We start from the raw sequence: 57,671 nt of genomic DNA, 5'->3' as shown, positions 1-57,671 counted from the left end.
GTTAGCTTTGCGACATCAAATAAGAGCTGCCCCACGACACAAATTAGCCCGCCAATTACAAATGCCCAAAAAAACATTGCTATCATAGAATCACCCCTTCTATCCATTCATTTCAATGGCTACGGCATGTGCAATACATGGGATCGACTCATTCTGCTGAAAGCTGAGCGGGGATAGTAATGCACCTGTTGCAACGACTAAAATCCGGTTATATGTACCCTTTTTCATTTGGTTCAATAGATGTCCATAAAGGGCCGTTGCAGAGCATCCCGCACCACTTCCTCCAGATTGAACCGGCTGATCATCCTTATACATTAACAGCCCACAATCCTGGAACTGTTTTCGTTCAAGTTGAAGACCGCTTTTGTTTAGTAGCTCAAACGCTGTGTCATGTCCAACCCTTCCCAGGTCTCCAGTAACAATTAGGTCATAGTATGAGGGGTCTAGCTGCAAATCACGGAAATGCGCTATAATCGTATCCACCGCAGCTGGTGCCATTGCACCACCCATATTAAACGGATCTGATAATCCCATATCGATGACCTTGCCAATCGTAGCTGAAGTGGTAACCGGATGGTTCTGCCCTGCTTCATTGGGTTCCAAAAGAGCCACTCCCGCACCCGTTATTGTCCATTGGGCAGTGGGCGGTTTTTGCCCGCCATACTCGGTTGGGTACCGAAACTGCTTCTCCACTGCCGCATTATGACTGGAGGCACCTGTAAGGACATAATTTGCTCCCTGATGATTAACAACAAATGAGGCTAACGCCAACCCCTCCATGGATGTAGAGCAGGCACCAAATAAACCAAAATAGGGAATCTGCATTGTTCTTGCCGCAAAGCTTGTTGGTGTTATTTGATTGATTAAATCCCCTGCAAATAGAAATTGTATTTGTTCCTTCTCAATCTTTCTTTTTTTTAATGCTGTTTTAATTGCCTCCTCTAATAATAAGCGATGAGCCTTTTCATAGGTTTCCTTCCCCATCCATAAATCTTCATATAATAAATCGAAATCCTCAGCCAAATTACCATTAGCTTCAAATGGTCCACCAGTAACCCCTGTAGAAGTAATCATTGGTCGATTTGCAAAAATCCAGGATTGATGCCCTTTTAACAATTACAATACCCCCCAAATCACCAGCAATGTTTTGACCAATGCAACAACAAAGGCCGAGAACACACCGAAGAGAATAACTGAACCTGCCAGTTTGAACATATTTCCTCCTACTCCTAAAACAAAACCTTCTGTGCGATGCTCGATCGCTGCTGATATTACAGCATTTCCAAAGCCTGTAACCGGTACAGCACTACCTGCACCAGCAAACTGGCCAAGACGGTCGTAGATTCCAAATCCAGTCATTAACATTGAAAGGAAGACCATCGTAGCCACTGTTGGATTTCCTACACTTTGTTCGGTAAAATCAAAAAAGTAAATATAAAAATAACTGATGGCTTGACCGATCACACAAATAATTCCGCCAACAAAAAATGCCTTAAGACAGTTCTTCAAAACAGGCCGTTTTATTTCATGCTTCTGCTGAAGTTGTTGATATTTGCGTTGCTGGGGCGTCATGTTTTTTTGCTTACTCGATGCCATCTGTATTCTTCCTTTCTTACTTTAAATCTTTTGTCATTTTAACAATTTCGTTAAAACGCTTTTCAGCCGTCTGATGTGTATAGTTACCGTTCTTCATTCGCTCATCTAGTCTGACTGTTTCCAAAAAAATCTTATAGTCGCTAGAGATTGTAAAATTTTCATCTGGATACCTTTTTTCCAGCATTTTGTTGATACCTTTCTCAATTTTTTTCATTTTAAAGCGATGTAGGTGCTTAACTTTATAAACAACGAGTGTATCTTTTTTCCCTTTTACAACGGACACATCATATAATTCTGGAAAGGCACTTACATCCTGCTCTATCTCTTTCACATAACTTTTATCTTTATTTTTTTCTGTTACAATCGGGCTAGGATTCGTTGTTTTCATAAGGGCTAATTGGCTATCCTTAACCTGTTGGGTTTGATTACAGGAGGACAGTATTAATAAACAAGTAAACAATATCCATCGGTGAATAGCTTTCATTTGATTCCCATCCCTTTGTTCCATTTTAATAAATCCTACAATATGTAGTTTTTTCGACATTGATGAAAATTATGAGTAGTAACTTTAAATTCATGTGGTGATGATAACAAAAAAACTGCCAATAAAATCTGGCAGTCCCTCTTACTTATTTTGAAGTTTTCTTCCCGCATCCGCAGCCTGTTCCTTTTTGCTTGATCGATTTTGATGGCTGATACAGGTAAGTCGATTGTGACTGTGTTGGTTGTGAATAATTTGATGTTTGAGTTCTCCTTTTCTTTTGACTCATTCTACTCTCTCCCTCGTTTGTCAATTTATTCGCTTTTGATAGTAGAATATGAACAACCTTTATGTCTTGTCTCAGCGGACAACACTATTTTCCAATAAAAAACTGAACAATTGACTCGATGATTGAGGCAAATCCGGCCACCGCTAAGATTAAAATAAACGGGAAGGAATGAACTGGGTAGAGAAGTGATATACATACAATCCCAGTGGAGATCCAAATTCCTGTACACCAGTAACAGCTAAGAAGTTCTCCAAAAAACTTTTTGATTCCCTGTTCCTTTGGAAGATAATAGATTTCCATTTCTCCATACTCATTTTCTTCTTTTATTTCCATAAAAAATGGGTTGCGAATAAATTCAGTTATTTTATCGAAAACAAGTAACCTTGTCAGCCTAAAGCTTGCCAGCGAAAGAAGAAGCAGTTGTAATATGGTTATTTTCATGCGGTAAATTTCCTTTCAAAGACCTGTTAAAAGCCTAATTTACTTAAAACAGGCTATTGTCCGTTACCCAAAACTGCTCTATGAAATATCTTAGTAGTGTAAGAAATATATCGGATTAAAGGAGGAAAAATAAATGGGTTGTGGAAATAATCATGATTTTCGTAATGGTAACTGTGTTTGTGAAGTCGTCCGTGCCATTAAAGATATCCAAGATAATGCTGTAATGGAAGACGAGTGCCCAGAGTGTTCTAGTTGTTTCGCTGAACCTCTAGGTTCATTGGTGTCGCCAGTAAGGAGAGATCCTGTCGATACTCGGGTTTTTGTGTTGAGTACTGCGGATGGTTCTCCATTCCATGCATTCTTTAGTAATGAAAACAATGCATGTGTATCTATCTACTTCCGTGTAGAAGATGTCTTTGATAACTGCTGTGCTACGCTTCGTGTATTAGTGCCAGGACGCCGCGAAGGCGGAACCTTCTGTCCAGTAAATTTAGTTTCTGGCGGAGATAAGTGCTGCATCAATCTTGATAAAGTTTGTCAAGTGGAAAGATTCCGCGCAAGCAACGACTGCATTACAGTTGACTTAAGCTGCTTCTGTGCAGTGCAATGTATTGCTGATGTAAACCTTGGAATTTGTAACTAAAATAAGTTATTAGCCAGTCGGTAAAACGGCTGGCTTTTTTGTTGTCATTCTAATTCTTAATGCCAATCATGATAATATTCTTGAGTGCTGTGACAGGCAATGTTTTAGTTGACTGATCTTGAAAGCGAATAGTACATTCCTGTCCATCATATTCAGTAAGATAACCTTGATAATTTTTTTCTTCAGTAGCAAAAACACATCGAGCAGGTGGAAGAACCCTTGGATAGTTGTGTAAATAATTTAAACGTTCCTCTATATTCATTTCTTTAAATGGCTTTACCCGATTAAAAGATGTAGGTTTTTTATCCTGTAAAGGCGTGGACGATGTCGGTGATTTCATCTGAACAGTTGATGGTGGATTTTCTAATTTATTGACTTCTTTGCTAGCCTTCTCTTGAATGACCTCCTTTTTTGCTAAGGAGACTTTCTTTGGACTTTCTCCCTCTTCTTTTGAGATTTCTTCCTCAAGTATCACTGCTTCCTGTCTAATTGTATATGTGTCCTGCATGTTCATTGCAGGAGTTCTTGCAAACGGCTGGTGTATATAAAGTAATGGCCCTTTGCTCATTTTTTCAGGCATGCATAGCACCTCCATTTACGTAACCCTTCACAATATATCTATGCTCGAAGCCCATACAGGTCACAGAAAAATTCAATCAATCAAGAGATTTTTTGCATAGAAAAAACCCGTAACAGGTACGGGTCTTCATTCTTAAAGGATGTGAAATCCAGAGTCAACGTGTATATTTTCGCCGGTAATACCTCTTGAAAGTTCACTGAATAGGAATAGCGCGGTATCGCCCACTTCTTCAGGCGTTGTAGCTCTCCGTAATGGCGCTCTTTCTTCCACGACTTTTGTAATGGCGTTAAAGTCACCAACACCTTTTGCAGATAACGTCCGAATAGGACCTGCAGAAATCGAGTTAACTCGAATTCCTTCTTTGCCAAGGTCTGCCGCTAAATAACGAACACTTGCATCAAGCGAAGCCTTAGCTACACCCATGACATTATAATTTGGCAGAGCACGCTCACCGCCTAGGTAGGTCAAGGTGACAATGCTTCCTCCATCCGTCATCAACCCTCTTGCTTCTTTGGCCACAGCCGTTAGTGAATACGAACTGATATTATGTGCAAGCAAGAAACCTTCTCTTGTTGTGTTCATATATTCACCTTTTAGCTCTTCTTTATTGGCAAAAGCAATACAGTGAGCCACACCATGAATGGTTCCGACCGTTTCTTTAATTTCAGTAAAACACTTTGCAACTTCCTCGTCACTTGTCACATCACATGGTAACACAAGAGTACCTTCTGCCTGTAACGATTCAGCCAATTCACGAACACTGCTTTCTAATCTCTCACCCGCATAGGTAAAAATTAATCTTGCACCTGCATTGTTTAGTGAACGGGCAATTCCCCATGCAATACTGCGTTTATTAGCAACACCCATTACTACATATGTTTTTCCAGTTAAAGAAAGATTCATATTAAAAATGTCCTCCTACGATTACACGAGTTATTAGTACTTGGTACTAATTTTACACTAAAATACGATAAATGAAAAGTCAACATCTAATACTATTTAATAATTATCTTTAGCAGGTCTCACAAAATTCCAATTCTCTTTTTAGTTCATCAACATACTCCTTCGAGCCAGTAACAATTAACCGATCATTTATTTTCAACTCTGTATCACCATGGGGGATGATGGAATCCATGCCTCGAAAAATCCGGACAAAGATAATATCCCCAGTAAAAGGGAACCTCCGCAAAGACATTCCATCAAATTGTTCATTCATCATGACAATTTCATAAAGTCCCGTATCCTGATTCGTAAGGATATTCATTACAGTAGGAGATTCAATTAATGCCCGAAGCAGCACTTTCGTTGACATAAATGCTGAAAAGACTTCAATATTATTTTCTCGTAAGATTTCCTCTAAATCAGGACTTTCAATTCGTGCAATAACCCTAGATACTGCTTTCTTCTTTGACGCGAGCGACAACGCAGCATTTACCTTCTCGTCCCCTGTAGAAATCACAACAATCTCTGACTGAAAGATGTTATTTTTCTCTAGTGTCCCAAGCGAGTAATCAGGAATTTCTACTATTTCAAAAAGAGAAGTGGCAATATGCTTTTCAGATTTCTCCATATGGGTATGGTAAACGACCGGATTGTAGAGGCCAGATTTTAATTCTCGTGAAACAGGGAGTGTCATTTGATTGGCACCTAAAAATGCAACACTTACTTTTTTAATAGTTACCACTTCTTTAGGAAATAACTTTTTAAAGACAATCGGTGTAAAAATAGAGGTGATAACTGCAACTAAGATTAATGTTCCACTCATCTCCGTAGTTATAATTTCTAATCTTTCACCAATCGTTGCCGCCGCAATCACTAATGATAGAGTAGATGTAAGTAAAAATCCTGAGGCAAGGACAGTTTTTAAATCATACCAAATTTTTAATAAATAAACTGGTACAAGTTTTGAAAAGAGCAGCCCTACTAATAAAAGCGGTATTAATAACAACAGTTTTTTTTCATTTAAGAGTGATCCAATATCAAGATTTACTCCGACCATCACAAAGAAGATGGGAATTAAAAATCCGTATCCAAACGAATCTAATTTATGAATCAGCTCTTGGTTCGGTGCTAATAGTGACACAAGGACCCCTGCAAGAAACGCACCTAAGATATTTTCAGCACCTACTGTTTCGGACAAGCCAACCAAGACAATAATGAGTGTAAAAACAGCCCTCGTTCCAATTTGGACTGTCCCCGTGGACAGTGATTCAATAAAGGTACGATTCTTAAACCTTTTGCCAAGAAAATAAAGAGCAATACCTGCTGCAAACAAAATTAATAACAGCCATGTGTTTCCATGGCCAGATTCATTTAATGAGACAAAAACCGCGAGTAAAATCATTGTTACTAAATCTGCTATAACTGCCACTAATAGGATAATTTGACCAATAACTGTTTTCATCAAGTGGGCCTCTTTCAAGGTAGGAACAACCACTCCCAATGAAATCGTTGAGATGATTAGTGTCATTAAAAAGGCGTTATCAATAAAACCTGCTATAACAAATAGAAAAGATAAGCCAAGTGAGAAGATGAAAATGCCTGCAAAGATTAGTGACGCAATGACAAATGAATTGGGTTCCTTTTTACCATTGGGTAGAACCCTGCGCTGATTCCGTCCGGAAAAGGCTGTAAAATCAATTTCAAGACCGCTTAAAAACATTAGAAAAATAAACCCTAGTGTCGATAAGGTTGAGAGCCAAATATCTCCATGAACCACATCGAAGCCGCTTTTTCCTATCACAAGTCCCATAATAATTTCAGCCACAACCACAGGAATATAATTCATCTTAAACCGATGTAAAAGAATCGGTGTCAAAAAGGCAGTCGTCACAACGATGAGTAAAGAAATGACCGAAACCTGCTGCTCCATTCTTATTTGCTCCTTTCCAAAAGTAAGATAGCGGGGAAAACTTTTTATAAAAACAAACATGATAACAAAAAATAGCTTAAATAAGGGAGTTGATTCAATGAAAATTGATATTATTGGCGATATCCATGGGTGTTTTCAAGAACTAAAAGAACTTACTCTAAAACTCGGTTATAGCTGGGAGAATGGATTACCTAAACATGATGAAAGAATGCTGGGTTTTCTTGGTGATTTAACAGACCGTGGACCTGCTTCTCTTAATATAATCGATATTGTCTGGCAGTTAGTTATTAAAGAAAAAAGGGCCTATTACACACCAGGAAATCATTGTAATAAGTTATACCGCTTCTTCCTTGGCAACAAGGTCCAAATATCACATGGGCTCGAAACAACCGTTGCCGAGTATGAATCATTATATAAAAAAGAGCAGCAAACCATTCGAACAAAATTTATGGAGCTATATGAAAAGGCTCCACTTTATTTACTTTTAGACAACAAAAAGCTAGTGATCGCCCATGCAGGCATTAAACAGGAATTTATCGGTCAATCTCATGGAAAAGTGAAAGAGTTCGTCTTATACGGAGACATTACAGGCAAAAAGCACCCTGACGGTTCTCCGATTCGAGGGGATTGGGCAAAAGAGTACCATGGTGAAGCGTGTATTGTTTACGGACATACCCCTGTAAAGGAGCCAAGGTTGATTAATCATACTTATAATATTGATACGGGTGCCGTTTTTGGCGGAAAACTAACAGCATTAAGATACCCTGAAATGGAATTAGTCTCGGTTAAATCTACTATGCCATATATTGAGGAAAAATTTAAACAATTTGATTAACAGTGGTCATCATAAAAATAAGGAAAATGACGTATGCCAATTCATACGTCATTTCTTATCTCATCTATTAATAAATCCCCCATATCTTTCGGCAGAGGTGCAGAAAACTCCATTTCTTTTTTATGGAATGGGTGCATAAATTTTATTTTTTTACAATGGAGTGCCTGCCGGTCTATGAATGTTAAATCTCCTCCATAAAGATCGTCACCAAGCAAAGGATGCTTTAAATAGGACATATGGACTCTAATTTGATGAGTTCGTCCCGTATCAAGCGACAGCTCCACATACGTAAATGCAGGATGTTTCTCAAGAACGCGATAATGAGTGCAGGCATACTGGCCATCCTCACGAACTTCTCTTTCAATTATACTGTCCTCTTTACGGCCGATCGGAGCTTTTATTGTACCTTGATCAGGAGACAATACACCCTCAGCAAAGGCTACATAGGTCCTCTTCACGTCACCACTACGCTGCATCAGACTAAACAAATGATGAACATGTCGATGTTTTGCAATGAGAACTATCCCAGATGTATCTCTGTCAAGCCTAGTAACAATATGCGAAGTTGCTCTTAAACCAAAGCGTTGATAATAACCAACTAACGCATTAGCCAAACTGCCAACAGGATGTTCCCGTGACGGAATCGTATTCATACCTGCTGGCTTATTTACAACCAGCAGAAACTCATCTTCATAAAGAATAGATAACGGAATTTCCTCACCTAAAAGCCCCTCGCCAGGACTTTCAATTGGGAATATAACCGTTAATTCATCATTGGCTGCCAACCGATACCGAACGTTTACTTCTTCTCCATTTACTAAGATACAACCGCCTTTAAACTTAATATCGGTTAAGGCAGTCCGCGAAATATCTTCCTTTTTTAAAAATTCCCTCACAAGATTTCCATGATCACTATCACCAATAACCCACTTCATTTGAAAACGCGAAGTCATCTATGCAGCCTGCACTTTAATCTGAAATAAAGGAATCATGTACTCTTTTCCAAAAGGGAAAGGGCCGAAAGCGGGCAAAGCGGATTTTTTCTTCTGGCACCCTAAATTGAATCGATTTTACATCCTTGTGAAGCAGTGTCAAATGATCGATGGTAACCTGAAAATCTGAGCGATTGACTGGTTTAAGCATACATGTATGGTGTGCAGGAAGTATTAATGGCGAGCCTACAGTTCTAAATACTTTGTTATTGATCGATGCCATTTCTGCAACCTGAAGGGCAGAAATCGAAGGGTGTATTATCGCCCCGCCCAGGGCTTTATTATAGGCGGTACTGCCTGAAGGAGTTGAAACACATAAGCCGTCCCCGCGGAACCGTTCAAAATGCTGACCACGGATTTCCACATCCATAACAAGCGTACCTTCAACACTTTTTACAGTTGATTCATTTAAGGCGAGGTACCTGGATTCCTTCCCTGCATGGGAATAGCGGATGATAACCTCTAGTAGAGGGTATTCTACGACCTGATAAGGTGTCTTCGCAATCGCAATCACTAGTTTTTCAATTTCATCTGGAATCCAATCCGCATAAAAACCAAGATGACCTGTATGAATCCCAACAAATGCAGTTTTATCCAAACGGCTGCTATACCGATGAAATGCATATAGGAGCGTACCGTCACCACCTATGGATACAACGATATCTGGCTGGTCCTCATCATATATCAGCTCAAAATCAAGTAAATACGTCCTCATCTTATGCATGAGAATATTTGACTTTTGATCTCCTTTTGATGTAATTGCAAATTTCATAATAGGTTTGCTCCTTATACTGAATGGCTTTGGAAATGGGGACTTATTATTTAATTCTTTTCTTCTTGTTTCAATTCTTTCTTTTGTGTAAAAAATGCTTGAGCATCTTGTATTTCACCGCGAATCAGAGACATTTCTTCATCTAGACGGAACGCTGCTTCCGCTGCTCTTTGCAGACGCATTTGAATATCACTCGGAAAAACCCCTTTGTATTTATAGCTCAAGGTATGTTCAATCGTCGCCCAAAAATTCATTGCAAGTGTTCGTATTTGAATTTCCGCTAAGATTTTCTTTTCACCATGGATGGTTTGAACTGGATAGCGAATGACAATATGATAGGAGCGATACCCACTCATTTTTTTATGTGAGATATAGTCTCTATCCTCAACAATTTCAAAATCATTACGGTTTCGTAATAAATCGACAACTGTATGAATGTCATCAACAAATTGACACATAATTCGCATACCTGCAATATCCTGCATCTCTTCTTCCAATCTCTCAAGTGGTATTCCTTTTTGATTCGCCTTATCTAGAATACTAGCAATTGGTTTCACTCTGCCTGTTACAAATTCAATCGGTGAATGAGTAGCATCAAGCTCGAATTGACCTCTCATCCCCTTTAGTTTAACTTTTAACTCTGAAACAGCTTGCTTATATGGGGCTAGAAATTGGTCCCAATGCTTCATGATTTCACCTCAAAACATATGTACTAAAAAATACTTTCCACTTTCGAAACCAATTTTTCCCCATAATTACTGTTATCTTTGATATTGGTTAAAACAAAATCAAATTCATCATGGAAATTTAATAATTCCTTCTTCTCATCGTTAAAGGTAACCCATATTGGTAATTTTTCTTCCTGTGCTGTTTTTAATAGAGGCCAGATTTGTTCAGGTAAAACGATATATGTATAATCATCTTTATCTTCCATTAAGTAAATGAAAGAGCAATGATCAGAATCTACAAGAATCTGTTCTCCAGGAACCAATGTATTAATGGTCTCATTTGTTTGTAACATTAGTTTATCTTCAGTTATGTATCCTTCATGAATTGTAATCTTATTTTTCATCTCTTTACCTCCATTATCCACCTACCTATTTTAGCATAATTCATCCATTTCTCCCAAGATTGATGTTTACGTTAGAAATGAGATAATAAGGATATTTCCCTTTTGAAAGGATTGATGACGTTTTGACGCAAAATATTGAGATTGAATTTAAAAATATGTTAACAAAAAGTGAATATGAAAATCTCCTTAAGGTTTTTAAGATAGAGGAACATCAGATTTTCAAGCAAGTAAACCATTATTTTGACACACCGGATTTTGCTCTTAAGAATCAAGAGTCTGCCCTTCGAATTCGTAAAAAAGATGGATATTACGAGATGACTTTAAAACAGCCGGCTCCCATTGGTCTATTAGAGACGAATCAGCATATCAGTGAAAATGAAGCCCAGATGGCAATTGAATTCGGCAAACTTCCACCGGGCATCATCCTAAATCTTATTGAAGAATCCAAGATTATTTATTCAACCATAGAATATTTTGGTTCGTTAACTACGAAGCGAGTAGAATTTTTATATCAGAACGGACTACTTGTATTCGACCATAGTATTTATCTCAATACTGAAGATTATGAATTAGAGTACGAGGCCCAGAACTATCAGGACGGGGAGAAAGTATTTTTAGAAATTCTTAGACAATGTAATATTCCCCAGCGAGGAACAAAAAACAAAATCCTTCGCTTCTACAATCGAAAGTACGAACAAACTAAATGAAAATTAAACTTATTAGTACGATCCAATGCATGTATGATTTCACTTAGATCTTTTTCTAAACGGCATTTCATGTGCTTTTTCTAGTAAGAATAACTCAATTGGATACATTATTAAGGTGGTCGAGTGACAAATTTACATTTTCAAGGCAATTCATTTGAGATATGAAATGGGCATTGATAAAATAAATTTACATAATACATTAAGGGAGTTGGCAACATGATAGAGAGAAAGCTTTCACCATTTGAATCAATTGGTGAAGATAGATTACACCGTCTTGTGGACACTTTTTATGGCCTTGTTGCACAACATCCTGATCTTGCCCCCATATTCCCAAATCAATTTAAAGAGATTGCTCGCAAGCAAAAGCAATTCTTAACTCAATATTTAGGCGGTCCGCACGTTTATACTGAAGAACATGGCCATCCGATGATGCGCGCACGCCATTTGCCATTTCCTGTTACACCTACGCGTGCCAAAGCATGGCTATCCTGTATGTCACAAGCAATGGACATAATTGGCTTAGAGGGTCCTATTAGAGACGAATTTTATGCTCGACTTCATCTCACTGCCGAGCATATGATTAACACTCCTGACACTGGCGGAATCACAGGTGAAGAAGGTGAATAGTTCGAAGTCTTTCAGCTCCAACCAGCATTGTGGCGGCAATGATAAAAAGCCGATTGAGATTTATATGTTTATTGACCCTTTGTGCCCTGAATGTTGGGCATTAGAGCCGATTTTAAAAAAGCTTCAAATCGAATATGGCCGATATTTTTCTATTAAGCATATTTTAAGCGGTCGATTAGCCGATTTAAATTTAAGCAAGAAAAAGAATTTTGAGTCTCTCGCTCAAGTGTGGGAGAAAACAGCAAGCAGGTCAGGAATGTCATGTGATGGAAGTCTGTGGCTGGAAAACCCAGTCGATTCTCCCTACACCGTCTCTATAGCTCTTAAGGCAGCTGAATTACAAGGGAAACGCGCGGGCCTTCGTTTTCTGCGGCGAATCCAGGAGGGATTGTTTTTAGAAAAACTAAATGTATCTAATCTTGAAGTGTTAAAGGAATGCGCTCGGAGTTTAGGCTTGGATGTAGAGGAATTCATGTATGATATTCATTCTGAAAGCGCAGCTAAAGCCTTTCAATGTGATTTGAAAATTACTTCTGAAATGGATGTACAAGAGATTCCAACCTTAGTATTTTTTAATGAAAATGTCGAGGATGAAGGAATAAAGATTACTGGTTCTTACCCATATGAGGTATATGTCCAAATCTTAGAGGAAATGCTTTCTGAAAAGCCAATCCAATCTCCCCCGCCTCCATTAGAATCATTTATGAAGTTTTTTAAATTTTGTGCCTCAAAAGAAATAGCAGTTGTTTATAATATGTCTATTTCACAAATTGAACGAGAAATGAAAAAACTACTATTAAAGCAAGTGGTGGAACAGATTCCCGCTAAATATGGAACCTTTTGGAGATATATCGAGGAGTAGAAAAATGCCGGAAGATAAAACGGCATTTTTTTATTTTAAGTAAGAAAGTATAAGTTTATGAAATTAGGTTTACCGACAGGGCGCTAGCGTTTTTTTTTATAAAGTAAAAGTGCCTTGCAGTTTTTACGCTGCAAGGCACTTTTCTATTATACGAACAAAGGGGATGGGAGAAATTTTTCACGGTTCAAACAAAGGGGTATATGTTTGTTGTGATCAACTTCACGTATATAATATATCATGCTTTTTCTGAACGTGACAATAAGTATGTGCGTTGTTTCACATAATTGTCAAATTATCATAAATCCACAAAATAGACAATAGATATAGTAGTACCAAGAATGAAATTCCAGTAAAGAGGATGGCACAATGAGAAAATTTCCAATAACGATTATGGTTGTATTCATTTTGATTGCTTTTTTTCTACAAATTCTTGCCCTTCTAAAGGTCTTCCCTTTTGTACTTAGTGCACCTATTATGTTTGTTTCCATTTTTACCTTCATTTATTATCTTAATGACAGAAAACGGTTTAGAGGATTTTAAAAGGGATGGCTGCCAAAAGGCACCATCCCCTTTTTATTATGCTTTTGTTAACAATTGCTCTAGTTCATTAAGTTTCTCTTCAAATACCTTACAAGCATTTTTAATTGGCTCTGCACTAGTCATATCTACTCCCGCTTTTTTCAGTACTTCAATTGGATAATCCGAGCTTCCAGAACTTAAGAAGTCAATATACCTTTTTACTGCTGGCTCACCTTCTTCTAAAATCTGCTTGCTTAATGCTGTTGCTGCACTAAAACCAGTTGCATATTGGTAAACATAATAATTGTAATAAAAATGCGGAATTCTCGCCCATTCTAAACCGATTTCCTCATCAATCACAATATCTTCTTCACCAAAATACTTCTTATTTAATGCATAGTAACTCTCTGTCAGTGCATCTGCTGTTAATGCCTCGTTATTTTGCACTTTTTGATGGATCATATGTTCAAACTCTGCAAACATGGTTTGACGGAACACAGTACCTCTAAATCCTTCTAAATAATGATTGAGTAGGTAAATTCGTTTTTGTTCATCATCGATCGTTTTTAATAAATAATCATTAAGAAGAGCCTCATTACATGTCGATGCCACTTCTGCAACGAATATAGAATAATTACCATATGGATATGGTTGTGATTTCCGAGTATAGTAACTATGGACGGAATGACCGAATTCATGTGCAAGAGTAAATAAATTATTTACATTATCCTGCCAATTCATCAAAATATACGGGTGGGTCCCATATGCTCCCGAGGAGTAAGCCCCACTCCGCTTTCCCTTATTTTCATGGACATCGACCCAGCGGTTTTCAAAGCCCTCGGTTAATATTTTCGAATATTCCTCACCTAATGGAGCTAATCCTTTAATGACTATATCCTTTGCCTCTTCATATTTGATCTCCATTTTTACATCTTTCACAAGTGGCGTAAATAAGTCATACATATGAAGTTCATCAAGCCCAAGAACCTTTTTACGAAGCTTGATATAGCGATGTAATAAATGAAGATTATCTGTGACTGCGTTTACCAGATTATCATAGACACTCTCAGGTATATTGTTCGCTGAAAGGGCTGCATGCCTAGCAGATTCATACTTTCTTACCCGCGCATTAAAATTATCCTTTTTCACATTTCCACTTAAGGTACTTGCAAATGTATTTTTGAAATCACCATAGGTTTTGTAAACTGCTTTAAAGGCATCTCTTCTTACCCGTGGGTCTGTGCTCTCTAAAAAGCGAATATAACGACCATGAGTAATTTCCACTTCTTCCCCGTTTTCATCTTTAATGGATGGAAATTCAAGGTCGGCATTATTCAGCATCCCAAATGTATTGCTAGATGCATCCATCACTTCACTGGCTTCTGCTAGTAATGCTTCTTGCTCCGCTGAAAGGACATGGGGTCTTTGCAGATTTATTTCAGCCAATGCATGCTCATAAAGTTTTAAGTCTGGTTTTTCATTTAAATAATTTGTCACTTGCTTTTCATCTAAGGAAAGAATTTCAGGGACAATAAAGGCTAATTGGCTGGCAGCTTGTGAATATAGATTTTTCATTCTGTCATCCAAGCCTTGATAAAAGGAGTTTGTCGTGTCTTGGTCATAACGCATATGAGAGTATGTATAAAGCTTTCCAATTCGTTCTAACAGCTTGTCTTGGAACTGAAGCGCTTTATAAAGAGTCTCAGCACTCTCACCTAATTTTCCTTCAAACTCTTTAATTCCTGGAATTTGACTTTTTACATCTTGAAATTCCTTTTCCCATTCCTGGTCATTCGAAAAGATATCTTCTAATTTCCAAGTATCCTGTTCAGGAATTTCATTTCTTGCTGGCAGTGATTTAACAGCAGTTTCATTTGCCATCCTTCATCCTCCATTCTTTAATTGCGCTATAAAAAAATAGTATCATTACTTTATATTCTCCTTATCCTTCCAATTTCCTTTTAGCAATTGTCAGAAAGGATACTATTTACACCTCTATATAGTATGCCCTTCTATTTGTTTTCATTTATCATATCGACAGGATTGGCTGATATTTTTGATAAAATAAAACCTTAGCTTCCTCTATTTCCCGATTTGATTTAGGAATAATTATTTTCCGTTTCAATTGATAGGTTGTTTCCCTCTTTCTGGTGATAATACCCAATTGTTCTAATTGAAAAAGGTACTCGAGAATGGCTACTACCGGATTTGACCGTTCAAGCTGCGGTAACGTTCTGTACATGATTTCTTTTCTAGCAATCCTCTTTTTTAAAAAGAAATTTATATCTTCAAGTGTAATAAAATCATTGGGGTTTTTAGAAGATATAATATCGAGATAGAAATACAATTGCCAAATAAGCGGTGAGGTTTGAAAGTATAGAGTATGAGGAACTGGAAGACCAATTTCTGGCGGCAATAGAAAGAGATTAAGGTGGCTGTTATAAATTTCATTTAGAAAAGACTTATGCTGTCGACTCGGATGAATGGTCCAATTTAGTTTAATTTTATCAATTTCCCTATTCCAGCTCGAAAAATCAATGGGATGGTTTATTTGTGGTTCCAATAAATCATTCAAACCGATATTCTTGATTTGGTAAAGTGAATGATGAGCGAAAGCGTTTTTTATGGAGAAAGGGATAATTGATTCAACGATCTGAAATTGATGTATTTCGGGGCAATATGATGGTATAAATAATTTCCCAGAGGATGTTGTTCGTAAAAATAAATATTGAAAATTTGACAAAGACACGCAATTTTTCCTTTTAAAGTGTATTTGGCTGCTAGATAGTATCCATATGGGAATGTAACCATTCTGAAGATATGAATTTGTTCGCTTGATAAAAATACTTTCTGATATAGTTGAACATTGATATTCTAACGCATATTTCCTTCCATTAAATTGAAACATAATATCTGGTCGCTGCTGAATTTCTTTATCATAATATTCTAAAACAGAAGGAATCTTTTGCTTCAATAGCCATTGATAGAGTTGTCGTTTACCCTCCATGTGGTATATTGATTCATTTTCAAAAAAGTCACGGCATACTCCACCTTGCTTATGCGCAAAATGGAATATTCGCTGATCTCCTAATTTGAGCAAAACGCTTTCCCCACAAACAGGGCAAAAAAATTCTTCTTTACAACGAAGATTTAAAAGGGTGTCCTTTTGGTAATCAAGTCCGAGACAGATACGGTTACCCATTTTGGTTATTGCAGTTAACAATGTTTCTCTCCTCCTTTCTTATGATAATTCGTCATAATCTGCATGAATACCTTTAACCCAATAAAAAAACCCGCCCATTTCGACGAGTTTTTAGCTTTTTTTTAGAGTAACGGTGAAAGTAATCTTGCAGTCGATTCTAGTACCTTAAACCCAAGGTGCCGCTGGTGGAATGTATCTTTTTCTAACTGTTTGGAAAAATCAAGGTCATTTAAATATTCCTCCACCAGCTTTTGAGTACTTTTTGTTCGGAATAAGAAAGCATTAACTTCGAAATTTAAATGGAAACTTCTCATATCCATGTTGGAAGTTCCTATTGAAGCGAGTTCATGGTCGACAATGACAATCTTACTATGCATAAAACCTCGTTGATATTCATACACCTTAACTCCTGCCTCTAAGAGCTCTGGAAAATATGACCTCGATGCATGAAAGACAATCCGTTTATCAGGCTTGTTAGGGACTAGTAGTCGTACGTCTATTCCACTAAGGGCAGCAACTTTGATCGCAGAAAAAATATCTTCATCCGGAATAAAATAGGGGGAGGCAATCCAAACAGATTTTTCCGCACTTGCAATCATTGAAAAAAATATGTTTTTGATTACACTCCATTCATTATCCGGTCCTCCTGCAATGAGCTGGACCCCACCATGACTTTCATCATCGATTTGTGGTGATAAATATTCAGCCGTTAAGAAGCTGTGATTCGTCATATAATACCAATCTTGTAAAAAAATTAGCTGCAAAGTTCTGACAGCCTCTCCACGGAGCATTAAATGGGTATCTCGCCAAAATCCGATATTTTTGTTTCTCCCCAGATATTCGTCTCCAATATTGAGTCCGCCAACAAATCCGATATTTCCATCGATGATGATCATTTTTCGGTGATTACGAAAATTAAATTTATTATTTAAAAAAGGGAGTTTTACCGGCCCAAACGTGACCATTTCAATCCCTTCATTTCTCAGCTCGTTAATATATGATTTTGAAAGCTGCCAGGAACCCACTGCATCATATAAAAAACGAATCTTTACCCCTTGATGGGCTTTTTCAATAAGAATACTTTTTATTTCCTGCCCAATTTGGTCATGGCGAACAATATAATATTCAAGATGAATATGATGCCGAGCTCTCTTCAATTGCTCAATAATATGATCAAAAGTTTCCTCGCCATTCGTTAATATTCTTGTTGCGGTATCGAAGGATATTGGACTGTTTCCTAGTTTTTGAGCCAGATTAAATAACTTACCTTGATGTTCCCCCATTAAACTAAGCTTTTCTTCATTTCTAGGGTCTTCCTCCCCTTCGACTGTTAAAAAAGCTTGTTTATCAAGGAAATATTTTTTTCTAAACATCTTTTCTTTACGATAATTCCTTCCGAAAAGAAGGTAAAAAATAAACCCGACTAGTGGAAAGCTCCCTAATACAACTAACCAAGTAATAGTTTGAGTTGGGTGACGGTTCTCAAAAAATATCACGAAGCCAATAAAAATAACTGAGAGTGTAACTAAAACACTCAAAAAGCCAAAAATCCCACTAGCTAATTGATCCTTAAAGAAAAACCATAGGACGGCTAGTACTGACATAAATATAAGAACCCTTACTGTGTTTTTCAGTTTTCTCACCTGCCGATTTTTCTCTACAATAATTAATGCTAAAAATACCGATTTCAACAATGAAATCGGTACAGTTATTAGCGAAAATGTTTTCGTAATTCCGCAAAAACATTAGCAGAAATTATTTCTTTTCCATATTCTTGAATACGGTGAATGGTAAGTTGGGTCTCAAAACCATATTCAAGTAAAATACTTAAGATGTCATCGATTTCATCTTCCTCAAATAATTCTTCAGGAAATTCAGTAAATAGATAGTACTTCCCATCAAAGTGGTAAAGTTTAGTTACTAAATCATCTAATCCTAAACGATTTGATAAGCTAATAACATCTTCAAAATCCTTAAAACCAATCAGGAATTCTAATGTCTCTTCCTCAAGAACAATCTCTTCCTCATCAGTATGATTGGAATTGAAATGATGGTCTAGAATCTCCTCGATTTTATCATCAACAGGAAACTCTTTTAATTTCTCATTTGGAATGGGGAGTTCAAACTTTTGTCCATCTTTTGATAGATGTGCTCTTGTTACAAGTATTTCTAATCCTTTATCAAGTGCTTGCACCTGAATCCAAAGAGGACCTTCAATAACAAACTCTTCCTCATCATGAACTTCTTCCATCATTTCCCAAAAAAGTTCTTCGCTGCGTTCTCGATTGTACCAAATTTCTTCCCGGTCAAAGCCTCTTTCTTCTATATCACCATATGAAATGTAGAATTTTACTGTGTTTTCATTTATGCGTTCAATCTCCATTAAAAACATCTCCCTTCCGTTTTCCAGATTGAAGGGACAAAATACCCCCAAGCAGATACTGCTATAGCATTTACTTAAATCCAAAAGAACTTTCATCGGGCGAGAAAGTAAATACTCGTGTACTTTTATTTTATGACAAAAGTACTAATAAGGGAAATAAAAAAGGCTAAAAACCAAAAAACCGTGATAATGCCTATTTTTTCAGCGTATGGATATGCAATTTATTGTAGCAAAGTAAAACAGAAACTACAAATAATAATAATTATTCTTTATATACAAAAAAAGACCTCCAAAATGAAGGCCATTTAATTTAATTTACCATTCTTTGCGCTTCCCGCAGCTGGAACGTTCTAACTCTTCTAGGTAGGAACCGTCTAATTTCATCCTCATTATACCCAACCTGTAATCGTTTTTCATCAATGATTATTGGACGGCGTAAAAGGCCTGGATTTTCCTTAATTAGACCAAATAAGTCTTGGAGCGGCATTGCATCAAGGTTTACGTCTAATTTCTGAAATGTCTTTGATCTTGTAGAGATAATTTCATCAGTACCATCCTCAGTCATCCGAAGAATTTCTTTAATCTCTTCCATGGTTAATGGTTCTGAGAAAATATTTCTCTCAGTGTATGGAATTTCATGTTCTTCTAACCATGATTTTGCTTTTCTGCATGATGTACAACTTGGTGAAGTGTATAGTGTTACCATCCGATCTTCACACTCCTTTTTTATTTGAGACGAATATTTGAATCCAGTATATTGAATGAATAAAACAATTTGATAATGGTTAGGTCGTATCAATATCAATAATAATTATAAATAAGTAATTTATATCATTAATTATACACCACTGTTTCTTAAAAAGGTATCCTTTTTTCCAAAAAATATTATCAGACCAATTCATTCATTTAATTTTCTATTCTATTATATTAGACGAATAATTACCCCAAAAGTTTCATATTTTTTTATTATTTCAACTTGAATTTTCCTAATCCAAATATCTGACCAATAAAATGTTCGTTAACTGAGTCAACTAAATGAGGGTCTAAATTGAAAATATTTGCCTTTAACTACTATTAAAATCACATTAACAAAAATACCTATTCTCAATTATAATCCAGAGATGAAAACGCATTCATTTTTTTAGAAAACTTATCATAGTTGATTAATTTCCTCTTTAAATCATCGGTAAGTTCTTTTACAATAAAGAAGTGGATATTTTAAACTTGCATTCCAAATATTCTAAGCATCTATTAATGAGAGGAGTATAACAATGGGAGCATACATAATGGATTTAACTATTGTTGCGTTATTAATTGTAGGAATCACAGCCTTAATGGGTGTTATCACAAACAGTTTCGGTGAAAAGGTGTTCGGTGGTAAGAATCGAAGTGAATTTGTTGATGAAAGTGCCAAATATCAGACTGGATGGAAAGCAGTCGGTGGGAAACGCAAATAATTAAAAAAGTGAGAAACAATACACAAAGTTTTGTGCCTATAATTCATAAAAAAAAACGATCTCAAAGCGAGATCGTTTTTTTGATTATCTAGGTTAAGCTTTAAATTGCTTGAATTCTCTCTCCGAACATAAAACAAAATGACCTGGATTTACTTCTCTAAATTCCACTGGTTCATTAGGCTCATAGTTATGAGAAGCTGGATCATAGGACTTCCGCTTCCTTGTCCTTTCACTAATTGGATCCGGAGAAGGAATCGCTGATAAAAGTGATTGCGTATACGGATGTAGTGGATTTCTGTACAGCTCATCTGATGGTGCAAGTTCAACCATTTTTCCAAAGTACATAACGCCGATCCGATCACTAATGTATTTAACCATTGAAAGGTCATGGGCGATGAATAAATAGGTTAAGCTTTTTTCTTTTTGCAGTTTTCTCATTAAGTTTACTACTTGGGCTTGGATAGAAACATCCAATGCTGAAATCGGTTCATCAGCAATGATGAATTCAGGTTGGACAGCTAAAGCACGTGCAATACCGATTCGCTGACGCTGACCACCACTAAATTCATGGGGATATCGGTTTGCATGCTCTCTATTTAAACCAACAGTTTCTAGAAGTTCATAAACTTGCTCCATTCGATCCTGCTTAGACTTTGCCAAACCATGAATATCAATTCCCTCAGCAATAACATCTGCAATTTTTAATCTTGGATTTAAAGAGGCATAAGGATCTTGGAAGATCATTTGCATTTTCCGATTAAATTCTTTTAATTGCTTCTTTGATTTTTTACCATGAACATTAACACCATCGTAAACTACTTCTCCGCCAGTTGCATCATACAGGCGGATAATCGTGCGTCCGGTTGTAGATTTTCCGCATCCAGACTCACCTACTAATCCCATTACTTCACCTTTATAAATATCGAAAGAAACATTATCAACTGCTTTTACTTCATTGGCCTTACCTTCATTAAAATACTGCTTTAAATTCTTAATCTCTAGTAATTTTTCTCTTTGAGCCATTTATTTTCCCTCCTTTGTTTCAGGGAATTGAGCACGACTTCCATTTCCTGCTGACATTACACCTGCATTACTTGCAAATTGACTCTGGCGTCTTTGTACAGCAGCCGGTGGCTCAACTTTTGGTGCATCAGGGTGCAGCAGCCATGTTGCTGCATAATGTGTATCAGACACTTTAAAGAATGGCGGTTCTTGCTCTAAATCTATCTTCATAACAAATGGGTTACGTGGTGCAAACGCATCACCTTTTGGCGGATCTAATAAATCAGGAGGTGTTCCTGGAATGGAGAATAATTCATCATCATTAGTATCCATATCAGGCATAGAACTAATTAATCCCCAAGTGTAAGGATGCTGTGGATTATAGAAAATCTCATCAGCAGTTCCTATTTCAACTATTTTACCTCCATACATTACCGCAACACGATCTGCTACATTAGCCACAACACCAAGGTCATGAGTGATAAAGATAATTGACGTATCAATTTTCTTTTGTAAATCTTTCATTAGTTCAAGAATTTGTGCTTGAATAGTTACGTCAAGCGCTGTTGTCGGTTCATCAGCAATGAGAACCTTTGGGTTACAGGCCAAAGCAATCGCGATAACCACCCTTTGTCTCATACCACCCGAGAACTGATGTGGGTATTGATCAACACGTAACTCTGCCTTAGGAATACCAACTAGTTTTAATAATTCAATTGCTCTTTCCTTTGCAGCGTGTCTGCTCATATTTTGGTGCTTAATTAGCGGCTCCATAATCTGAATGCCGATTTTCATTGTTGGATTTAAAGAAGTCATTGGATCCTGGAAAATCATTGATATATCTTTTCCACGGATTTTTTGCATATCTTTATCTTTTAATTTAGTTAAATCCTTACCATCAAAAAGAATCTGGCCTTTTTTTATTTCTGAATTATGCTCAGGAAGTAAACGCATGATTGATTTAGTAGTTACTGATTTACCTGAACCAGATTCACCTACAATAGCTAATGTTTCCCCATTATATAAATCAAAACTTACGCCACGAATAGCTTTAACTTCACCCGAAAACGTATGAAATGAAATATTTAAGTCTTTTACTTCTAAAATTTTCTCCATACACATCCACCTGCCTTCTAATCACGCATTTTTGGATCCAATGCATCACGTAATCCGTCTGCAACAAGGTTGAAGCATACCATGATTATTGCAATCATAATGGAAGGAATAATCATTTGATACGGAAAAGCAATCATCGATTTAAATCCTGCATTTACTAATGTTCCTAAAGATGCATGTGGTTCCTGTAATCCTAACCCGATAAAACTTAGAAATGCTTCAAAGAAAATTGCATTCGGGATGGAAAACATCGTATTAATAATAATTACACCAAACATATTCGGAATCATGTGCTTAAAAATAATAGACGAATTGGAAGCTCCTAAAGTTTTAGCAGCCAGAACAAATTCTTGACCTTTAAATTTTAATACTTGCGCACGTACCACACGGGCCATACTCGTCCAACCTGTTATAGTTAAAGCGATAATAATTGGAATTATACCTGGTTTTAACACAAGAATCATTAAAACAACAACAATCAGGTTAGGTATACCAACTATAACTTCAATAATCCGCTGCATGACGCTATCTATCCGTCCGCCAAGATAACCTGAGATGGCCCCATAGGCAACTCCAATAGCCATATCAATTAAAGCAGCCATAAAAGCAATAAATAACGAAACTTGTGTACCTTTCCAAACACGCGCAAATTGATCTCGGCCTAAATTATCAGTACCAAACCAATAATAAGCATCCACTTTACGAACTTCATATGCGTTATATTTAGTACCATCTCGTCTTGACAAGGTACCATCAAACGGAAGCCAGTGAACATCCTCTAAACCTTGTATACGTGGTGGCAAATTATTATGTTTAGTGTTTTGGGTATCATAGTCATAAGGTGTAATCATCGGTCCAACAAAGGCCATGATTATCATAATTACCAGGATAATCATGCTGACTACAGCACCTTTATTTTTCCGGACTCTTAGCCATGAATCCTGCCAAAAATTCAAACTTGGTTTGGCAATTCTTTCACTTTTTGATGGGTCAATATGGACAGGAGCAAACATATCCTTTGATATTGTTATGTCTTTGTTGCTCATTTGGATTTACCCCCCGATATACGAATTCGTGGGTCGATGATTCCATAAAGAATATCAACAATTAAAATAACTACGATAAATAATACAGCAAATAAGATGTTAGTTCCCATAATAACGGGATAATCATTCATATTAATTGATTTAACAAACTGCTCACCAATTCCTGGTATTCCAAAAATCTGCTCAATAACGAGGGACCCAGTCATTAAGCTAACCGCTAATGGACCTAAGACGGTTACAACAGGAATCAGCGCATTTCTCAAAGCATGTTTAAAGCTAATCTGCCAGCGGCTCGCACCTTTTGCCCTAGCTAGAGTAATGAAATCAGATCCTAAAACCTCAACCATTTCAGTACGCATAAAACGAGCTGCGATTGAGATTGGGAACATCGCAAGTGCAATAGTAGGAAGGATCGTATATTCAGGCCCTTTCCATAACATTACTGGAAGCCAACCTAATTTTACCGAAATATAATATTGCATTAATCCTGCAAAAATAAATGATGGAATCGATTTACCAACTACAGCAATAAATGTAGAACCATAATCTATCCAGGTGTTTTGTCTTAGAGCAGCAACTACACCTAACAAAATGCCTAGAATTGAACCCACAACCATAGCCTGAAAACCTAATTGTGCAGAAGGTCCAAGTCGATTAGCAATAAGTTCTGTCACTGGGGTATTATCAAATTGGAAGGAAACTCCTAAATCCCCTTTTACCAAGCTCACCATATAGTTAAGATATTGAACAGGTAGGGGGTCATTTAAGCCATATTTATCCAGCAAAATATTACGCTGAACTTCAGAGAGCTTTTCGAAGTTATTAAAGGGACTACCTGGAATTAGCTTCATGAGGAAAAAGGTAAGCGATGTTACAATAAAAAGTGTAATAATCATATAGCCAACGCGTTTTAGTATATATTTGACCATGCCTACACCTCCTAATTAATTGATTTTTCGACATTTTACGACAATTCTCATACAGGTAAAAAGAGAGTATATTTACTAATATACTCTCCTTCTATTTGATTAGTTATAGTTACTATTTTGTGATTTTAATCCACTGGTAACTATAGTCAGGTCCAAATGCGTGGTGAGCAAAACCTTGAACCTTAGGATTGATTAATAAGTTAACTGAACGTTGGTAAAGCGGTGCAATTGCTGCATCGTCTTCTAACAAGATTTTTTCTGCATCTTGAAGAGCTTTCCAACGATCTTGTGGCTTAGCAACAAGTTCTTCGCTAGCTGATTTAATTAACTTATCAAATTCAGGATTACCATAACTCATGTGGTTTTGTCCGCCACCTGTAACCCATAAATCCATGTAAGTCATAGGGTCAGCATAGTCAGGTCCCCAACCACCCATTAACAAATCATAATCTTCAGCATCTTCACGAGCGATACGAATTTTGAAAGGAACAGCTTCGATAGTAATTTTTAAACCTGGTAAGTTTTTCTCTAATTGATCTTTGACAAAAGCGTCAGTAACTTTAGAAGTTTCTGTATCTTGACCTACATAAGTAAACTTAACTTCTTTAAGTCCAGTTTCTTTAAGTCCCTGTTCCCATAGCTTCTTAGCTTCTTCTTTGTTAGTGCTTAGGTATGTTCCTGCAGTATCGCGGAAATCTTTACCATCTAAGTATGAGAAACCCTTTGGTACTAGGAAGTCAGCAGGAATAGATCCATTTGCTAATACATCTTCTGTTAAAGCTTTTTTGTCAACAGTTAAAGCAATAGCTTTACGGATGTTAACATTTTTCAACGCTTTGTTCTTTTCATTCATTTTTAACCACCAGATAGATGGCTCTTGGTAACGAAGTAAATCTTTTTGTCCTTCAAATTGTGAAAGGATTGCAGCTTGTGCAAGCTTTGGTGTAATATCCGCTTCACCAGCAGTGTATGCATTTGCAGATGCTTGTGGATCTTTAGATACGTTAAAGTTAATTTTTTCTAAAGTAACGTCTTTAGCATGTACATAATCAGCATTCTTTTCTAATACCCATTCAGTTCCAGTTGGGCCATCCCACTTAGTCATTTTAAATGGACCATTGTAAAGTAGGTGAGTAGCATCTTTGGCATAGTTATCGCCTTCTGCTTCAACAAACTTTTTGTTTTGCGGGAAGAATAATGGGAATGTTAGGTATGATTCGATGTATGGAAGTGGTCTAACTAAAGTAATTTCCACAGTGTAATCATCAAGTGCTTTAATACCTAAATCATCAAGTTTTGCTTTACCAGCAACAATTTCAGATGCATTTTTGATTTTGCCTTCCATGAAGTATGCACCGTATGGAGCAGCAACTTTCGGATCAATTGCACGTTGCCATGCATATACAAAGTCATGTGCAGTAACAGGGTCACCATTAGACCATTTTGTATCTTGTTTTAATTTAATTGTGATAACAGATTTGTCATCATTGTATGTTGGTGCAGCTTCAGCCACGCCAGGGATAACTTTTTGGTCAGGATCTAAACGATATAAACCTTCGTTAGTGGCATTTAACATTGTGAAACTTAATACGTCTTGGGACATTACGCTATCCATCGAAGGAATTTCAGCAGACTCAAGAACATTTAGAACTTGCTCATCAGCTAATGCAGTTTCTTTAGTCCCAGTGTTAGTTTTGCCTTCATCTTTCTTGCCTTCATTCTTGTCTCCGCCTGAACATGCTGCTAGGAACATGCTAAGAACTAGTGATAGTACTAAAAGTAGTGAAAGTTTTGATTTCCTCACTAGTAGACCTCCCTTTTCTATTATTCTGAAAAATTACTACATTCTCTATTATACATATTTTCTACAAATTGTACATTATTTTTTTGAAATTAATTTACAGAATAGCAACAATCTTTACGTTTTCATTACATTTCCTTGTGATATAATTTAGACTTATAATATTTTTTAGTATTATATCCCTAGTCGAACCCTAATAAATCAATCTTTTGGAGGTTATTTCGTGAATTATCTACTAAAAAAACGAATTTTCATTTTAGCGATACTTCAGCTTGTAATATTAATTTTAGCTTTTGTATTTTATCATAAAATTTCTTTGATAAGCTATATCAATATATCGTTTTACCTCTCGGCAGCCATGTTACTCACTGCATTACTCGTTTATACGATTCATTCAGGGTTTTATGATGTGATATCAAAGTCATTTAGTCTTGCTTTTTCAAGAGGACCCAACAAAAGAAGTTTCGACGAAATCCCCCCTTTATCCGAACTTATCACTTTCAACCAACGGCCACTTGTCTTTTACGGTTTCTTAACAGCGGTGTTTATGCTAATTGCCCTGTTGATATATTATATTTAACTGACTTGATATTAAATATGTACTTCATTTATAATAATAACAATTGTATAAAACTATAAAGGCTATGATAAAGAAGAGTACGTATTTTCCTTCGTTTCAGAGAGTTTGTGGGTGGTGTGAACAAACACGAATTAATGCGGAATGGACTTTTGAGCCTCTGTCTGAACAATTTCCTTAGTAGGATTTGACGTTCACCTTGCGTTATAAAGGTATCCAGGTCTTTCATTACGATTTATCTGGAATTGAGTGACTCTTTTTAGAGTAATTTAGGGTGGTACCGCGAACCATTCGTCCCTATTCGTATATCGGGGATGAATGGTTTTTTTATTTACATTTTTAGGAGGAAGTTGATTATGAAAACGATTTTTTCTGGTATACAGCCGAGCGGCACAATCACACTTGGCAACTATATCGGAGCTTTAAAACAATTTGTGGAGATGCAAAACGACTACAATTGCTTCTTTTGCATAGTGGATCAACATGCGATTACTGTTCCACAGGACCCTGCAACATTAAGGAAAAATATTCGAAGCCTTGCTGCACTTTATCTAGCAGTCGGCATAGATCCTAACAAAGCTACTTTATTTATTCAATCAGAGGTTCCGGCACATGCTCAAGCGGGATGGTTGATGCAATGTGTAGCCTACATAGGAGAATTAGAAAGAATGACTCAATTTAAGGATAAATCTACTGGGAAAGAGGCAGTTCAGGCAAGTCTTTTAACCTATCCGCCTCTAATGGCTGCTGATATTCTTCTATATGACACCGATCTAGTCCCTGTAGGAGAAGACCAAAAGCAGCATATGGAGTTAACGAGAGATTTAGCTGAGAGATTTAATAAAAAATACAACGACATCTTAACCATCCCAGAAATAAGTATTCCAAAGGTTGGGGCAAGGATTATGTCATTGCAGGAACCAACGAAAAAAATGAGCAAATCCGATTCAAACCAAAAAGCTAATATCACACCTTTAGATGATCCAAAACAAATGGTGAAAAAAATTAAGAGTGCTGTGACAGATTCCGAAGGAATTGTTAAATTCGATAAAGAAAACAAGCCTGGGATTTCGAACTTATTATCTATATACTCTATCTTGGGTGGAAAATCCATAACTGAAATCGAAGGTATGTACGAAGGGAAAGGCTATGGTGATTTTAAAAATGACCTAGCTGATGTTGTTGTCAGTTTCTTTAAACCCATTCAGGAAAGGTACTATGAGTTACTTGACTCACCTGAACTTGACCGTATTTTAGATGAAGGTGCCGCAAAAGCTAATTTAGTCGCAAATAAGACCCTTAGAAAAATGGAAAATGCTATGGGGTTAGGTCGTAAGAGGAGATAGAATACAAAAAGCCTGAAACCCAAAAGATAGGGGATGCCTATTTTTTGGGTCAGGCTTTTAATTTACTTTTGGACCGTGCTCCATTTCCCAAAGCTTTTCAAAAAATGGCTGCCCTTTTATTAGATTTTCACAAAATGTTTCATGTCGCTTCGACCAGCCATACTTTGTTTCCTCAAACAATTGTTCCCATGCTGCTTCAAAATTTAATTCCTGTATTGTTGAATAATTTTCTGGACACCATTCGGTATACCAATACCTTACCTCAGCTTCATTACTTGATGAAAGCAATTGATCAAGTGCCATAAATAATAGCTGTTTCAATTGTCGTTCTTTCCTAGTTAAACCTCTCATCAACTCTGGTTCAGGAGAAAGTATATGGTAGTCCTTTATTTTTGGCTGGTCATAAAAATGGTATTTAGCCGCTTCATGTTGACCAATCATTTCGTAAACCAATTGCTCTTGTCTAGGTATTAACCGACTTTTCCGAATTGGAATATTATAGCCAATTGTATCAATAGCTAAAATTCCAATTCCATCTGTTACTACGAAGCAATAATCAAGTTGCACTCTTTCATGGTTTTTTCTTAAATAAGCCTTCTGATAAATATCATCTAACAGCTGTTGAGGTAACTCTGACAAATCATTTTCAATGTAGTTAAATAAAATAGGCTCAATCTTCAATAATGGAACTTGATCTAATAGTTCCACACCATCATCCTTACGCCATTCATGAAAGTGGCAAACATTATAACCGTTTTCTTCCCCTTCAAACCAATTTACCCATACATCATGAAGATACAACATTCTACAACCCCTCACTTCAAGAAACTGTTTGTAAATCAGTATGGGCAGACCTTAGTTAAATTATTCCTTTATATATATTTTGCTCCATTTAATAGAAGGAAATAAAAAAATCTACCACGTTAATGGCAGATTTTCATCTTTTGGATTTTGGATTAAAAGCATCCTTTAAGCCTTCACCGATGAAATTTATCGATAAAATAGTAATTGTAATAATTAATGCTGGCGGTACCCATATCCAAAGTTTAAATTGCAGGACATCCGGCTCGTTTGCCGAATTCAACATATTCCCCCAGCTCGGAATTTCTTGGGGAACACCAAAGCCAAGAAAACTTAATCCAGTTTCTGCAACTATCATCGTAGCAAATGTAATTGTCGCCTGAACAATAATGGTCGATAGAATGTTAGGAAGTAAATGTTTCACAATTACCTTAGTGGGTGAACAACCGATAGAAATAGCTGCTGTAATGTATTCATTTTCTTTTTCGGCGAGAATTTTACTACGGACAATCCTCGCAATGCCTCCCCAACTTAGCAAGCTGATTGTTCCAATCAAAACCCATAACCCATTTACTTTTCCAAAAAGGATCGCATTTAGAACAATAACAAAAACTAGAAACGGAAAGTTTAAAATAAAATCTGTAAATCTCATTAATATGCTATCAACGGCCCCGCCGAAATAACCTGAAATAGAGCCGATAAGTGTGCCGAGTATAATAACAAATAATGTACAGCTTATCCCTACTAACAATGATATACGACCACCATAGAGTAACCTTGTAAATACATCACGTCCCGATTTATCTGTTCCCAGCCAATGTTTACTAGAAGGTTCTAATGACATTTGTCCAATGTTAATTCTCGTAATATCTGCGGTGGTAATATACGGTGCAAGAATTGAAATAATAGTAACAATTAATAAAAAGATAAAACTAATCATAGCTAATTTATTTTTAACGAATTTCTTTCGAGCAATTGCAAAAGGAGATAAACTTTTTTGTGGGGGTCTAACTAAAATATTCTTTTCATCTTGTGTGGCAATTTCCATTTCCTCTCCCCCTAATCTAGCCTAATTCTCGGATCAACAACACCATATAATACATCTGCTATTAAGTTACCGATCAGTGTTAAGAATGAGAATAACATGGTCAGCGTCAGTAGTACTGGGTAATCCCTTGTCCCGACAGATTGTAGGAATAATTGCCCAAGACCAGGATATGTAAAAATCGTCTCGGTAATGATTGCGCCACTAATGATGGCAACGATATCAAAGCCTAAAAATGTAATAAGTGGAATGATTGAGTTTCTTAAAATATGAACATTATAGATTTTTCTTTCCGGAGTGCCTTTTGCACGTGCTGTCCGGACATAGTCCTTACGACTATTCTCAATAATATCGTTACGTAAAAATTGGGTATAACTTGCAGTACTCAATAGTCCAAGAACCACTGCAGGTAAAAAAACATGGTGAAGACGGCTCAACCACCATTCTAAGGTTCCCTCTGTAACACCTATATCAACTGAGCCATTGGATGGAAACCAATCTAAAGTGAATGAAAAGAAAAAGATAGCAAATACCCCAGCAATAAAGGATGGGATCGCTAAACCTATGTAGTTTAATCCTCCTATTAGGTTATCTGATAGGGTATAAGGTTTACGCCCGGCATATGACCCCATAATAAATGCGAGGATATAGGTTATCAATATAGATGAGAAACCTAAAAGTATGGTGTTAGGGAGACGTTCCCCAATAACCTCGGATACATCAATTTTAAAACGTGTTGATTTTCCAAAATCCCCCTCCACGAAACCACTAATCCAACGGAAATACTGCTGAGGTAAAGGGTCATTATAACCCAATTTCTCACGCATTTCAGCGATATACTGTGGATTTGTGTTTCTTGGGTCAATTTCTCCACTTAGAGAGTCGCCCGGCATTAATTTTGCCAAGCTAAATACTACAATGGAGGTAAGGAGTAACATTGGAATCATTCCCAATATTCTTCGAAATGCATATTTCAGCATGTGCATTCTCCTTGTCTATTAAGCTCTAGTTATTACTGGCTGTAAATCTTAACTAACTTGTTCAAATGGGAGAAGTAAGGCCTTCTCCCATTTGAGTTCATGATTAAGTTTGTATTTAAAGACTATATCCAAATCAAATTTTCTCTTAGGAACAGGTGACTATTGCTTAATCCACCATTCATTAGGACGGTTCATACCTGAAACGTCAAATTTAACGTCCTGAACTCGCTTGCTGACTGCCATTGTTTCTTCAAGTTCAGCAATTGGTAAGGCAGGAAGTTCTTGCATGAATAGTTTTTGCCACTGTACATAAAGATCCTTACGTTTGTTGCTATCTGTACCTACAACATTAATATCAAGAGCCTGATCTAGCAGTTTATCACTGTCAGCATTTACCCAGCGTGGATAGTTCCAAACGGCTTTTGATCCCCAAAGTGGAGTTGGATCTGGATCTGATCCAGTTGACCAGCCGCCGAAGAATACTTCCAATGATTTGTCGGCTTTATCCAGCATTTCATAGTAGAGGTTTACGTCAGTCATTGTTAATTTAGTCTTCAAACCAACTTCTTCCCAATATTGAGTCATCGCTTTCGCACGTGCTTCAAAGGTTGGGTTATCAGTTGCATAGTGGCTGAAGTTAACAACAAATTTCTTCCCGTTTGGATCTTCACGGAAGCCGTCTCCATCTGTATCTTTGTAGCCTGCTTCATCTAATAGCGCTTTTGCTTTTTCAGGATCATATTTGTATTGTTCTAAATCTTCATTAGGTGCTGCAATCCAGTGGTTAGTTGGGATAGGTCGGTTAACTGGCTTACCTACACCAAAGAAGAACGCTTTAACCCACTCCTCACGATTGATTGCATAATACATTGCTTCCCGAAGTTTTTTCTCTTGGTACTTTGGTTCGTTCATGATGTTTTTCTCGCCATCCCAAGTACCTAATCTGAAACCAACATAGTAATAACTTACACCTGGATATGTTACGGCATTTACATTATCAAGTGCTTTCACTTGATCAATAATACTTGGATGGAAAGAAGTCATATCAAGTGTTCCGTTTTTAAGTTCTCCAACTGATAGAGATGGATCGATAACTTTAATAACTACTTTTTCGATATGCGGTTTGCCGCCAAAGTAATCATCAAACCGTTCTAATTCAACAGATTCACCTGGAATAACTTTCGTTACTTTAAATGGTCCTAGACCAACAGGCTTTGTCCGAACTTGTTCAGATGCCATCATATCTTTTACTGCAAGTCCTTTAAATTCAGTACGGTTCATAGGGTATGTCCAAAGATTATCCAAATTGTTTACACGAGCTTTATCAAAAGTAATTTGAATGTGGTAATCATCCACTACTTTGATACCAGAGATTTCTTTAGCTTTTCCATCATGATAGTCTTGTGCACCAACAATGTTTCTTACGTTATCAAAACGTGGACCATCATAATCCTTGTCAGCAATAACCTTCAATGCGAATTCCCAGTCTTTAACTGATAACTCATCGCCATTATGCCATTTAACACCCTGTTTGATTTCGAAATCAAACACCTTATTATCCGTTGTTTTCCATGAAGCGATATGCGGCTGTGCTTTTAAATTCTCATCATAATCAATTAAGTTTTCATCGAAGAAGTCAATTACATATTGATCTGTTGCATTACCATAAAAAGAATAGTTAAATTTACCCTCAGGTGCAGAATCCAGCGCATATACTAGTGTTCCGCCATCCTGCGGTTTTCCAGCTGATTCACCAGTCGTACCTTCATTTTCATTTTTCTTTGTACCTGCTTTTTCTCCGCCGCTGCAAGCTGCTAAAAATGCGGAAAGGACAAGCATCAATGCGGCTAACATAAGCATACTTCTCTTCTTCATTTGTTTCCCCCCTATAGTTTTTTATTTTTCTAGTTTACTAGTAAAGGTGGCAAGCTACTCGATGAGAGGGCTTCACCTCCTTTAATTCTGGTTTACTTTTAAAACATTCCTCTATTGCCACCCCGCAGCGAGGATGGAATGGACATCCTGTTGGAGGATTGATTGGGCTTGGCACATCCCCTTTTAAGATAATCCGCTCCTTTTTTACCCTTGGGTCTGGAGATGGTATGGCAGAAATCAATGCTTGTGTATATGGATGGAGAGGCTCAGCGTACAAGCTGTCTTTGTCGGCTACCTCAACCATATTCCCTAGGTACATCACACCAATTCTGTCACTCATGTGTTTAACCACACTTAAGTCATGAGCAATAAAAAGAAAGGTAAGATTGAATTCTTTCTGCAAATCTTTTAATAGATTTAATACTTGTGATTGGACTGATACGTCAAGTGCAGAGACAGGTTCATCAGCAATAATTAATTTTGGCTTTAATGCCAGAGCCCTCGCAATACCAATTCTTTGGCGCTGTCCTCCAGAGAATTCATGAGCATACTTGTAATAGGCATCTGGCGGCAAACCCACTTTATTTAACAATTCCATTACTTCTTGCTTTAATTCAGTTTTGGATTTTTTAGAATAGTTATAAATAGGTTCAGCTATAATATCTCCAACCATTTGCATGGGGTTCAGAGATGCATACGGATCCTGAAACACCATTTGCATGTCTTTGCGAATCTCTCGAAGGGACTTCCCAGACACTCGGGTAATGTCCTTACCGTTAAAGAGAATTTGACCTGCAGTAGGTTTTAGGAGACGCAGAATCGTTCTCCCTGCAGTCGATTTACCACAGCCAGATTCACCAACTAGTCCAAGCGTTTCGCCTTTTTTAATCTCAAGTGAGATATTATCTACTGCCTTTACATTTCCAATAGTCCGCTTGAAAAATCCACCTTTAACAGGATAATAGGTTTTAAGATTTTTAATCTCTAATAGTATTTCAGATTGTAAGGATGGGCCTTTCTTATGTACAGGAACAGAACTCATTATTTCACCCCTTCTCTTGGTCTACTGGTTTCGAAGAGTAAACAGGCAACTTCATGGCGTTGTTCAACATCTTCAAGCAGAGGGGTGATGGCCGTGCATTCAGGCATTGCTTTGGGACAACGATTCGCAAAACGACAGCCTGTATTTGGCATATTTATTAAAGATGGGACGATACCTTTAATGGAACTTAACCTTTCTTCTTGTCCATCCATTTTCGGGATTGCTCCCAATAATAAACTAGTATATGGATGCTTCGGATTATGGAAAAGTGTATCTACATCGGTACGTTCTACAATTCTACCTGCATACATTACCAATACTTCATCACACATTTCAGCAATTACACCTAAATCATGTGTTATTAATATGACGGACATGTCATTTACAGTTTGGATTTCTTTTAGTAACTCTAAGATTTGAGCTTGAACCGTAACGTCCAAAGCAGTTGTTGGTTCGTCAGCAATTAATAATTTAGGCTGACAAGCAATGGCTATGGCTATCATAACCCTTTGTCTCATCCCGCCGGAAAGCTGATGTGGATATTCATCTACTAATTTTTCAGGACGTGAAATACCGACACTTTTTAAAAGGGCAATTGATTTCTGTCTGGCTTCTCGCTTCGTAATTTTAAAATGATTAAATAGGACTTCTTGTAATTGATAGCCAATTGTAAAGACTGGATTTAAAGAAGTCATTGGCTCCTGAAAGATCATCGAGATGTCTTTCCCGCGAATTTTATTGATTTGGGATTCAGACATTTTCTCTAGATTTACTCCATCAAAAATAACTTCACCAGATTTAATCGTTCCGCTTCCCTTAGGCAATAACTTCATTATAGAGAGGCTCATAACGGATTTACCACAACCGGACTCACCAACAATTCCAACAATTTGACGTGGCTTAACATTAAACGAAACCTTATCTACTGCATTAAAATCTGTTCCATCAATATCAAACGCCGTCTCTAAATTTTTCACCTCGAGCAGTGGTGCCTCTTTGTGCAGCGATTTGTTTGTGCTCATAGTACACCCTCTAACTTTTTAAATTATTCAGTTTATTCTATATATTTAAACAAAATTCTATTACAGAATTATTACAATTGCAATGCTTTTCTTAGCGATTCCTATTTTTTGACATATTTATCAATAAATAACTCTATTGGCTTTTTTCAAAAAATTCGTTGAAATAATCTAAATATTTCTGCGCTGGTTGAGTAAACGATAGTTTTGTAGAATAATTATTCCACTTATAAAAATGGCTAACCATCATATATCCCATTGCGTAACCAAGTAAATTGGGAAGTCTTCCTTCTCCATAAAGTAATTCATCGTGCTGTCTCTCATTCTTTCTTACGTTAAGATGTTTTTTGATAAATTTATCCCAAAACTTGGTCAATTCCTTTTCACTATACATACGGCACCACGGGGCTAAATATTCCGGACCACAATGTTTTAAAACAGCATATTCTGCTAATCCTTCAATAATGATAGAATCAAGCAGTGAATACTTCTCCATTCTTTTATTTAACAACGTAAGTCTGCAGACGTGATGGTACTCATGAACTAAGAGAGCCTCTACTTCTTTCAGGTCTTCTACATTTGAGAGAAATAGAAACATTTTATCAGGGAACGAAACACCTGCTTTACCATTCCCTTCCCTGAAAAAAAAACCCCCAGCTTGTGCTACTGGAAAGATAAATACCGGTATGTCAGGTCCCTTCCATTTCTCTTTATACTGCTTAAAGATTTGCTCTACTTTATCCCATGCGTTTTGTTCTTTCAATCTGTCAAAAATAATCTTTGCTGACCTAGTCGGCCGGTACATCCCAAAATTGATTAATTGATTGTATATTTCCTTGGGTGTTTGTTTTTTAAAAAATGGCTCTAGTTTTTCACATATTTTTACTGGTTTACCAAGCTCTTCTGCTAACCATTGATCTGTTCGAATGATTCCCATTTCCTTCCCCCCATTAACATGCACTCTCTGATCAGTTTATGAAAGGAGTAAAAAGTGGTTCATCAATAAAATGAAAAAAACGACCAGACAAGGATCTGGTCGTTGTAAATTTTATTCGTATTTTTTGAATACAATCGTTGCGTTGTGCCCGCCAAAGCCTAATGAATTACTCATCGCAGCATTAATTTCCTTTGGTCTCGCTTGATTTGCTACGTAATCTAAGTCACATTCAGGATCTGGTGTTTCTAAATTAATCGTTGGTGGAAGAATGCTGTCTCTTATCGCTAATACTGTAAAGATTGCTTCTACTCCACCTGCCGCACCAAGTAAATGCCCTGTCATTGATTTCGTTGAGCTTATCGCTAATTTATAAGCATGCTCACCAAATACCTCTTTAACCGCAAGGGTTTCGAACTTATCATTATACTCTGTGCTTGTTCCATGGGCGTTTACATAATCAATCTCTTCAGGCTTTAACCCGCCATCATTGATTGCCATTTTCATAGCACGGGCACCGCCCTCTCCGCCTGGTGCTGGTGCAGTAATATGATATGCATCCCCAGTTGCCCCGTAGCCAACAATTTCAGCGTAAATTTTTGCACCGCGTGCCAAGGCATGCTCAAGTTCTTCTAGGACAATTATTCCTGCACCCTCACCAATAACGAAGCCATCACGATTTTTATCGAAGGGTCTGCTTGCCGTCTTAGGGTCTGGATTTGTGGATAGAGCCGTATTTGCGCAAAAACCTGCGACAGACATTTTTGTAATTGGCGCCTCCGCTCCACCTGATATCATTGCATCGGCATCACCGCGTTGAATTACTTTAAATGCATCACCAATTGAATTTGTTCCAGTTGCACAGGCAGTTACCGTACAAGAATTGAAGCCTCTTGCACCTAGTGTAATCGAAACTTGTCCAGTTGCCATATCTGGAATTAACATGGGTACAAAAAATGGACTTACTCGTTTGTAACCTCTCTTTTGAAAGATTTCAAATTGCTGTTCAAATGTTTCCATTCCACCAATCCCAGAACCAATCCAGACTCCGACACGATGGGAGTTTTCTTCGTTAATGATTAAGTTAGCATCTTTAACTGCCATGATTGCTGATGCAACTGCAAATTGTGTAAACCGATCCATTTTACGCGCATCTTTTCTATCCATAAATGCTTCTGGATCAAATTCTGTTGATTCTGCAGCAACTTTTGCAGGATATTCATCCGCATTTACTCTCGTTAGCGGTCCAATCCCAGATTTTCCTTCAAGTATATTCTTCCAAGTAGTTTCGGCATCATTACCAAGCGGTGTCACTGCACCAATGCCAGTAACTACAACCCTGCGCTTTTCCATAATATCTATCTCCTTCATTTTATATATCTAAAATTTTTTTCTTTCCCTTATTTGCCCCACTTGATGGCAATCGCACCCCAAGTTAGGCCTCCGCCAAATCCAACCATGACAATGATGTCATCATCCTTGATTCTACCCTCTTCCAAGTCCTCGACAATCGAAATTGGAATGGATGCAGCGGATGTATTACCATATTTATTAATTGTTTTTGACATTTTTTCAACAGGCAGCTCTAATCTTTGTCTAGATGCTTCCATGATTCGAATATTGGCTTGATGTGGAATTAAGAAATCAACATCATCTTTTGTTAAGCCTGCTTTGTCGAGTACATTAATACAACTTTCTCCCATTTGCCTTACCGCAAATTTGAATACTTCTCTTCCGTTCATAATAATATATTCATCTTGGTACAAGTGCTTAGAACCAGTCCCATCAGCACCCAACTCAAAGGAAAGAATTCCACGATCCTCTGAAACAGGACCGATAATGGTCGCTCCAGCTCCGTCTCCAAATAAAACTGCCGTATTACGATCCGTCCAGTCTGTAATTTTTGAGAGCTTTTCCACTCCTACGACGAGGACATATTTATAAACTTCGGTCTCAATGAATTGCTTTGCTGTCACAATTCCATACATAAACCCAGCACATGCCGCACTGACATCCATGGCTGCTGCTTTTTTGGCTCCGAGTCTTTCCTGGATTCTACAGGCCACCGATGGAAAAGGGGAATCAGGAGTAACCGTAGCAACTAAGATTAAATCAATTTCCTCAGCAGTAATGCCTGCATCTTGAATAGCTTTTTTAGCTGCTTCAAAAGCCATGTCTGATGTATCTACATCATCAGCAGCAATTCTTCTTTCTTCGATCCCTGTCATGGTACGAATCCATTCATCGGAAGTATCCATTATCTTTTCTAAATCCTTATTGGTGACAATTTTCTCTGGTAAATATCTACCGATCCCTACAATCCCTGCTTTCACACAATCCAACTCCTTTATTTATAACAGAATTTTCTATATCCTATACTTTAATATCAATTATTATGACTTGGTACTAATTTTATCAAATAAAACCTAGTTTAAGCAACTTATTTCTTCCTATTTACTTCTCCACAAAAAGTACATTCCATTTATTTCAGACACAATCGATGCTAAAAAAAATAAGCTCCCATTCGAGAGCTTATTTCTTCTTATCTTTCTTTTCGTCCTTCTGCTACACCAAGTTCGTATGCTTCTTGCATGACCTTTGTAAAAAGACTCATAAACGGCTCGATAATTTCCATTGATAATTCGACGCCAGCCCTGTCCAACTGCTGTTTAGCTTCGGGTAAATACTTCATTGCAATTTGCATAAATTCTAATGTCTTATCTTGACTGTCCATAATTACTCCTTCAAATGTCATTAGCAAATGAAATGCCTCTATTTCATCATCCCATTTACCAACATATTCTATACAAAAATTAGACCATTTTACAAATGATTTGCATACAATCGTTGAACATGATCCCTTTGCTCCTTTATTGCTTTATTAAAAGGGGTTACTTTTTTTACTGGAATTTTTACAATCGCAGAATTCACTTGTAATATTTCTGAACTTTTATTTTGCATGTGATTTTCTGAGATTTCAAGGTAATCAGCACATCTCAACCAATGATTTTTCCTTCCACTTTCCAGTAAAAAACCTCCTGTTTTTTCTGTTTCAATGAGCTCTAAGATAGGTTCTATTGCATCATTAATAAAAAGGATATCATTTGTCCATTCCCGTTCCTCACTGATAATATCCACTTTTTGATAATTTGAGATAAACACTTGTTGAAACAAAAAGTCTGGTGTCTGCCAAGGACCATAAATGGCAGGTAAGTAAAATAACTGGGTACTTTTACCTAACGCTTTTATTAAACTTACAAAATTCTCTATTTCTTTTCCCTTAAAGGTACTTGTTAACAATTGAACAGGTAGAATTAGAACAATCTTCACATCGTTCTTATTGTTCTCGAGATATTGAATAATTGGCTTGGTTACGGCTTCATCTTGAAAAATATGATCTTTTTTGCTCATAAAAAGATCATATACTGATATGAAAATACCTATATTATTCTTTTCATCCTCTAGGTTACTCTCCCACTCAGGTAATGTTTGTTCGATAAAATTTGCATTTCGACCTACTTCAAATCTTTTTTCATCTAAAAATGGGACATTTTCCGGATCTTCCAGATGAATGCCTTTGACCTCAATTCCTTTATTTAACAAACTTTTGCATATATGAAAATTTACAAATTCATACATACCAAACATAATTGCCTTGTCCATTAACTGTTCCTCCCCAAACTATCCTTAATGAATCCTATGCACTTTGCAAAGGAATTATTTCTTATGGGGAGGTACGCTTATAAGACTGATTCATGACTGTTGAAAAACTTAATCATAATATTGCCAAGTTGTTGTTTTTTTTCTGGAAGAATAAATGTGGGATTAATTTCTGACCCATTCAATAGTTGTTGATATAATTTAGACTGATTATACGATTTGCCTCCGGACAGCACATGGATAATCTTTACTGGACATTGATATAGAAAAAGAAGTTGAGAGGCTTCTTCCATATTAATAATCTCTTTTTCGAGGACCTTCTGGTCCATTTGATGCGCGATGGCTAATTCCTTCATTAACTTTTTATAAAAAAATTTATGTTCTTTTTCTTGTTCAAGATGATTTTTTAAAGAAAGAATTGGATTAATCAAAATGACAGACCTAATTTGGTCCCTCATTTTTTCCAATAATTTCATTGCTACCAGTGCTCCCATGCCTTCAGCCAAAATATGAATCTTATTATTTAGGATTTCACTACGTATGACATGCTGATACAGCCTTTGGGCAAGATCAACAGCATTTACGCTCCCCCAGTTTCGCCCATAAAGATTCGAGGAAAAAATGGTGTACCCTTTTTCTTTTAGCTGGTTGATAATCGCTAACTTACCTTCATTTTGTGTCCAAAAGCTTTTACAGTCATCCACAAAATGCCTTTCATCTCCAATTATTAAAATCCCAAATCCTGTAGGCTTTTCTGGGTAATGAATAATATTCCATTGGGTATCCATCTGAAAATTGCGATTCTCCATCGATAAATCTCCTTTTCCATAATTCCTCACAGTATTGTATGCGGTCTTAGAAAAGATGAACGGGGCTTTGCCTATTTGACCAATATTCAGGTAAAAATCAAGGAGATCACATAAAATCACAAAACATATTGGTACAACTTACCACTGATGGAAGTTTCACTTTATCCCGCATTAACTGGCAGTAAGATATAAAGTCGAAGAAGATAGAAGGAGGTTCAACTGCCAGTAAAAGCCCGATTGTTTCAACTAACCATCAGTGGGGAAGGTCACCCACTGATGGAAGTTTCACTTTATAATTTCAGAATCATATGCTAATATTAATAAAGATGAAAATAGGTAGAGGTGAAGAATAGTGCGATTTTTTTGGACCTTTTTCTGGTCATTTCTATTAGTGCAAATGCTTACATATGTTGTAAGTGCCATGACTGAAGGCGCTAAATATGAATTTATGCCAGGTTTGATTATTTCAGTAGGTGTTACGCTGTTACTTTACATTGCAACGGCAATAATTCCGAATGAGCCAGCTGCAAAACATTAGAAAACTTTCCTATCGGCTTAGAAAAAGGTCATCCAAACGGATGACCTTTTTTGTTGGTTCATTAAAACACTGCTATAGTAAATTCCCCATTGTTAATTCCTATTTCCACTTTTGATTGATCATGGATGTTCCCAGCAATTATTTCACGGGCAAGTTTCGTTTCAATATTCCTTTGAATAAATCGTTTTAACGGTCTAGCACCGTAAATAGGGTCAAATCCATTTACTGCAACAAATTCTTTTGCATCTTCATTGATGCTAATATCTATTTGTTGATTTTTTAAACGGTTTTGCAATTCCCTCATCATTTTGGCAACAATATTTTTTATATCTTCTAATGATAATGGCTTAAAGAGAATGGTCTCATCAATTCGGTTTAAAAATTCAGGGCGGAAATGTCCCCTTAATTGAGTCATTACCTTTTCACGAACTGTGTCAGAGATTTCAACTTCCGTTTCACTTCGCTCTAGTAAAAAATGTGAGCCTATATTGGATGTCATAATTATCACCGTGTTTTTAAAGTCAACAACGCGGCCTTGTGAGTCTGTAATTCTGCCATCATCAAGTGCCTGGAGGAGAATATTAAAGACCTCAGGATGAGCCTTTTCAATTTCGTCCATTAAGATAACAGAATAAGGTCTTCTCCTTACCGCCTCCGTTAATTGTCCACCTTCTTCATAACCAACATAGCCTGGAGGTGCACCGATTAAGCGGGATACAGCATGCTTCTCCATATATTCTGACATATCAATGCGGATGATATGTTCTTCACTGTCAAATAAAGATTCGGCCAATGCTTTTGCTAACTCTGTTTTTCCTACTCCAGTTGGTCCCAAAAATAAAAACGATCCAATTGGCCGGTTCGGGTCTTTAATCCCAGCCCGAGCCCGGAGCACAGCATCTGTGACTAAATTTACCGCTTCGTTCTGACCAACCACTCTTTTATGCAGAATCATTTCCAATTTAAGTAACTTCTCTCTTTCTCCTTCCAGAAGTTTAGAAAGCGGAATTCCCGTCCATCTTGATACGATGTTCGAAATTTCTTCTCCTGTAACCTCTTCGCGTAGCAGTCTTTCATCCTTAGCTGTTGCTGTTTCGAGTTCCTTCAGTTCTTTTTCTGCTAACGGAATTTGACCATGTCGAAGTTCTGCAGCACGATTTAAATCGTACTTATCCTCTGCTTGTTGGAGTTCCCTCCGGAGTTTCTCCAGTTGTTCCCTTTTCTCCTGTAATTTCTGAATACTTTCTTTCTCATGAAGCCATTTAGCCTTCATTTCATTGGCAGTTTCTTTAAGATCAGCAAGTTCTTTTAAGAGTGCTTCAAACCTTAACCTACTTCCTTCATCCACCTCTTTACTTAATGCTGCTTCTTCAATTTCAAGTTGCATCACTCTTCGAGTTACTTCATCTAATTCTGTCGGCATGGAATCTATTTCAGTTCGGATAAGTGCACATGCTTCGTCAACAAGATCAATAGCTTTATCCGGCAGAAAACGGTCGGTAATGTATCGGTCCGATAATGTTGCTGCTGCCACCAAGGCATGGTCATGAATTTTAACCCCATGGTGAACCTCATAACGCTCTTTTAAGCCTCTTAAGATTGATATCGTGTCTTCTACATTTGGCTCCTGAACTAGGACCTGTTGAAATCTACGTTCAAGTGCAGGATCCTTTTCTATATATTTTCGATGTTCGTCAAGAGTAGTTGCTCCAATACAGTGAAGTTCGCCCCGTGCCAGCATTGGCTTTAACATATTCCCTGCATCCATAGCCCCTTCTGTCTTCCCTGCACCAACAATCGTATGGATTTCATCAATAAATAATAAAATCCTTCCTTCACTTTTTTTAATCTCGCTTAAGACTGCTTTTAATCTTTCTTCGAATTCACCTCTAAATTTAGCTCCCGCAATTAACGCACTCATATCCAAGGAGAAAATGGTTTTATCTTTAAGACCCTCAGGTACATCTTTTCTCACTATTCTTTGTGCCAAGCCTTCGACAATGGCAGTTTTTCCTACACCTGGTTCACCGATTAACACAGGATTATTCTTTGTTTTTCTTGATAGAATTCGAATAACATTACGGATTTCAGTATCACGTCCAATGACAGGATCCATTTTTCCTTCTCTAACTTCAGCAACAAGATCCCGTCCATATTTTTTTAAAGCATCATAACCTGCTTCGGGATTTTGTGATGTCACTCTCTGATTCCCCCTTATGTCTTTAATCGCTTGTAAAACATGTTCAGCTTTTTTCCCCAAACTTCGCAATATCTTCCCTAATTCCGATTCATCTGAATATACTGCAGCTAAGAGAATATGCTCAACCGATAAAAACTCATCAGAAAAGTTTTTGGCATAATCTTCAGCTTTTACTAATAATTTTTGAAGCCTTGCTGTAATATAGAGTTTTCCTTGTTCAACCCCACTGCCGGTAACCACTGGCTTTTTTGCTAGTGCATCAATCAGGTTCTTTTTAATTCTATCCGCTGATAGTCCAGTTCTTTCTAAGATGGCACAGATAAGGCTATCTTCTTGTTCCATTAACGAAATAAATAGATGCGGTTCATCAATCTCTTGATGATTTTTTTTTACCGCTAATGACTGCGCATCCATTATTCCTTTTTGTAACCGTTCTGTCATTCGGTTCATGTCCATTTTCACACACCCTCTTTGACCATATTTGACCTTTATTTCATTATAAATCAATCCTTAGCAAAATGTAAATTTTCTAACTGTCGAAGCCTTACTAGCCCTAGTTGTCTCCTTAGGCAAAAGAAAAAGCCACCCTAAGGATGACCTTTTCCATATTAACTTTACGGTTTTCTTTGATAAGTCCAAACACGTTCATCATTTGAAGTCTCTGGAAATGAATCTCCTGCTTTAAGCTTTATTTTTTTAGGATTATTTACGTTACTGCCCGTATCCCCTACTTCAATATAAATACCGTTATTAGGTGCTTTACTCCCAGATTTAAACTGACGATTTTGTCCCATTCTTTTCCCTCCTTTTCTTCACAATGTTATTATTTCCTTTTCACGCTCCGTCATTATTGGAATTTCTTTCAATTTCATCTACCATTCGACATTATTTCCTAAGAAATATGATTTGCAAAATCAAACTTATGACGATTGTATGAACTTATTGCTCAGTTATTGCTAATTATTCTTCGTTAACAATATAATTATAGTATTATCTTGTTAATACCAACCTTGACTGTCAATTTTTTAGATTAAATATTTCGAACCTTAAAAGGTGGTTATGAGTATGCAGTCAGTAAAAGAAATGCCGGTAACACTGTCCCATCTTTTTGATACAGTTCACCATATAAAGAAAGTTGAAAAAGGTACTTTTTTATTTCAGGAAGGTTCACTGGCTGATGAAATGTTCGTTGTTCAAAGCGGTATTCTCCAAATTAGTAAAATCATCCCAGATGGAAGAGAGCTTACGCTAAGAATGTGCTCACGTGGTGATTTTGTCGGGGAATTAAATTTATTTTCTCCTTCTTCTCGATATTTATTAAGTGCACGTGTAATTGAAAGTGGTGAAGTTGCTGTCATTATGAAAGAAACACTTGAGGAAAAACTTTCTCAAGATCTGCAACTTTCATTCGAGTTCATTAAATGGATGAGCCAGCAATATCGAAAAACCCAAACGAAGTTTAGGGATTTGGTTCTTCACGGTAAAAAAGGAGCACTCTATTCCACACTTATTCGTATTACCAATAGTTATGGAATTAAAACTAATAAGGGAATTTTGATTGAATTGCCACTTACCAATCAAGAGTTAGCAAATTTCTGCGGCACATCCCGAGAAGTAGTAAATCGATTATTAAGTGAATTACGTAAGAGCGGAATACTATCTATAGATAAAGGCACCATTACTATTCATGATTTAGAGTATTTAAAAAAGGAAATTGATTGTGAAGATTGTCCAACCGAAATATGTAAGGTAGATTAAAGATAAATAAGAAAAAAAATCGGTCTGATGACCGATTTTTTTTATGTTAATAATACAATTTGTATTGCGGCTATTGTAAAAAATATTGCTGAATTAATAATTTCGTAAATACCAATTTGTTTGGGGGATAAGGGTTTCCCGTAAAAAAGGATGGCTCTTAATAAGCTCGGGACATATGCTAATCCAACAATCCAATAGCCAAATCCCAACCAAGCAATAACTAACAGGATATGATAAGTCCATGAAATATATTTAAATTGGACGTTCTTTTTTTCTCTAATCATTGATTTCACATAAAAAGTACAGCCAACAAAGAAAAGGATGGAAGTAACAAAGGTGAAAACAATTGTCTCAAAATTTATCACTTTATGAGCTAAATAACTGCTGGCTAATCCGGCGATGGAGAAGGCAAAAATAGCACTGATATCATTCATAAATGCACGATCCTGATTCTTAGAGGTAAAATATGCGTTAATCATAAAAAATGGGAGCATTAGAAATCCAAAGTAAATAATCGACGGTCTTTCCAATAGTGGAATTATTAATAGTAGTAACGACGGGAGCAAATATATAAGAGTCCATTTTGTATAAAAGGGAATCTTTTTTCTTTTAAACAAAAGAAGCATTGGATATGTTGCTAGGTATAATAGTAGCCAGCCAATGAAAAACGGGATGTGCTTCCACATAAACCCTCCTTCAATGACTCCAAGCCAAAAAGGGATGATTAGCATTGCCCATGCACCATGTTGTTTCGGTAAAAATAACTTCATCTTTTTCACTCCTCTTCCTTGACTACCCTAAATATAAGCCAGACAGGCGGAAAATTAAGTGAAAAACATCACATACTCACGCGAAAAAAGAAGGTTTTCACCTTCTTAATGTGACAATTTTGTATAGGTTAGAATGGAGGGCAGCAAATCAATAACATCTGCAAGGCAACTTAAAACATCTCTAGCTCAGTAACCTGATGAGTGATTGCTGCATTTCCATTATTAACCTTGCTTCTATTTTAACAAACATTATATCCCCTAATTTGTAGTATAGAGTATATCCATATTTCAAGCTGTGATAAAAGTAACAGATTTGACAATTTTATTAACTTTTTTAATCAATTTTATGAACAAGCTCTCGAAGTAACTCAATTATCCAAAATATTAACTTATTATCATCAATATGAAAACAAGGTACGTCTGTCTCCAAAGCGAGATGCTTATGCAATTCTTCCTTCCAGTACACAATCGCCTTAACATTCGAAACCATATTTAATAAGGAGAGGTCATTTTCATTTCTTAGTAGCAGCAGCTTTGGAAAAGGCTCGCGCTTGTAGCCTTCGATTAGAATCACATCCGGCTGAAAAAATTTCATCAATTCAATTTGGTCGTGAAGTGTATAATCATTGTTCTCGGCTTTAAGTAGTAATTTTCCTTCACCTTCAACGATAGCAGCAAGCGCACCTGCCATTAAATGTTTTTCTGTATCTTTTAGTGGAATATTTTCCGGTTTGCCTCCATGACCATGATGCTTAATTGTAACTGTTTTTATTTGTGTTTCGGTTAACACATTAATCAACTTAGTAGTAAGCGTGGTCTTTCCGCTATTTTGATATCCGACCACTTGAAAGATGGCTGGCCTTACCAAGGCCATTCACTACCCACTTGATCTTCAAGCAGCAGGACATCAACTTCGTTTCCAGCCGTATATCCTCTAGTTCCACCAGGAAGTATCATTAATGAATTAGCCCCAGATAGACTCATAATGATGTTTGATTTATCCAGTCCACTCGGTGTAGCTTTGAGTCTGCCCTCATCAATAAAGGTGGAACTTCGAACAAACCTAGTAAACGGATTAGCTTTTGGAAAGTCAGCCTCTAAAAGAGCTTTTTCTTTGCGAAGATGAGGTTTTTCCGAGAAAAGCATCCTTCGAATAATTGGACGGGCAAATAATTCAAAGCCGACATAGCAAGCGGATGGGTTGCCTGAAAGCCCAAAAAGAATCTTTCCGTTATATTGTGCCACTGTCGTCACACTTCCAGGCCGCATGGCCACTTTATTAAAGAAAACCTCTGCACCAAGCTTTTCATAAATAGCTGGCAGATAATCAAAATCTCCGACTGACACCCCTCCAGTTGTAATCAACAAATCAACTTCGTTTAAAGCATTTTTCACTGCTTCAAAGCAGGTGTCAAATTCATCTGGAAGCTTGCCGTAATAGTTGACAATTCCCCCTGCTCTTTCGATTTGAGCAGCAATCATGTGGGAATTGCTGTTACGAATTTTCCCAGGTACCAGCGCCTCGTTCACCTCTAATAGTTCCGTACCTGTGGCAAATAAGCCAACTCGTGGTTTCTTGGCAACCGCCACAAACTCATATCCAAAAGTAGCAAGCATGGCTTGTACCCCTGGGTTAATTAATGTGCCTTTTCGTACCAAAATTTCACCCTTTTTGGCATCTTCTCCACTAAATGAAACATTATCGCCTTTTTTAAAGCTGCGTTTAATGGACATAAAAGGGATTCCATTCTTTTCGTATACCTTTGCAAGTTCAAACATGACAACTGCATCTGTACCCTCAGGCATCATCGCACCCGTCATGATTCTCACCGCTTGAAACGGTCCAATCACCTTTTTTGAAACCATTCCAGCACCAATATGATCAACTACTTCAAATTCAATGCTATTGGAAAGCGATGCTTCGCTTGTATCAATGGATCTGACGGCAAAACCATCGTATGGTGCTCGGTCAAAATGAGGGACATCACTTGTGGCAATTAGGTCCTCTGATAAAAAACGGCCAAAGCTCTCATTTATCGAAACATGTTCAGTAACTCCTAATAATTGATATTCCATAATTCTATTGACTGCTTCCCCAATTGGAATTGGTTTTCTTCTTTCGAACAAACTAATCAGCTCCCACTATAAACATATATCTATTCTTTGAAATATGTATCATTAATCAATAACTAATCTCCATTATAAGCATATTAAAAACTTCCTTACATATCAAATATCACAAAATAGCGGAATCTTGTTATTTAAATGAAAATCATATGCTATGTGTGATTTAGGTCACCTAATCCTTATCTCATTTAAATTATGATTAGGATAGATTAAAGAAGTAAGAGTATTTTGAAGGAGGAAATATATTATGAGTTTCACTATTACTGCTAATTCATTAGTTAAAGATATTGTAAACGAGTTACCAAAGACAAGTGATGTTTTCAAAAAAAACCGAATTGATTTTTGTTGTGGCGGTAACATTCCATTATCCGATGCAGTTTCTCAAAATAATCTCAATCTCGAGACATTGCTAGAAGAATTAAAAGCAGTCTTTGAGAAGTATGAAAATGAAGAGAAAGATGTAGATGTTTGGACTAATTCTGATTCAAATACAATTATTAATCATGTCATTTCTAATTACCATCGTGTATCTGAAGAGGAACTAAAAATGTTAAGTCCTTATGTAACAAAGGTTTCTCGCGTACACGGAGACAATCACCCAGAATTATTAGAGGTTAATGAACTATTTTTTGAATTCAAAAAAGAATTGATGGAACATATGACAAAAGAAGAAGAAGTAGTTTTCCCTTTAATTAAGCAAATCGCAGATGGAACAGTTGAGAACCGTGAAGAAGCAATTTCGATGATTGTTGAACTTGAAAAAGAACATGACCATGCAGGAGAAATTTTAAGAAAAATCCGGGCTGTAACATCTGATTTTATGCTTCCATTGGATGCATGTGGTACCTATCGTCTTGTCTATGCACGTCTAGAAGCATTAGAAGGATTAACCTTTATGCACGTACATCTTGAAAATAACATCCTATTCCCTAGATATATATAACTTTAAAACAGCCTCGTTCACCACGAGGCTGTTTTCTTAAGAAAAGACTCTCTTCAAAGAAGAGAGCCTAACCGCCTATATAAGACATTTCTATTTTTTTGCGATTTTTATATGTTTCTGCCGTTCGTTCGTCTGAATATCGATCATCACGGCCATTCCAAATCGCACTTACTCGATCACGGATTTCTTCATCGGTCGCACCATTTCTCATGAAATTGCGGATATCATGACCATTCCCATTAAATAAACAAGTAAATATCTGGCCATTGGCCGATAGACGCGAACGAGTACAGCTCGAACAAAATGACTCAGAAACAGAGGTAATAAATCCTACGTTTACATCTTTATCTTTGTAGCGGTACAATTTTGCCACTTCACCATAATAGGCTGGGTCGACGGGTTCAAGTTCAAAATGCTCTTTTAGTAAATAGTAAATCTGTTTTTTTGTAACCACGTCATCCATTTTCCAGCCATTCGTTGAGCCTACATCCATGAATTCAATATATCGAAGCTCTAGCCCATTCTCTTTACAATACGCAGCCATTGGAATAATTTCAGAGTCATTTAAGCCCTTTTTAACAACCATGTTAATTTTAACCCCAAGCCCTGCTTGTTTAGCTGCTTCAATGCCATCTAATACTGGACCAGTGCTAACTCCGCGCCCATTAATTTTTCCAAAAAGTTCATCATCCAAGGTATCAAGGCTGACATTCACTCGTTTAAGACCGGCTTCCTTTAACTCTTTCGCAAATTTTGGCAAAAGCACACCATTCGTTGTTAATCCGATATCTATCAAGCCATCAATTGCTGATAACTTTTTAACAAGAATAGGCAAGTCCTTTCGAAGAAGAGGCTCTCCCCCTGTTAAGCGGATTTTTTCAACACCTAAGCTGACAAATATTTTACCAAGTCGCTCAATCTCTTCGTATGACAATAATGCACTTTTAGGGAGAAACTCAAAATCAGGACCAAACTGATCTGCAGGCATGCAGTATTGGCAACGAAAATTACAGCGATCAATGACAGAAATTCTTAAATCATGCAAGGGTCTATTTAATTTATCTTTAATAATGGTTTTTTCCATTTATCTCAACTCCATTATTTTAACGAACCTATTTTAAGTGTAACAGTCTTCGGTTGAAAAGACTGTTACTTTATTCACTATTACAATACTTTTTACTTATAATCTTATCTTAGCAGATGTTTCCCCATCTATAAACGATTGTTTTGGAAATATATATGTCGGAAGTTTTCACTATATTGTCATTGTTTACTTCTATATAAAGTCTCCTTATGAGATAAAATGTTACTAACAAACAAATCATGAATAGTAGTATATGGATGATTATTAATATGAAACTAGAGGTGAATTCCGATGACGATGACAATGAAGCCCACTCATTCAATTGAAATAAAAGAATTGCTAAAATTTGCAGACCGGAAATTTAAAAGTGAAAAAGGAAGTTTTTTATTTCAAGAAGGAATGGCTGCGGAAGAACTTTTCATTATCATTTCCGGAAAAGTTCAAATTAGTAAAATAACTTCTGATGGCCGCGAACTATCGTTAAGAATTTGCGGTGAAAATGATATTTGCGGTGAATTAACCCTTTTTACTGATAATCCTAGATATTTGTTAAGTGCCCTAGTTATTGAAGAGGCAGAGGTTGTCGCAATTAATAAAGATAAACTTGAAAGCGAAATATTCCAAAATAGTAAACTGGCTTTTGAATTCATGAAATGGATGAGTGATCATTTCCGTAAAACACAAACAAAATTTCGTGACCTTGTATTAAATGGAAAACGTGGAGCCCTTTTTTCTACTCTTATCCGGATGTCGAATAGCTATGGTATTCAGAAGGATAATGAAATCCTAATTGATTTGCCTTTAACCAACCAAGAGCTTGCTAACTTTTGTGGTACATCACGTGAGAGTACTAACCGCATTCTTAGTGAACTAAAGAAGGATAAGATCATTTCTGTCAAAAAAGGGAAGATTTCTATATTGAATTTACAATATTTAAAAAACGAAATCGATTGTGAAAATTGCTCGGCAGTCTATTGCAGCATTGAATAGGCTGGGAAACCCGCTAATTTTCACATAACTCTCTATATTCAAGGCTGTCTCAATATTATTGGGACAGCCTTGTTTTATTTGTTAACTTTCTTGAACTTGTTTCTCTCTATATGCTTTAGGAACATACACACAGAATGGCTCACTTTCAAGATAATCACCAGTCATTGCAAAAGCTCTTGACCTTGAGCCGCCGCAAACATGACGGAATTCACAGACACCACATTTTCCTTTAAAGAGATCTGGATTCCTAAGTGATTTAAATATTGGCGATTCACGGTAAATTTCTGCTAATGGCGTTTCACGGATATTTCCTGCTTTAACTGGTAATAGTCCACTTGGATAAACATCTCCAATATGGGAAATGAATACAAAACCATTTCCATCGTTAACACCCTTTGGAGCCCGTCCAAGACCGTCAATGGAGCCTGTTAACCCTTTTTCTGTTAACGCGCTTAAATACTCAACTTCATCGGTTGTTTCCTTCGCTTCACGCATTTTCTGCTGAATCACAACTCGTCGATAATGCATTGCTTCTGTTGTCTTGATATCAAAAGATACACGCTTACTTAAATCGTAAAGCCATCTGAATACTTTTTCATGTTGGACAGGTGAAATCATATCGGATTCTTGTCCTCTTCCGGTTGGAACAAGGAAGAATACACTCCATAATACACACCCTAAGGATTCCACCATTTTAGCCATCTCATCAAGATATTCAATATTATAGCGTGAAATTACCGTGTTAATCTGAATTGGTAATCCAACTTCATGTAAATATTGTATTTTTTCCATAGTAAGATCAAATGATCCGGCTGTGCCTCTAAAATGGTCATGAACCTCAGCCGTAGGGCCATCAATACTGAATGCCCAACGAGAAAGGCCTACTTCTTTTGCTTTTTCAATTGCCTCTTTTGTTACATTCGGTGTCGCACTTGGTGTCATTGATACCCGAACACCTTTTTCAACTGCATATTTTGCAATATCAAAAACATCTTCTCTCATTAACGGGTCCCCGCCAGTAAACACTAGCATCGGATTATTCATTTCATATATTTGGTCAATTAAATTTTTTCCTTCTTCGAATGATAGTTCACGTGGGTCTCTCCTATACTGTGCATCTGCACGGCAATGCAGACACTTTAATTGGCACGCCCTTGTAAGTTCCCAAATAACGATAAACGGATCTTTATTAAAATCACGGCTAACTGCCATATGGATACGCCTCCTAATAACGGCTAGTAAATCAATCAGCCTTATTATCCTGTATTATAAAGGTGTTTATGTTCTAAAAAAGTGAACTATCTCACATTCCTCCTGAATATATTTGTCTGATTAGTGAAGAACAAAAATTAAAACCAGCAGAAAACTGCTGGTTTTGTTAAAAATCATTATTCTTTACAAGGTTATTCAATTTTAGCGAATACCCAAGGCAATTTTTGCATAACGCGACATCATTTCTTTATTCCAGGGAGGATTGAAAACAATATTAACCTCTACTTCTTTAACCTCTGGAATGTCAGCCAATGCACGCTTCACTTGGTCGACAATCGTCCCAGCAAGCGGACAGCCCATTGATGTTAACGTCATCGTAACAGTTACGTTGCCTTCATCATCCATTTCAGTATTATATACTAATCCCAGGTTTACAATATCTACCCCTAGTTCAGGATCTATGACTAACTCTAAAGCACCAAGTATATTTTCTTTTAATTCTTCATTCATATTTGTCCCACTCCTTAAATATCTTGTCTAAATATAGTATAACAAATCTTTGAAGATTTCCTTCTAATTGAGACTTTGTCTAAAAAAGTATATAGTTTTTTTATACCATTTGGTGTGAATTTTTGTACAGTTTTGATATAAAATTGTTAACATAGTAAATATAGAAGTAAAAAGGTTATCTAAAATATCACTAAACCTAAATATAGTGTATCATGTAGATAAATTTTTACCTAAAATGACAATCTTTATTAATGATGAAAATGATGATTAGAAGGAGTTATTATGGCAGATAGACATTTAATTGCATTAGACTTAGATGGAACTTTATTAAAAGATGATAAAACGATTTCTGTAAAAACAAAAGACCTTTTAAAGAAAGCAAGAGAACAAGGCCATCATGTAATGATCGCCACAGGAAGACCCTATCGTTCAGCTGAGATGTATTATCGCGAATTGGATCTAGACACACCAATTGTTAATTTCAATGGGGCGTTTATGCATCACCCCAAAAATCCTGACTGGGGGTTTTATCACGAGCCACTTGATGTTAAGGTGGCTAAAGACATTGTTGAGGCATGCAGAAGTTTCCAATTTCATAATATCATTGCTGAAGTAATCGACGATGTCTACTTTCACTATCATGATGAAAAGCTTTTAGACATTTTTAGTTTTGGAAATCCCAAAATTACTACAGGCGATTTAGCAGAGTTTCTAAAGGAATCACCAACTAGCATGCTAATTCATACCGAAGAAGATCAATTGTCGTCCATTCGAGACCATTTATCCGCGGTCCATGCAGAAGTAATCGATCATCGCAGCTGGGCTGCCCCCTGGCATGTAATCGAAATAATAAAAGTCGGATTAAATAAAGCGGTTGGGTTAAAAAAGGCTGCTGATTATTTTGGTATTCCTGCAGAAAGAATTATTGCTTTTGGCGATGAGGATAACGACCTTGAGATGCTTGAATATGCTGGGTACGGGATTGCCATGGGGAATGCAATTGATAAAGTTAAAAATATTGCAAATGACGTTACCTTAAGTAATGAGGAAGATGGCGTGGCTCAATATTTGGCAGATTTGTTAAAAATAAAGATTTAAGGTTCATTCGCCATAGTTTACCTAAATGAACAACACAATTATTGTACATACTATTTTTTGAGGCAGCGATGCTGTTTCAATAAGAGCTATGAGCATATTGGAGGGATTCGAATGGGTAAACGAAACAAATCAAAACGCTTTGTCCAGCAAGGAGTGGATACGGTAAGCAAGCATGCCGAACGTATTCCTTATCACATGACTTACGCTGAAGCGGAAGCTCAGAAGATGTCCAATGTGCAAGAATCCTCGCTTGGAGGAATATAACATGGGAAACCAATTGTTCCAAGAAGCACGACGATTTGTTGAGATGGCGAAGTCAGCCAACCCAGCTGAACTTGATTCTGCTGTAGCGAAAGCTAAAAATGCATTAAGTTCTGCTTATGCTAACTCGACTGTAGCAGAGCAAGCGCAGCTCCAACAAATGCAACAAGAGCTTGAACAGATTACTTAAATACGAAAAGCGGAAGCACCTCAAAGGCGCTTCCGCTTTTCGTTTTACTCTTTTCTAAAGAATCCATAAATATTGGTGGTTTGGATGATATTGGTGAAGGCATTTGGGTCCACTTCTTTAAGAATTCTTTCCAGGTCAAAAAGTTCATAACGGGTAATGACAATCATTAACATTTCTCGCGATTCATTTGAAAAAGCCCCTTTTGCTGGAAGAATAGTGATTCCGCGAACGAGCTTCTCCTGAATGGCTTTTTTCATTTCATCAGCTTTTTTGGTAATAATCATCGCAGTGAGCTTTGCATGTCTAGTATGAATGGCATCGATTACTCTAGTTGAAGTGTATAACGTAACTAAGGTATAGAGTGCCTTTTCCCAGCCATAAAGAAATCCTGCGGTAATAATAATTATCCCATTTATCACCAGCATATAAGGACCGATTGGCTTGTCTTTCATTCTTGATAAGACCATAGCAATGATGTCGACACCGCCTGTTGATGCCCCCCATTTTAACGTGATACCAACACCAACCGCTTGGATAACACCTCCAAAAACAGCATTAAGAAGGATGTCCTTAGAAACTTGATTAATCGGGATTAATATTAAAAATAACGAAGACAAGGCGACACTAATGAAGCTGTAAACAGTAAAAGATTTCCCTACCTTTTTCCAACCTAAAATCGCAACTGGAATATTCAGTAATAATAGTAAAAATCCTAGTGAGACGTTAATAGGTGTATAGTCACTCAATACCTTTGAAAGAAGCTGAGCTATCCCAGTAAACCCACTTGAATAAATATTTGCTGGTATTAAAAATAAATTCATTGCTAGTGCACCCAACAATGAACCTGCTACGACTACGACTAGTTTTTTTGTGTGGAGCCATATCATATTATTACCCCCTTTTGTGATAATGTGGATCGTTTGATACTTTTGAGTGATTGATAATTGTATTTTTTCTGTGAAACCGATAAACTGAAACTATAAATTAGCTTGAGAGCAGGTGAGCTTAATGCAGGTAAAAATACTAACTGATAGCGCATGTGATTTACCAAAAAGTTTTTATGATGAAAATCACGTCACGTTGTTTCCATTAAAAGTCGAGATTAATGGCAAAGAATATGAAGATGTCAAATCAATTGACCCAACCACCGTTTATGAGGCTATTCGTGGTGGAATTATTCCCAAAACCTCTCAGGTCTCCCCGCTCCTATTTGAGGAAGTATTTACCCAAATGGCAGAAAAAAGTGAAGATGGGATTTACATAGCATTCTCTTCCGAGTTATCCGGTACATATTCCACTGCTGTTATGATTCTTGACCAAGTGAAGGAAAAATATCCAAATTTTAATTTAACAATTGTCGATACCAAATGTGCATCGCTCGGATATGGACTTATCGTTAAAGAAGCAGCAATTCTTGCGGCCAAAAATCTAGATAAGGAAAAGATTTTAAAGGACGTCCTGTCTAGAAGCCAGCATATGGAACATCTTTTTACGGTCGAGGATTTAGATTATTTAGCCAAGGGTGGCCGTGTATCCAAAGCTTCTGCCTTTTTGGGTGGATTATTGAATATTAAGCCAATCTTAAATGTAGAAGGTGGAAAGCTGGTCCCGATTGAAAAAATTCGCGGTAAGAAAAAAGTGATGCGCCGCATCATCGAAATTATGAAGGAACGCGGAACTCAAATGAATAGTCAAGTAATTGGCATTAGTCATGCGGATTGTGAAGAAGTGGCATTAGAAATGAAAACGATGATTGAAGAAGAATTTCATCCGCTTGAAGTTTACATTTCCTCGATTGGCTCCGCCGTCGGATCGCATACAGGTGCAGGTACAATTTCTATTTTCTTCTTAAATGATCTTCCATCAGCATAAATAAAAAATGAGCGAGGCAGCTGCCTCGCTCATTTTATTTATGGTCTGTCTTCTTTGAGTATTGATTTTTTCCGGCTTGACGATTTTTTTCACGCATCATATTCTTTTCATGACGAAGGGCATTGTTGTCTTGTGCTTTCTTATCGTTGTCTGAAGTGTGTGGCATAACCTTACCCCTTTCAAATAGATTCACATATAGTTTCTGTTAATTTGAAAAGAGTATGTAAAACACATTAATCTTTCTTTACATAGGTCCAGTTGCCTTCTTGGTAGACCCTGCCCTCTTTCATAAGCTTTCCAAGAGCACGTTTAAAGGCACCCTTGCTTAAATCGAATCGATCTTTAATATCTTCAGGCATGCTTTTATCATTATATGGCATGGCCCCATTTCTGCTCATCATATACTCATAAATCCGTTCCGCATCGACATCCTGTGTTTCTTCTTTTCTTGCCAATAATGAAACGTTGATCGTACCATCTTCTTTCACATCAATAATCCGACCTTCAACTTTTTGGCCGATTCGCGGCTCTTCTTGTCTTTGTGACTCATGGATGAAACCTTTAAAACCTTCTATTGTGTAAATCCAACTACCGACTTTCGCTGTGCGGTAAATATGCCCTTGAACATTTTTATTAAAATTTTCCCGTGTCGCTTTCACTGATATAGATTCAATAATTGGATCAGTGGCGAGTTTTGCATAGAGAAGATAATTACTGCTTAGTTTTAAGGTAATATAGACTAAGTCTCCTGGCTGTGGCCAAACTGTCTTATGGACAGGCAAATCATCAATTCCTAACAATATATCCTTAGGAAGTCCGATATTTAAAAAGACACCAATACGGGGATTAGAGTCTGTTACTTTTACCCAAGCATAACGTCCTATCGCAATTTCAGGAATCGTAGTGGACGCAGAAATTCGCCCCTCCGAATCAACATATAGGAAAACCTCGACCTCATCATTTTCTTCAAATTCTTGATTTGCTTGATTAAAATGCAGTAGTACATCTTCATTACCATCTGTTAAGAAATAACCAAATGCGGCTTTACGGGCAACAGTTAATGTGGTGGTCTGTCCAATTAGTTCATGTAAAGACATATATAACTCCTCTTTTCTCTTCACGGAGAATTAGTTAATCTATTTTAGTTCGCTCTGTTAGGACAGGCGGATTCTTTAAATAGTTGTTTGAACTGCTATATTTTACTATAATGTACCCATAAAGGGAAACTTTCTTCAGCTGTGAATCAATATATGTTTATTAAATGGAGGTTTTGTTATGTCAAAAGATAGCTCATTTGATATTGTCTCTCAAGTCGACTTATCTGAAGTTTCAAATGCGATTGCCCAAACTATGAAGGAAATTGGTACACGCTATGATTTCAAAGGCAGTAAAAGTGAAGTCTCACTTGATAAAGAAAAGGAAGAGCTTGTTCTTGTTTCCGATGATGAATATAAAATGGACCAGCTTAAGGATGTTTTATTTAGCAAGTTAATGAAAAGAAGCGTTCCTGTTAGAAATTTAGACTATGGTAAAGTAGAAAAAGCTTCCGGCGGAACCGTTCGTCAACGTGCGAAACTATTGCAAGGTATTGATAAAGAAAATGCAAAAAAAATTAATACCATTATAAAAAATAGCGGCGTCAAGGTAAAAAGTCAGGTTCAAGACGACCAAGTTCGTGTTAGCGGTAAGAACCGTGATGATTTACAAAAGATAATCTCCCTCGTCCGAGAAGCGGACTTAACTGTCGATGTGCAGTTTATTAATTATCGATAAGAAAAGCGGAAGCACCCTGGTCAGCGGCGTATG

Annotated in this window: 64 protein-coding genes and 1 other annotated feature (1 of these 65 only partly in view); of the genes, 18 read left to right on the top strand and 46 right to left on the bottom strand. The window is 36.9% G+C overall.

Going from position 1 to position 57,671, the window contains the following annotated elements:
- The 6 genes from spoVAE to V7121_RS18555 form a co-directional block, all read right to left on the bottom strand.
- On the bottom strand, positions 1-86 hold the 5' end (the start) of the coding sequence (gene spoVAE / locus V7121_RS18580; RefSeq protein WP_335495806.1) for a stage V sporulation protein AE. It extends 271 nt beyond the left edge of the window; only the first 86 of its 357 coding nucleotides appear in the window; it begins with the start codon at positions 84-86; its stop codon lies beyond the left edge, outside the window.
- A 13-nt stretch (positions 87-99) separates the two neighbouring features.
- On the bottom strand, positions 100-1,116 hold the full coding sequence (spoVAD, locus tag V7121_RS18575) for a stage V sporulation protein AD (RefSeq protein ID WP_335495804.1): 1,017 nt from the start codon (positions 1,114-1,116) through the stop codon (positions 100-102).
- Positions 1,117-1,596 (bottom strand): stage V sporulation protein AC, encoded by a 480-nt coding sequence (spoVAC, locus tag V7121_RS18570; RefSeq protein WP_335495802.1) that lies wholly within the window; start codon positions 1,594-1,596, stop codon positions 1,117-1,119.
- Positions 1,597-1,612: 16 nt separating this feature from the next.
- On the bottom strand, positions 1,613-2,104 hold the full coding sequence (locus tag V7121_RS18565) for a YhcN/YlaJ family sporulation lipoprotein (protein ID WP_335547358.1): 492 nt from the start codon (positions 2,102-2,104) through the stop codon (positions 1,613-1,615).
- Between the two features lie 121 nt (positions 2,105-2,225).
- On the bottom strand, positions 2,226-2,366 hold the full coding sequence (locus V7121_RS18560; protein ID WP_335495799.1) for a hypothetical protein: 141 nt from the start codon (positions 2,364-2,366) through the stop codon (positions 2,226-2,228).
- An 84-nt stretch (positions 2,367-2,450) separates the two neighbouring features.
- Entirely contained in the window at positions 2,451-2,807 is a 357-nt protein-coding gene (locus tag V7121_RS18555; RefSeq protein ID WP_335547356.1) for a DUF1360 domain-containing protein, read from the bottom strand.
- Positions 2,808-2,940: 133 nt separating this feature from the next.
- Between V7121_RS18555 and V7121_RS18550 the strand changes: the two genes are divergently transcribed.
- A complete protein-coding gene (locus tag V7121_RS18550; RefSeq protein WP_335495797.1) occupies positions 2,941-3,450 on the top strand; it encodes a CotY/CotZ family spore coat protein in 510 nt (169 codons plus the stop codon).
- Positions 3,451-3,499: 49 nt separating this feature from the next.
- Here V7121_RS18550 and V7121_RS18545 read toward each other — a convergent pair whose 3' ends face one another.
- From V7121_RS18545 to V7121_RS18535, 3 genes are all read right to left on the bottom strand, one after another.
- A complete protein-coding gene (locus V7121_RS18545; RefSeq protein WP_335547354.1) occupies positions 3,500-4,030 on the bottom strand; it encodes a CotO family spore coat protein in 531 nt (176 codons plus the stop codon).
- Between the two features lie 132 nt (positions 4,031-4,162).
- Complete coding sequence (gene fabI / locus V7121_RS18540) at positions 4,163-4,933, bottom strand: enoyl-ACP reductase FabI (protein WP_335495795.1); 771 nt, start codon at positions 4,931-4,933, stop codon at positions 4,163-4,165.
- Between the two features lie 109 nt (positions 4,934-5,042).
- The gene (locus V7121_RS18535) at positions 5,043-6,902 is read right to left on the bottom strand and encodes a monovalent cation:proton antiporter family protein (protein ID WP_335547352.1); all 1,860 of its coding nucleotides are present in this window, start codon (positions 6,900-6,902) and stop codon (positions 5,043-5,045) included.
- Between the two features lie 97 nt (positions 6,903-6,999).
- Between V7121_RS18535 and prpE the strand changes: the two genes are divergently transcribed.
- Positions 7,000-7,737: a bis(5'-nucleosyl)-tetraphosphatase PrpE gene (gene prpE / locus V7121_RS18530; protein ID WP_335547350.1), complete on the top strand. Its 738-nt coding sequence runs from the start codon at positions 7,000-7,002 to the stop codon at positions 7,735-7,737.
- A 41-nt stretch (positions 7,738-7,778) separates the two neighbouring features.
- Here prpE and V7121_RS18525 read toward each other — a convergent pair whose 3' ends face one another.
- From V7121_RS18525 to V7121_RS18510, 4 genes are read right to left on the bottom strand one after another with little or no spacing between them, the layout of a single operon-like run.
- On the bottom strand, positions 7,779-8,690 hold the full coding sequence (locus V7121_RS18525) for an RluA family pseudouridine synthase (RefSeq protein ID WP_335495791.1): 912 nt from the start codon (positions 8,688-8,690) through the stop codon (positions 7,779-7,781).
- Between the two features lie 16 nt (positions 8,691-8,706).
- The gene (locus V7121_RS18520; protein WP_335495789.1) at positions 8,707-9,501 is read right to left on the bottom strand and encodes an NAD kinase; all 795 of its coding nucleotides are present in this window, start codon (positions 9,499-9,501) and stop codon (positions 8,707-8,709) included.
- Between the two features lie 50 nt (positions 9,502-9,551).
- Positions 9,552-10,190: a GTP pyrophosphokinase gene (locus V7121_RS18515; RefSeq protein WP_335495787.1), complete on the bottom strand. Its 639-nt coding sequence runs from the start codon at positions 10,188-10,190 to the stop codon at positions 9,552-9,554.
- Between the two features lie 23 nt (positions 10,191-10,213).
- Positions 10,214-10,573 (bottom strand): hypothetical protein, encoded by a 360-nt coding sequence (locus V7121_RS18510; protein ID WP_335495786.1) that lies wholly within the window; start codon positions 10,571-10,573, stop codon positions 10,214-10,216.
- Between the two features lie 122 nt (positions 10,574-10,695).
- Here V7121_RS18510 and V7121_RS18505 point away from each other — a divergent pair, with 122 nt between their 5' ends.
- From V7121_RS18505 to V7121_RS18490, 4 genes are all read left to right on the top strand, one after another.
- Positions 10,696-11,280, top strand: coding sequence for a CYTH domain-containing protein (locus V7121_RS18505; protein ID WP_335547348.1), 585 nt, complete (start codon positions 10,696-10,698; stop codon positions 11,278-11,280).
- A gap of 216 nt (positions 11,281-11,496) precedes the next feature.
- Positions 11,497-11,907 carry a globin gene (locus V7121_RS18500; RefSeq protein WP_335495784.1) on the top strand — a complete coding sequence of 137 codons (411 nt, stop codon included), beginning with the start codon at positions 11,497-11,499 and terminating at the stop codon, positions 11,905-11,907.
- The gene (locus V7121_RS18495; protein WP_335495782.1) at positions 11,891-12,769 is read left to right on the top strand and encodes a ClpXP adapter SpxH family protein; all 879 of its coding nucleotides are present in this window, start codon (positions 11,891-11,893) and stop codon (positions 12,767-12,769) included. Before V7121_RS18500 ends, V7121_RS18495 begins: the two co-directional genes overlap by 17 nt.
- 366 nt (positions 12,770-13,135) lie before the next feature.
- Entirely contained in the window at positions 13,136-13,309 is a 174-nt protein-coding gene (locus V7121_RS18490; protein ID WP_335495780.1) for a hypothetical protein, read from the top strand.
- Between the two features lie 36 nt (positions 13,310-13,345).
- Here the strand turns inward: V7121_RS18490 and pepF are convergent, their stop codons facing one another.
- The 5 genes from pepF to spxA all read right to left on the bottom strand — a co-directional run bounded on the left by pepF (position 13,346) and on the right by spxA (position 19,579).
- Positions 13,346-15,169, bottom strand: coding sequence for an oligoendopeptidase F (gene pepF / locus V7121_RS18485; RefSeq protein ID WP_335495778.1), 1,824 nt, complete (start codon positions 15,167-15,169; stop codon positions 13,346-13,348).
- 148 nt (positions 15,170-15,317) lie between these two features.
- A complete protein-coding gene (locus V7121_RS18480; protein WP_335547347.1) occupies positions 15,318-16,511 on the bottom strand; it encodes a competence protein CoiA in 1,194 nt (397 codons plus the stop codon).
- 101 nt (positions 16,512-16,612) lie between these two features.
- Entirely contained in the window at positions 16,613-18,124 is a 1,512-nt protein-coding gene (cls, locus tag V7121_RS18475) for a cardiolipin synthase (protein ID WP_335495846.1), read from the bottom strand.
- 77 nt (positions 18,125-18,201) lie between these two features.
- Positions 18,202-18,873, bottom strand: coding sequence for an adaptor protein MecA (gene mecA, locus V7121_RS18470; RefSeq protein ID WP_335495774.1), 672 nt, complete (start codon positions 18,871-18,873; stop codon positions 18,202-18,204).
- 310 nt (positions 18,874-19,183) lie between these two features.
- Positions 19,184-19,579, bottom strand: a complete 396-nt coding sequence (spxA, locus tag V7121_RS18465) for a transcriptional regulator SpxA (protein ID WP_026566143.1) — start codon at positions 19,577-19,579, stop codon at positions 19,184-19,186.
- A gap of 565 nt (positions 19,580-20,144) precedes the next feature.
- Between spxA and V7121_RS18460 the strand changes: the two genes are divergently transcribed.
- On the top strand, positions 20,145-20,330 hold the full coding sequence (locus tag V7121_RS18460) for a hypothetical protein (protein WP_335495772.1): 186 nt from the start codon (positions 20,145-20,147) through the stop codon (positions 20,328-20,330).
- Positions 20,331-20,423: 93 nt separating this feature from the next.
- Here the strand turns inward: V7121_RS18460 and V7121_RS18455 are convergent, their stop codons facing one another.
- The 5 genes from V7121_RS18455 to V7121_RS18435 all read right to left on the bottom strand — a co-directional run bounded on the left by V7121_RS18455 (position 20,424) and on the right by V7121_RS18435 (position 26,227).
- Positions 20,424-21,353 (bottom strand): ABC transporter ATP-binding protein, encoded by a 930-nt coding sequence (locus V7121_RS18455; RefSeq protein ID WP_335495771.1) that lies wholly within the window; start codon positions 21,351-21,353, stop codon positions 20,424-20,426.
- Complete coding sequence (locus V7121_RS18450; protein ID WP_335495769.1) at positions 21,354-22,448, bottom strand: ABC transporter ATP-binding protein; 1,095 nt, start codon at positions 22,446-22,448, stop codon at positions 21,354-21,356.
- A gap of 17 nt (positions 22,449-22,465) precedes the next feature.
- On the bottom strand, positions 22,466-23,494 hold the full coding sequence (gene opp3C / locus V7121_RS18445; RefSeq protein WP_335495767.1) for an oligopeptide ABC transporter permease: 1,029 nt from the start codon (positions 23,492-23,494) through the stop codon (positions 22,466-22,468).
- Positions 23,491-24,423, bottom strand: coding sequence for an oligopeptide ABC transporter permease (gene opp3b, locus V7121_RS18440; protein WP_335495765.1), 933 nt, complete (start codon positions 24,421-24,423; stop codon positions 23,491-23,493). Before opp3b ends, opp3C begins: the two co-directional genes overlap by 4 nt.
- A 112-nt stretch (positions 24,424-24,535) precedes the next feature.
- Positions 24,536-26,227, bottom strand: a complete 1,692-nt coding sequence (locus V7121_RS18435) for a peptide ABC transporter substrate-binding protein (protein WP_335495764.1) — start codon at positions 26,225-26,227, stop codon at positions 24,536-24,538.
- Between the two features lie 220 nt (positions 26,228-26,447).
- On the opposite strand from V7121_RS18435, the gene V7121_RS24965 reads away from it, so the two are divergent.
- Both V7121_RS24965 and trpS read left to right on the top strand, forming a co-directional pair.
- Positions 26,448-26,804 carry a DUF3899 domain-containing protein gene (locus tag V7121_RS24965; RefSeq protein ID WP_335495762.1) on the top strand — a complete coding sequence of 119 codons (357 nt, stop codon included), beginning with the start codon at positions 26,448-26,450 and terminating at the stop codon, positions 26,802-26,804.
- A 55-nt stretch (positions 26,805-26,859) separates the two neighbouring features.
- Positions 26,860-27,103, top strand: a binding site (T-box leader).
- A 51-nt stretch (positions 27,104-27,154) separates the two neighbouring features.
- Positions 27,155-28,147: a tryptophan--tRNA ligase gene (gene trpS, locus V7121_RS18430; RefSeq protein ID WP_335547400.1), complete on the top strand. Its 993-nt coding sequence runs from the start codon at positions 27,155-27,157 to the stop codon at positions 28,145-28,147.
- Between the two features lie 57 nt (positions 28,148-28,204).
- Here trpS and V7121_RS18425 read toward each other — a convergent pair whose 3' ends face one another.
- From V7121_RS18425 to V7121_RS18370, 12 genes are all read right to left on the bottom strand, one after another.
- A complete protein-coding gene (locus tag V7121_RS18425; RefSeq protein ID WP_335547345.1) occupies positions 28,205-28,951 on the bottom strand; it encodes a YjbA family protein in 747 nt (248 codons plus the stop codon).
- A 133-nt stretch (positions 28,952-29,084) separates the two neighbouring features.
- Positions 29,085-29,996 (bottom strand): oligopeptide ABC transporter permease, encoded by a 912-nt coding sequence (opp4C, locus tag V7121_RS18420; RefSeq protein ID WP_335495758.1) that lies wholly within the window; start codon positions 29,994-29,996, stop codon positions 29,085-29,087.
- Positions 29,997-30,007: 11 nt separating this feature from the next.
- A complete protein-coding gene (gene opp4B / locus V7121_RS18415; protein ID WP_335495756.1) occupies positions 30,008-30,973 on the bottom strand; it encodes an oligopeptide ABC transporter permease in 966 nt (321 codons plus the stop codon).
- A 159-nt stretch (positions 30,974-31,132) separates the two neighbouring features.
- Positions 31,133-32,848, bottom strand: a complete 1,716-nt coding sequence (gene opp4A / locus V7121_RS18410) for an oligopeptide ABC transporter substrate-binding protein (RefSeq protein ID WP_335495754.1) — start codon at positions 32,846-32,848, stop codon at positions 31,133-31,135.
- Between the two features lie 37 nt (positions 32,849-32,885).
- Positions 32,886-33,890: an ABC transporter ATP-binding protein gene (locus V7121_RS18405; protein WP_335495753.1), complete on the bottom strand. Its 1,005-nt coding sequence runs from the start codon at positions 33,888-33,890 to the stop codon at positions 32,886-32,888.
- Positions 33,890-34,912 carry an ABC transporter ATP-binding protein gene (locus V7121_RS18400; RefSeq protein WP_335547343.1) on the bottom strand — a complete coding sequence of 341 codons (1,023 nt, stop codon included), beginning with the start codon at positions 34,910-34,912 and terminating at the stop codon, positions 33,890-33,892. Before V7121_RS18400 ends, V7121_RS18405 begins: the two co-directional genes overlap by 1 nt.
- A gap of 133 nt (positions 34,913-35,045) precedes the next feature.
- Positions 35,046-35,846, bottom strand: a complete 801-nt coding sequence (locus V7121_RS18395) for a DUF2268 domain-containing protein (RefSeq protein ID WP_335495751.1) — start codon at positions 35,844-35,846, stop codon at positions 35,046-35,048.
- Between the two features lie 111 nt (positions 35,847-35,957).
- Positions 35,958-37,196 carry a beta-ketoacyl-ACP synthase II gene (gene fabF / locus V7121_RS18390; RefSeq protein ID WP_335495749.1) on the bottom strand — a complete coding sequence of 413 codons (1,239 nt, stop codon included), beginning with the start codon at positions 37,194-37,196 and terminating at the stop codon, positions 35,958-35,960.
- A gap of 47 nt (positions 37,197-37,243) precedes the next feature.
- Positions 37,244-38,176, bottom strand: a complete 933-nt coding sequence (locus V7121_RS18385) for a beta-ketoacyl-ACP synthase III (protein ID WP_335495748.1) — start codon at positions 38,174-38,176, stop codon at positions 37,244-37,246.
- Between the two features lie 209 nt (positions 38,177-38,385).
- On the bottom strand, positions 38,386-38,577 hold the full coding sequence (locus V7121_RS18380; protein ID WP_335495843.1) for a ComZ family protein: 192 nt from the start codon (positions 38,575-38,577) through the stop codon (positions 38,386-38,388).
- A gap of 89 nt (positions 38,578-38,666) precedes the next feature.
- Positions 38,667-39,506 carry a hypothetical protein gene (locus tag V7121_RS18375; protein ID WP_335495746.1) on the bottom strand — a complete coding sequence of 280 codons (840 nt, stop codon included), beginning with the start codon at positions 39,504-39,506 and terminating at the stop codon, positions 38,667-38,669.
- Positions 39,507-39,583: 77 nt separating this feature from the next.
- Positions 39,584-40,312 carry a serine aminopeptidase domain-containing protein gene (locus V7121_RS18370; protein WP_335495745.1) on the bottom strand — a complete coding sequence of 243 codons (729 nt, stop codon included), beginning with the start codon at positions 40,310-40,312 and terminating at the stop codon, positions 39,584-39,586.
- A gap of 352 nt (positions 40,313-40,664) precedes the next feature.
- On the opposite strand from V7121_RS18370, the gene V7121_RS18365 reads away from it, so the two are divergent.
- Positions 40,665-40,850: a YjzD family protein gene (locus V7121_RS18365; RefSeq protein WP_335495744.1), complete on the top strand. Its 186-nt coding sequence runs from the start codon at positions 40,665-40,667 to the stop codon at positions 40,848-40,850.
- A gap of 61 nt (positions 40,851-40,911) precedes the next feature.
- Here V7121_RS18365 and clpB read toward each other — a convergent pair whose 3' ends face one another.
- On the bottom strand, positions 40,912-43,506 hold the full coding sequence (gene clpB, locus V7121_RS18360) for an ATP-dependent chaperone ClpB (protein ID WP_335547342.1): 2,595 nt from the start codon (positions 43,504-43,506) through the stop codon (positions 40,912-40,914).
- Positions 43,507-43,664: 158 nt separating this feature from the next.
- Complete coding sequence (locus V7121_RS18355; RefSeq protein WP_335495742.1) at positions 43,665-43,844, bottom strand: YjzC family protein; 180 nt, start codon at positions 43,842-43,844, stop codon at positions 43,665-43,667.
- A 271-nt stretch (positions 43,845-44,115) separates the two neighbouring features.
- On the opposite strand from V7121_RS18355, the gene V7121_RS18350 reads away from it, so the two are divergent.
- Positions 44,116-44,808 carry a Crp/Fnr family transcriptional regulator gene (locus V7121_RS18350; protein ID WP_420490568.1) on the top strand — a complete coding sequence of 231 codons (693 nt, stop codon included), beginning with the start codon at positions 44,116-44,118 and terminating at the stop codon, positions 44,806-44,808.
- Between the two features lie 41 nt (positions 44,809-44,849).
- Here the strand turns inward: V7121_RS18350 and V7121_RS18345 are convergent, their stop codons facing one another.
- The 3 genes from V7121_RS18345 to V7121_RS18335 form a co-directional block, all read right to left on the bottom strand.
- Complete coding sequence (locus V7121_RS18345) at positions 44,850-45,578, bottom strand: YwiC-like family protein (protein ID WP_335495740.1); 729 nt, start codon at positions 45,576-45,578, stop codon at positions 44,850-44,852.
- Positions 45,579-45,912: 334 nt separating this feature from the next.
- Positions 45,913-46,452, bottom strand: a complete 540-nt coding sequence (mobB, locus tag V7121_RS18340; protein ID WP_335495738.1) for a molybdopterin-guanine dinucleotide biosynthesis protein B — start codon at positions 46,450-46,452, stop codon at positions 45,913-45,915.
- Positions 46,440-47,705: a molybdopterin molybdotransferase MoeA gene (locus V7121_RS18335; RefSeq protein ID WP_335495736.1), complete on the bottom strand. Its 1,266-nt coding sequence runs from the start codon at positions 47,703-47,705 to the stop codon at positions 46,440-46,442. Before V7121_RS18335 ends, mobB begins: the two co-directional genes overlap by 13 nt.
- Positions 47,706-47,952: 247 nt before the next feature.
- Here V7121_RS18335 and ric point away from each other — a divergent pair, with 247 nt between their 5' ends.
- A complete protein-coding gene (ric, locus tag V7121_RS18330; protein WP_335547340.1) occupies positions 47,953-48,648 on the top strand; it encodes an iron-sulfur cluster repair di-iron protein in 696 nt (231 codons plus the stop codon).
- Between the two features lie 67 nt (positions 48,649-48,715).
- Here the strand turns inward: ric and moaA are convergent, their stop codons facing one another.
- Complete coding sequence (gene moaA, locus V7121_RS18325) at positions 48,716-49,732, bottom strand: GTP 3',8-cyclase MoaA (protein ID WP_335547338.1); 1,017 nt, start codon at positions 49,730-49,732, stop codon at positions 48,716-48,718.
- 297 nt (positions 49,733-50,029) lie between these two features.
- Between moaA and V7121_RS18320 the strand changes: the two genes are divergently transcribed.
- Positions 50,030-50,722, top strand: coding sequence for a Crp/Fnr family transcriptional regulator (locus V7121_RS18320; RefSeq protein ID WP_420490570.1), 693 nt, complete (start codon positions 50,030-50,032; stop codon positions 50,720-50,722).
- 81 nt (positions 50,723-50,803) lie between these two features.
- Here the strand turns inward: V7121_RS18320 and V7121_RS18315 are convergent, their stop codons facing one another.
- Both V7121_RS18315 and V7121_RS18310 read right to left on the bottom strand, forming a co-directional pair.
- Complete coding sequence (locus tag V7121_RS18315; RefSeq protein WP_335495728.1) at positions 50,804-51,934, bottom strand: TIGR04053 family radical SAM/SPASM domain-containing protein; 1,131 nt, start codon at positions 51,932-51,934, stop codon at positions 50,804-50,806.
- A gap of 201 nt (positions 51,935-52,135) precedes the next feature.
- Positions 52,136-52,444, bottom strand: coding sequence for a metal-sulfur cluster assembly factor (locus V7121_RS18310; protein ID WP_335495726.1), 309 nt, complete (start codon positions 52,442-52,444; stop codon positions 52,136-52,138).
- Positions 52,445-52,726: 282 nt separating this feature from the next.
- Between V7121_RS18310 and V7121_RS18305 the strand changes: the two genes are divergently transcribed.
- The 3 genes from V7121_RS18305 (at position 52,727) to V7121_RS18295 (ending at position 53,993) form a co-directional block, all read left to right on the top strand.
- Complete coding sequence (locus V7121_RS18305; RefSeq protein ID WP_335495724.1) at positions 52,727-53,542, top strand: Cof-type HAD-IIB family hydrolase; 816 nt, start codon at positions 52,727-52,729, stop codon at positions 53,540-53,542.
- A gap of 111 nt (positions 53,543-53,653) precedes the next feature.
- The gene (locus V7121_RS18300) at positions 53,654-53,806 is read left to right on the top strand and encodes a hypothetical protein (RefSeq protein ID WP_168242474.1); all 153 of its coding nucleotides are present in this window, start codon (positions 53,654-53,656) and stop codon (positions 53,804-53,806) included.
- A gap of 1 nt (position 53,807) precedes the next feature.
- Entirely contained in the window at positions 53,808-53,993 is a 186-nt protein-coding gene (locus V7121_RS18295; protein ID WP_335495722.1) for a DUF3813 domain-containing protein, read from the top strand.
- A gap of 44 nt (positions 53,994-54,037) precedes the next feature.
- On the opposite strand, the gene V7121_RS18290 is transcribed toward V7121_RS18295, so the two are convergent.
- A complete protein-coding gene (locus V7121_RS18290) occupies positions 54,038-54,880 on the bottom strand; it encodes a YitT family protein (RefSeq protein WP_335495720.1) in 843 nt (280 codons plus the stop codon).
- Between the two features lie 121 nt (positions 54,881-55,001).
- Here V7121_RS18290 and V7121_RS18285 point away from each other — a divergent pair, with 121 nt between their 5' ends.
- Positions 55,002-55,865, top strand: a complete 864-nt coding sequence (locus V7121_RS18285; protein ID WP_335495718.1) for a DegV family protein — start codon at positions 55,002-55,004, stop codon at positions 55,863-55,865.
- Positions 55,866-55,899: 34 nt separating this feature from the next.
- On the opposite strand, the gene V7121_RS18280 is transcribed toward V7121_RS18285, so the two are convergent.
- Together V7121_RS18280 and V7121_RS18275 are read right to left on the bottom strand one after the other, a co-directional pair.
- Positions 55,900-56,031, bottom strand: coding sequence for a DUF3941 domain-containing protein (locus tag V7121_RS18280; protein WP_081810752.1), 132 nt, complete (start codon positions 56,029-56,031; stop codon positions 55,900-55,902).
- A 67-nt stretch (positions 56,032-56,098) separates the two neighbouring features.
- Positions 56,099-56,962, bottom strand: a complete 864-nt coding sequence (locus tag V7121_RS18275) for a CvfB family protein (protein WP_335495716.1) — start codon at positions 56,960-56,962, stop codon at positions 56,099-56,101.
- Positions 56,963-57,140: 178 nt separating this feature from the next.
- Here V7121_RS18275 and V7121_RS18270 point away from each other — a divergent pair, with 178 nt between their 5' ends.
- On the top strand, positions 57,141-57,638 hold the full coding sequence (locus tag V7121_RS18270; RefSeq protein ID WP_335495714.1) for a YajQ family cyclic di-GMP-binding protein: 498 nt from the start codon (positions 57,141-57,143) through the stop codon (positions 57,636-57,638).
- The last annotated feature ends 33 nt before the right edge of the window (positions 57,639-57,671 follow it).

Source organism: Neobacillus drentensis, from assembly GCF_036962125.1.
Classification (GTDB): Bacteria; Bacillota; Bacilli; order Bacillales; family Cytobacillaceae; genus Neobacillus; species Neobacillus drentensis_B.
This window is presented reverse-complemented; position numbering and strand designations above follow the sequence as displayed.

Coding starts and splice junctions, on each gene's coding strand:
- spoVAC (WP_335495802.1), bottom strand. CDS start 1,596: ATGGCATCGAGTAAGCAAAAAAACATGACGCCCCAGCAACGCAAATAT.
- V7121_RS18565 (WP_335547358.1), bottom strand. CDS start 2,104: ATGGAACAAAGGGATGGGAATCAAATGAAAGCTATTCACCGATGGATA.
- V7121_RS18560 (WP_335495799.1), bottom strand. CDS start 2,366: ATGAGTCAAAAGAAAAGGAGAACTCAAACATCAAATTATTCACAACCA.
- V7121_RS18555 (WP_335547356.1), bottom strand. CDS start 2,807: ATGAAAATAACCATATTACAACTGCTTCTTCTTTCGCTGGCAAGCTTT.
- V7121_RS18550 (WP_335495797.1), top strand. CDS start 2,941: ATGGGTTGTGGAAATAATCATGATTTTCGTAATGGTAACTGTGTTTGT.
- V7121_RS18545 (WP_335547354.1), bottom strand. CDS start 4,030: ATGCCTGAAAAAATGAGCAAAGGGCCATTACTTTATATACACCAGCCG.
- fabI (WP_335495795.1), bottom strand. CDS start 4,933: ATGAATCTTTCTTTAACTGGAAAAACATATGTAGTAATGGGTGTTGCT.
- V7121_RS18535 (WP_335547352.1), bottom strand. CDS start 6,902: ATGGAGCAGCAGGTTTCGGTCATTTCTTTACTCATCGTTGTGACGACT.
- prpE (WP_335547350.1), top strand. CDS start 7,000: ATGAAAATTGATATTATTGGCGATATCCATGGGTGTTTTCAAGAACTA.
- V7121_RS18525 (WP_335495791.1), bottom strand. CDS start 8,690: ATGACTTCGCGTTTTCAAATGAAGTGGGTTATTGGTGATAGTGATCAT.
- V7121_RS18520 (WP_335495789.1), bottom strand. CDS start 9,501: ATGAAATTTGCAATTACATCAAAAGGAGATCAAAAGTCAAATATTCTC.
- V7121_RS18515 (WP_335495787.1), bottom strand. CDS start 10,190: ATGAAGCATTGGGACCAATTTCTAGCCCCATATAAGCAAGCTGTTTCA.
- V7121_RS18510 (WP_335495786.1), bottom strand. CDS start 10,573: ATGAAAAATAAGATTACAATTCATGAAGGATACATAACTGAAGATAAA.
- V7121_RS18500 (WP_335495784.1), top strand. CDS start 11,497: ATGATAGAGAGAAAGCTTTCACCATTTGAATCAATTGGTGAAGATAGA.
- V7121_RS18490 (WP_335495780.1), top strand. CDS start 13,136: ATGAGAAAATTTCCAATAACGATTATGGTTGTATTCATTTTGATTGCT.
- pepF (WP_335495778.1), bottom strand. CDS start 15,169: ATGGCAAATGAAACTGCTGTTAAATCACTGCCAGCAAGAAATGAAATT.
- mecA (WP_335495774.1), bottom strand. CDS start 18,873: ATGGAGATTGAACGCATAAATGAAAACACAGTAAAATTCTACATTTCA.
- spxA (WP_026566143.1), bottom strand. CDS start 19,579: ATGGTAACACTATACACTTCACCAAGTTGTACATCATGCAGAAAAGCA.
- V7121_RS18460 (WP_335495772.1), top strand. CDS start 20,145: ATGGGAGCATACATAATGGATTTAACTATTGTTGCGTTATTAATTGTA.
- V7121_RS18455 (WP_335495771.1), bottom strand. CDS start 21,353: ATGGCTCAAAGAGAAAAATTACTAGAGATTAAGAATTTAAAGCAGTAT.
- V7121_RS18450 (WP_335495769.1), bottom strand. CDS start 22,448: ATGGAGAAAATTTTAGAAGTAAAAGACTTAAATATTTCATTTCATACG.
- opp3C (WP_335495767.1), bottom strand. CDS start 23,494: ATGAGCAACAAAGACATAACAATATCAAAGGATATGTTTGCTCCTGTC.
- opp3b (WP_335495765.1), bottom strand. CDS start 24,423: ATGGTCAAATATATACTAAAACGCGTTGGCTATATGATTATTACACTT.
- V7121_RS18425 (WP_335547345.1), bottom strand. CDS start 28,951: ATGTTGTATCTTCATGATGTATGGGTAAATTGGTTTGAAGGGGAAGAA.
- opp4C (WP_335495758.1), bottom strand. CDS start 29,996: ATGGAAATTGCCACACAAGATGAAAAGAATATTTTAGTTAGACCCCCA.
- opp4B (WP_335495756.1), bottom strand. CDS start 30,973: ATGCTGAAATATGCATTTCGAAGAATATTGGGAATGATTCCAATGTTA.
- opp4A (WP_335495754.1), bottom strand. CDS start 32,848: ATGAAGAAGAGAAGTATGCTTATGTTAGCCGCATTGATGCTTGTCCTT.
- V7121_RS18405 (WP_335495753.1), bottom strand. CDS start 33,890: ATGAGTTCTGTTCCTGTACATAAGAAAGGCCCATCCTTACAATCTGAA.
- V7121_RS18400 (WP_335547343.1), bottom strand. CDS start 34,912: ATGAGCACAAACAAATCGCTGCACAAAGAGGCACCACTGCTCGAGGTG.
- V7121_RS18395 (WP_335495751.1), bottom strand. CDS start 35,846: ATGGGAATCATTCGAACAGATCAATGGTTAGCAGAAGAGCTTGGTAAA.
- fabF (WP_335495749.1), bottom strand. CDS start 37,196: ATGGAAAAGCGCAGGGTTGTAGTTACTGGCATTGGTGCAGTGACACCG.
- V7121_RS18380 (WP_335495843.1), bottom strand. CDS start 38,577: ATGGACAGTCAAGATAAGACATTAGAATTTATGCAAATTGCAATGAAG.
- V7121_RS18375 (WP_335495746.1), bottom strand. CDS start 39,506: ATGGACAAGGCAATTATGTTTGGTATGTATGAATTTGTAAATTTTCAT.
- V7121_RS18370 (WP_335495745.1), bottom strand. CDS start 40,312: ATGGAGAATCGCAATTTTCAGATGGATACCCAATGGAATATTATTCAT.
- clpB (WP_335547342.1), bottom strand. CDS start 43,506: ATGGACATGAACCGAATGACAGAACGGTTACAAAAAGGAATAATGGAT.
- V7121_RS18355 (WP_335495742.1), bottom strand. CDS start 43,844: ATGGGACAAAATCGTCAGTTTAAATCTGGGAGTAAAGCACCTAATAAC.
- V7121_RS18350 (WP_420490568.1), top strand. CDS start 44,116: ATGCAGTCAGTAAAAGAAATGCCGGTAACACTGTCCCATCTTTTTGAT.
- V7121_RS18345 (WP_335495740.1), bottom strand. CDS start 45,578: ATGAAGTTATTTTTACCGAAACAACATGGTGCATGGGCAATGCTAATC.
- mobB (WP_335495738.1), bottom strand. CDS start 46,452: ATGGCCTTGGTAAGGCCAGCCATCTTTCAAGTGGTCGGATATCAAAAT.
- ric (WP_335547340.1), top strand. CDS start 47,953: ATGAGTTTCACTATTACTGCTAATTCATTAGTTAAAGATATTGTAAAC.
- moaA (WP_335547338.1), bottom strand. CDS start 49,732: ATGGAAAAAACCATTATTAAAGATAAATTAAATAGACCCTTGCATGAT.
- V7121_RS18320 (WP_420490570.1), top strand. CDS start 50,030: ATGACAATGAAGCCCACTCATTCAATTGAAATAAAAGAATTGCTAAAA.
- V7121_RS18315 (WP_335495728.1), bottom strand. CDS start 51,934: ATGGCAGTTAGCCGTGATTTTAATAAAGATCCGTTTATCGTTATTTGG.
- V7121_RS18310 (WP_335495726.1), bottom strand. CDS start 52,444: ATGAATGAAGAATTAAAAGAAAATATACTTGGTGCTTTAGAGTTAGTC.
- V7121_RS18305 (WP_335495724.1), top strand. CDS start 52,727: ATGGCAGATAGACATTTAATTGCATTAGACTTAGATGGAACTTTATTA.
- V7121_RS18300 (WP_168242474.1), top strand. CDS start 53,654: ATGGGTAAACGAAACAAATCAAAACGCTTTGTCCAGCAAGGAGTGGAT.
- V7121_RS18295 (WP_335495722.1), top strand. CDS start 53,808: ATGGGAAACCAATTGTTCCAAGAAGCACGACGATTTGTTGAGATGGCG.
- V7121_RS18290 (WP_335495720.1), bottom strand. CDS start 54,880: ATGATATGGCTCCACACAAAAAAACTAGTCGTAGTCGTAGCAGGTTCA.
- V7121_RS18285 (WP_335495718.1), top strand. CDS start 55,002: ATGCAGGTAAAAATACTAACTGATAGCGCATGTGATTTACCAAAAAGT.
- V7121_RS18280 (WP_081810752.1), bottom strand. CDS start 56,031: ATGCCACACACTTCAGACAACGATAAGAAAGCACAAGACAACAATGCC.
- V7121_RS18275 (WP_335495716.1), bottom strand. CDS start 56,962: ATGTCTTTACATGAACTAATTGGACAGACCACCACATTAACTGTTGCC.
- V7121_RS18270 (WP_335495714.1), top strand. CDS start 57,141: ATGTCAAAAGATAGCTCATTTGATATTGTCTCTCAAGTCGACTTATCT.